Source organism: Micromonospora sp. NPDC048063, assembly GCF_043202855.1.
GTDB lineage: Bacteria > Actinomycetota > Actinomycetes > Mycobacteriales > Micromonosporaceae > Micromonospora.
In genome coordinates, this window is sequence record NZ_JBIDBG010000002.1 from 710,624 (window position 1) to 766,693 (window position 56,070).

Annotated in this window: 51 protein-coding genes, 2 tRNA genes and 1 pseudogene (2 of these 54 only partly in view); 36 read left to right on the plus strand and 18 right to left on the minus strand. The window is 73.8% G+C overall.

Features of this window, described 5'->3' with window-relative positions; genetic code table 11:
* Together otsB and ACGFZ2_RS08145 are read right to left on the minus strand one after the other, a co-directional pair.
* Positions 1-2,264, minus strand: the 5' portion of a protein-coding gene (gene otsB / locus ACGFZ2_RS08140; RefSeq protein ID WP_393451479.1) for a trehalose-phosphatase. 301 nt of this gene lie to the left of the window's left edge; only the first 2,264 of its 2,565 coding nucleotides appear in the window; its start codon is at positions 2,262-2,264; its stop codon lies beyond the left edge, outside the window.
* A 38-nt stretch (positions 2,265-2,302) separates the two neighbouring features.
* On the minus strand, positions 2,303-3,703 hold the full coding sequence (locus ACGFZ2_RS08145) for a trehalose-6-phosphate synthase (protein ID WP_350708526.1): 1,401 nt from the start codon (positions 3,701-3,703) through the stop codon (positions 2,303-2,305).
* A 321-nt stretch (positions 3,704-4,024) separates the two neighbouring features.
* On the opposite strand from ACGFZ2_RS08145, the gene ettA reads away from it, so the two are divergent.
* The 4 genes from ettA (at position 4,025) to ACGFZ2_RS08165 (ending at position 7,596) form a co-directional block, all read left to right on the plus strand.
* A complete protein-coding gene (gene ettA, locus ACGFZ2_RS08150) occupies positions 4,025-5,701 on the plus strand; it encodes an energy-dependent translational throttle protein EttA (RefSeq protein ID WP_393260766.1) in 1,677 nt (558 codons plus the stop codon).
* Between the two features lies 1 nt (position 5,702).
* Positions 5,703-6,149, plus strand: a complete 447-nt coding sequence (locus tag ACGFZ2_RS08155; RefSeq protein WP_357695622.1) for a thioesterase family protein — start codon at positions 5,703-5,705, stop codon at positions 6,147-6,149.
* Complete coding sequence (locus ACGFZ2_RS08160; RefSeq protein ID WP_393451339.1) at positions 6,146-6,859, plus strand: hypothetical protein; 714 nt, start codon at positions 6,146-6,148, stop codon at positions 6,857-6,859. The genes ACGFZ2_RS08155 and ACGFZ2_RS08160 overlap by 4 nt, the downstream gene beginning before the upstream one ends.
* Positions 6,860-7,008: 149 nt before the next feature.
* Complete coding sequence (locus tag ACGFZ2_RS08165) at positions 7,009-7,596, plus strand: YbjN domain-containing protein (protein WP_350708519.1); 588 nt, start codon at positions 7,009-7,011, stop codon at positions 7,594-7,596.
* Positions 7,597-7,723: 127 nt separating this feature from the next.
* Here ACGFZ2_RS08165 and ACGFZ2_RS08170 read toward each other — a convergent pair whose 3' ends face one another.
* From ACGFZ2_RS08170 to ACGFZ2_RS08185, 4 genes are all read right to left on the minus strand, one after another.
* Positions 7,724-8,113 carry a globin gene (locus ACGFZ2_RS08170; RefSeq protein WP_393261638.1) on the minus strand — a complete coding sequence of 130 codons (390 nt, stop codon included), beginning with the start codon at positions 8,111-8,113 and terminating at the stop codon, positions 7,724-7,726.
* A gap of 91 nt (positions 8,114-8,204) precedes the next feature.
* Positions 8,205-9,638, minus strand: a complete 1,434-nt coding sequence (locus tag ACGFZ2_RS08175; protein WP_393451342.1) for an MFS transporter — start codon at positions 9,636-9,638, stop codon at positions 8,205-8,207.
* A gap of 231 nt (positions 9,639-9,869) precedes the next feature.
* On the minus strand, positions 9,870-10,922 hold the full coding sequence (locus tag ACGFZ2_RS08180; RefSeq protein ID WP_393451345.1) for a mechanosensitive ion channel family protein: 1,053 nt from the start codon (positions 10,920-10,922) through the stop codon (positions 9,870-9,872).
* A gap of 219 nt (positions 10,923-11,141) precedes the next feature.
* Positions 11,142-11,393 (minus strand): hypothetical protein, encoded by a 252-nt coding sequence (locus tag ACGFZ2_RS08185; protein ID WP_393451348.1) that lies wholly within the window; start codon positions 11,391-11,393, stop codon positions 11,142-11,144.
* Positions 11,394-11,790: 397 nt separating this feature from the next.
* Between ACGFZ2_RS08185 and ACGFZ2_RS08190 the strand changes: the two genes are divergently transcribed.
* From ACGFZ2_RS08190 to ACGFZ2_RS08200, 3 genes and pseudogenes are all read left to right on the plus strand, one after another.
* Complete coding sequence (locus ACGFZ2_RS08190) at positions 11,791-12,090, plus strand: DUF6342 family protein (protein ID WP_393260756.1); 300 nt, start codon at positions 11,791-11,793, stop codon at positions 12,088-12,090.
* A 217-nt stretch (positions 12,091-12,307) separates the two neighbouring features.
* Positions 12,308-12,490: pseudogene (locus ACGFZ2_RS08195) on the plus strand (GntR family transcriptional regulator); the annotation flags it as partial.
* A 354-nt stretch (positions 12,491-12,844) separates the two neighbouring features.
* Positions 12,845-13,378 carry an HNH endonuclease gene (locus ACGFZ2_RS08200; protein WP_393451351.1) on the plus strand — a complete coding sequence of 178 codons (534 nt, stop codon included), beginning with the start codon at positions 12,845-12,847 and terminating at the stop codon, positions 13,376-13,378.
* Between the two features lie 18 nt (positions 13,379-13,396).
* Here ACGFZ2_RS08200 and ACGFZ2_RS08205 read toward each other — a convergent pair whose 3' ends face one another.
* The 3 genes from ACGFZ2_RS08205 to ACGFZ2_RS08215 all read right to left on the minus strand — a co-directional run bounded on the left by ACGFZ2_RS08205 (position 13,397) and on the right by ACGFZ2_RS08215 (position 15,351).
* Positions 13,397-14,269 (minus strand): class F sortase, encoded by an 873-nt coding sequence (locus ACGFZ2_RS08205; protein ID WP_393451354.1) that lies wholly within the window; start codon positions 14,267-14,269, stop codon positions 13,397-13,399.
* A gap of 12 nt (positions 14,270-14,281) precedes the next feature.
* Positions 14,282-14,758, minus strand: a complete 477-nt coding sequence (locus tag ACGFZ2_RS08210) for a hypothetical protein (RefSeq protein ID WP_357695731.1) — start codon at positions 14,756-14,758, stop codon at positions 14,282-14,284.
* A 137-nt stretch (positions 14,759-14,895) separates the two neighbouring features.
* Complete coding sequence (locus ACGFZ2_RS08215) at positions 14,896-15,351, minus strand: Lrp/AsnC family transcriptional regulator (protein ID WP_393260748.1); 456 nt, start codon at positions 15,349-15,351, stop codon at positions 14,896-14,898.
* Between the two features lie 169 nt (positions 15,352-15,520).
* Here ACGFZ2_RS08215 and ACGFZ2_RS08220 point away from each other — a divergent pair, with 169 nt between their 5' ends.
* The 14 genes from ACGFZ2_RS08220 to ACGFZ2_RS08285 all read left to right on the plus strand — a co-directional run bounded on the left by ACGFZ2_RS08220 (position 15,521) and on the right by ACGFZ2_RS08285 (position 28,813).
* Positions 15,521-16,420 (plus strand): tryptophan 2,3-dioxygenase, encoded by a 900-nt coding sequence (locus tag ACGFZ2_RS08220; protein ID WP_393260745.1) that lies wholly within the window; start codon positions 15,521-15,523, stop codon positions 16,418-16,420.
* Positions 16,421-16,439: 19 nt separating this feature from the next.
* Positions 16,440-17,747 (plus strand): kynureninase, encoded by a 1,308-nt coding sequence (kynU, locus tag ACGFZ2_RS08225; protein WP_393260742.1) that lies wholly within the window; start codon positions 16,440-16,442, stop codon positions 17,745-17,747.
* Positions 17,744-19,081: an FAD-dependent oxidoreductase gene (locus tag ACGFZ2_RS08230; RefSeq protein WP_393451357.1), complete on the plus strand. Its 1,338-nt coding sequence runs from the start codon at positions 17,744-17,746 to the stop codon at positions 19,079-19,081. Before kynU ends, ACGFZ2_RS08230 begins: the two co-directional genes overlap by 4 nt.
* A gap of 23 nt (positions 19,082-19,104) precedes the next feature.
* The gene (locus ACGFZ2_RS08235) at positions 19,105-20,586 is read left to right on the plus strand and encodes a 2-hydroxymuconic semialdehyde dehydrogenase (protein ID WP_393261635.1); all 1,482 of its coding nucleotides are present in this window, start codon (positions 19,105-19,107) and stop codon (positions 20,584-20,586) included.
* Positions 20,583-21,380, plus strand: a complete 798-nt coding sequence (locus ACGFZ2_RS08240) for a 2-keto-4-pentenoate hydratase (protein ID WP_393451360.1) — start codon at positions 20,583-20,585, stop codon at positions 21,378-21,380. Before ACGFZ2_RS08235 ends, ACGFZ2_RS08240 begins: the two co-directional genes overlap by 4 nt.
* Positions 21,377-22,333, plus strand: a complete 957-nt coding sequence (locus ACGFZ2_RS08245) for an acetaldehyde dehydrogenase (acetylating) (protein ID WP_393451363.1) — start codon at positions 21,377-21,379, stop codon at positions 22,331-22,333. Before ACGFZ2_RS08240 ends, ACGFZ2_RS08245 begins: the two co-directional genes overlap by 4 nt.
* Positions 22,330-23,388, plus strand: coding sequence for a 4-hydroxy-2-oxovalerate aldolase (gene dmpG, locus ACGFZ2_RS08250; protein WP_363707798.1), 1,059 nt, complete (start codon positions 22,330-22,332; stop codon positions 23,386-23,388). The genes ACGFZ2_RS08245 and dmpG overlap by 4 nt, the downstream gene beginning before the upstream one ends.
* Positions 23,389-23,561: 173 nt before the next feature.
* Positions 23,562-24,335, plus strand: coding sequence for a fumarylacetoacetate hydrolase family protein (locus ACGFZ2_RS08255; RefSeq protein ID WP_357462919.1), 774 nt, complete (start codon positions 23,562-23,564; stop codon positions 24,333-24,335).
* 124 nt (positions 24,336-24,459) lie between these two features.
* Positions 24,460-24,891, plus strand: coding sequence for a RidA family protein (locus tag ACGFZ2_RS08260; RefSeq protein WP_393451367.1), 432 nt, complete (start codon positions 24,460-24,462; stop codon positions 24,889-24,891).
* Complete coding sequence (locus ACGFZ2_RS08265) at positions 24,888-25,412, plus strand: 3-hydroxyanthranilate 3,4-dioxygenase (protein WP_393451370.1); 525 nt, start codon at positions 24,888-24,890, stop codon at positions 25,410-25,412. Before ACGFZ2_RS08260 ends, ACGFZ2_RS08265 begins: the two co-directional genes overlap by 4 nt.
* Positions 25,412-26,446: an amidohydrolase family protein gene (locus tag ACGFZ2_RS08270; protein ID WP_393260728.1), complete on the plus strand. Its 1,035-nt coding sequence runs from the start codon at positions 25,412-25,414 to the stop codon at positions 26,444-26,446. Before ACGFZ2_RS08265 ends, ACGFZ2_RS08270 begins: the two co-directional genes overlap by 1 nt.
* Positions 26,447-26,594: 148 nt before the next feature.
* Entirely contained in the window at positions 26,595-28,058 is a 1,464-nt protein-coding gene (locus tag ACGFZ2_RS08275) for an amidase (protein WP_393451373.1), read from the plus strand.
* Between the two features lie 73 nt (positions 28,059-28,131).
* Positions 28,132-28,419, plus strand: coding sequence for a hypothetical protein (locus ACGFZ2_RS08280; RefSeq protein ID WP_350684434.1), 288 nt, complete (start codon positions 28,132-28,134; stop codon positions 28,417-28,419).
* Positions 28,406-28,813 carry a DUF5130 family protein gene (locus ACGFZ2_RS08285; RefSeq protein WP_393260725.1) on the plus strand — a complete coding sequence of 136 codons (408 nt, stop codon included), beginning with the start codon at positions 28,406-28,408 and terminating at the stop codon, positions 28,811-28,813. The genes ACGFZ2_RS08280 and ACGFZ2_RS08285 overlap by 14 nt, the downstream gene beginning before the upstream one ends.
* A 133-nt stretch (positions 28,814-28,946) precedes the next feature.
* Here the strand turns inward: ACGFZ2_RS08285 and pepN are convergent, their stop codons facing one another.
* Positions 28,947-31,496, minus strand: a complete 2,550-nt coding sequence (pepN, locus tag ACGFZ2_RS08290; RefSeq protein WP_393451376.1) for an aminopeptidase N — start codon at positions 31,494-31,496, stop codon at positions 28,947-28,949.
* Positions 31,497-31,706: 210 nt separating this feature from the next.
* Between pepN and ACGFZ2_RS08295 the strand changes: the two genes are divergently transcribed.
* The 4 genes from ACGFZ2_RS08295 to ACGFZ2_RS08310 all read left to right on the plus strand — a co-directional run bounded on the left by ACGFZ2_RS08295 (position 31,707) and on the right by ACGFZ2_RS08310 (position 34,967).
* On the plus strand, positions 31,707-32,330 hold the full coding sequence (locus ACGFZ2_RS08295) for a DsbA family protein (RefSeq protein ID WP_393451379.1): 624 nt from the start codon (positions 31,707-31,709) through the stop codon (positions 32,328-32,330).
* Positions 32,331-32,607: 277 nt separating this feature from the next.
* Positions 32,608-33,081 carry a hypothetical protein gene (locus ACGFZ2_RS08300; protein WP_393451382.1) on the plus strand — a complete coding sequence of 158 codons (474 nt, stop codon included), beginning with the start codon at positions 32,608-32,610 and terminating at the stop codon, positions 33,079-33,081.
* 147 nt (positions 33,082-33,228) lie between these two features.
* On the plus strand, positions 33,229-34,428 hold the full coding sequence (locus ACGFZ2_RS08305) for a DUF1015 family protein (protein ID WP_393260717.1): 1,200 nt from the start codon (positions 33,229-33,231) through the stop codon (positions 34,426-34,428).
* A 71-nt stretch (positions 34,429-34,499) separates the two neighbouring features.
* The gene (locus ACGFZ2_RS08310) at positions 34,500-34,967 is read left to right on the plus strand and encodes a ribose-5-phosphate isomerase (RefSeq protein ID WP_350708454.1); all 468 of its coding nucleotides are present in this window, start codon (positions 34,500-34,502) and stop codon (positions 34,965-34,967) included.
* 143 nt (positions 34,968-35,110) lie between these two features.
* Here ACGFZ2_RS08310 and ACGFZ2_RS08315 read toward each other — a convergent pair whose 3' ends face one another.
* Together ACGFZ2_RS08315 and ACGFZ2_RS08320 are read right to left on the minus strand one after the other, a co-directional pair.
* Entirely contained in the window at positions 35,111-35,434 is a 324-nt protein-coding gene (locus tag ACGFZ2_RS08315) for a hypothetical protein (protein ID WP_393260712.1), read from the minus strand.
* A gap of 61 nt (positions 35,435-35,495) precedes the next feature.
* Entirely contained in the window at positions 35,496-36,728 is a 1,233-nt protein-coding gene (locus tag ACGFZ2_RS08320; RefSeq protein WP_393451385.1) for a GNAT family N-acetyltransferase, read from the minus strand.
* Positions 36,729-36,836: 108 nt separating this feature from the next.
* Between ACGFZ2_RS08320 and ACGFZ2_RS08325 the strand changes: the two genes are divergently transcribed.
* A complete protein-coding gene (locus tag ACGFZ2_RS08325) occupies positions 36,837-37,382 on the plus strand; it encodes a hypothetical protein (RefSeq protein ID WP_393451388.1) in 546 nt (181 codons plus the stop codon).
* 205 nt (positions 37,383-37,587) lie between these two features.
* Here ACGFZ2_RS08325 and ACGFZ2_RS08330 read toward each other — a convergent pair whose 3' ends face one another.
* Positions 37,588-37,854, minus strand: a complete 267-nt coding sequence (locus ACGFZ2_RS08330; protein WP_393260704.1) for a hypothetical protein — start codon at positions 37,852-37,854, stop codon at positions 37,588-37,590.
* Between the two features lie 194 nt (positions 37,855-38,048).
* Between ACGFZ2_RS08330 and ACGFZ2_RS08335 the strand changes: the two genes are divergently transcribed.
* The 6 genes from ACGFZ2_RS08335 (at position 38,049) to ACGFZ2_RS08360 (ending at position 46,854) form a co-directional block, all read left to right on the plus strand.
* Positions 38,049-38,846 carry a S1 family peptidase gene (locus ACGFZ2_RS08335; protein ID WP_393451391.1) on the plus strand — a complete coding sequence of 266 codons (798 nt, stop codon included), beginning with the start codon at positions 38,049-38,051 and terminating at the stop codon, positions 38,844-38,846.
* A 455-nt stretch (positions 38,847-39,301) separates the two neighbouring features.
* Positions 39,302-42,931, plus strand: a complete 3,630-nt coding sequence (locus ACGFZ2_RS08340; protein ID WP_393451394.1) for an amino acid adenylation domain-containing protein — start codon at positions 39,302-39,304, stop codon at positions 42,929-42,931.
* A 44-nt stretch (positions 42,932-42,975) separates the two neighbouring features.
* Complete coding sequence (locus ACGFZ2_RS08345) at positions 42,976-43,959, plus strand: aldo/keto reductase (RefSeq protein ID WP_393451397.1); 984 nt, start codon at positions 42,976-42,978, stop codon at positions 43,957-43,959.
* Between the two features lie 61 nt (positions 43,960-44,020).
* On the plus strand, positions 44,021-44,758 hold the full coding sequence (locus tag ACGFZ2_RS08350; protein ID WP_393451400.1) for a hypothetical protein: 738 nt from the start codon (positions 44,021-44,023) through the stop codon (positions 44,756-44,758).
* Complete coding sequence (locus ACGFZ2_RS08355) at positions 44,755-45,612, plus strand: family 3 encapsulin nanocompartment shell protein (RefSeq protein WP_393451403.1); 858 nt, start codon at positions 44,755-44,757, stop codon at positions 45,610-45,612. The genes ACGFZ2_RS08350 and ACGFZ2_RS08355 overlap by 4 nt, the downstream gene beginning before the upstream one ends.
* A 12-nt stretch (positions 45,613-45,624) precedes the next feature.
* A complete protein-coding gene (locus ACGFZ2_RS08360; RefSeq protein WP_393451406.1) occupies positions 45,625-46,854 on the plus strand; it encodes an MFS transporter in 1,230 nt (409 codons plus the stop codon).
* Between the two features lie 16 nt (positions 46,855-46,870).
* On the opposite strand, the gene ACGFZ2_RS08365 is transcribed toward ACGFZ2_RS08360, so the two are convergent.
* The 5 genes from ACGFZ2_RS08365 to ACGFZ2_RS08385 all read right to left on the minus strand — a co-directional run bounded on the left by ACGFZ2_RS08365 (position 46,871) and on the right by ACGFZ2_RS08385 (position 53,383).
* Positions 46,871-47,980, minus strand: coding sequence for an NAD(P)/FAD-dependent oxidoreductase (locus ACGFZ2_RS08365; protein ID WP_393260686.1), 1,110 nt, complete (start codon positions 47,978-47,980; stop codon positions 46,871-46,873).
* A gap of 286 nt (positions 47,981-48,266) precedes the next feature.
* Positions 48,267-49,493: a S8 family peptidase gene (locus ACGFZ2_RS08370; RefSeq protein ID WP_393451409.1), complete on the minus strand. Its 1,227-nt coding sequence runs from the start codon at positions 49,491-49,493 to the stop codon at positions 48,267-48,269.
* Positions 49,494-49,608: 115 nt separating this feature from the next.
* A complete protein-coding gene (locus ACGFZ2_RS08375; protein WP_393451412.1) occupies positions 49,609-52,767 on the minus strand; it encodes an Hsp70 family protein in 3,159 nt (1,052 codons plus the stop codon).
* Positions 52,768-52,918: 151 nt separating this feature from the next.
* Positions 52,919-53,197, minus strand: a complete 279-nt coding sequence (locus ACGFZ2_RS08380) for a hypothetical protein (RefSeq protein ID WP_393451415.1) — start codon at positions 53,195-53,197, stop codon at positions 52,919-52,921.
* Between the two features lie 115 nt (positions 53,198-53,312).
* Positions 53,313-53,383 (minus strand) — tRNA-Gly (locus ACGFZ2_RS08385).
* A gap of 202 nt (positions 53,384-53,585) precedes the next feature.
* Here ACGFZ2_RS08385 and ACGFZ2_RS08390 point away from each other — a divergent pair.
* The 4 genes from ACGFZ2_RS08390 to ACGFZ2_RS08405 form a co-directional block, all read left to right on the plus strand.
* Positions 53,586-53,659, plus strand: a tRNA-Pro gene (locus ACGFZ2_RS08390).
* Positions 53,660-53,795: 136 nt separating this feature from the next.
* Positions 53,796-55,142, plus strand: coding sequence for a trigger factor (gene tig / locus ACGFZ2_RS08395; protein ID WP_393451418.1), 1,347 nt, complete (start codon positions 53,796-53,798; stop codon positions 55,140-55,142).
* 169 nt (positions 55,143-55,311) lie between these two features.
* Positions 55,312-55,953 carry an ATP-dependent Clp protease proteolytic subunit gene (locus tag ACGFZ2_RS08400; protein WP_350685012.1) on the plus strand — a complete coding sequence of 214 codons (642 nt, stop codon included), beginning with the start codon at positions 55,312-55,314 and terminating at the stop codon, positions 55,951-55,953.
* 10 nt (positions 55,954-55,963) lie between these two features.
* Positions 55,964-56,070: the start of an ATP-dependent Clp protease proteolytic subunit gene (locus ACGFZ2_RS08405; protein ID WP_357462851.1), read on the plus strand. 556 nt of this gene lie beyond the right edge of the window; only the first 107 of its 663 coding nucleotides appear in the window; the start codon lies at positions 55,964-55,966; the stop codon falls past the right edge of the window.

A 56,070-nucleotide genomic window follows, 5' to 3' on the forward strand; every position in this document is an offset into this window, starting at 1 on the left:
TCGATCCGCAGCACCGTGGAGAGGAAGCGCGGGTCGTCGCCGGGGAGCAGGCCGGACAGCCCGATCCACAGCGACGAGGCGTCCATGTCCTCGTCCCCGTACGCGACGCTGTACGCCTCGACGGTCTCGTGCCAGCCGTACTCCAGCACGTTGGCGCCGATCCGGTCGCGCAGCTCCACCCACTCCGGCCGGTCCTCGCCGCCGTGCTGGCGTACGACGTGCAGTGCCCGGTCGACGGTCATCCAGCACATGACCTTGGAGAAGATGTGGTGCCGCGGGGGGAGGCGGGCCTCCCAGATGCCGTGGTCGGGCTCGTGCCAGCGGCGGCGGACCGCCTCGACCATGTTCTCCAGCACCCGCCACTCGTCCTCGCGGACCGAGCCCCGGGCGTCGGCGACGGCGGCGATCAGGTCCGCGATCGGGCCGAAGACGTCGAGCTGGAGCTGGTGGTTGGCGAGGTTGCCGACGCGGACCGGCCGGGAGCCGGCGTAGCCGGGCAACGTGTCGATGACCGCCTCGGCGCCCAGCTCGTAGCCGTCCACGGTGTAGAGCGGGTGCAGCCGCTCCGGGTGCCCGCCGGTGCGCTCGATGCACCCGTCGACCCAGCGCAGCAGCGCCTCGGCCTCCTCGATCGAGCCCAGGTCGACCAGCGCCCGCGCGGTCATCGCCGCGTCCCGCAGCCAGCAGTAGCGGTAGTCCCAGTTGCGGACGCCGCCCAGCTCCTCGGGCAGCGAGGTGGTCGCGGCGGCGAGGATCGAGCCGGTGGCCTCGTGGCAGAGCCCCCGCAGGGTCAGCGCACTGCGGGCCACCATGTCCCGCGCGGTGTTGGGCAGCCGGAGCGAGGCGACCCAGTCCTTCCACGGCTGCTCGGCGAGGGCCTGCCGCTCGTGGACCGGCAGCCGGTGGTGTTCCAGGCTGTGCGTGGCGAAGCGCAGCTCCAGCACGACCTGCCCGCCGGCGGCGGAGAGGTCGACGACCGCCTTGGCCGTCTCGTAGTTGCCGCCGTCGCTGCTGACCTGCCACTCGACCCCGGGGGAGTAGAGCGCGACCGGCTCGTTGGAGCCGAGCACCAGCAGGCCGTCGTCGAGCGGCTGCAACTGCACCGCGACCTGGCCGAACTCGGGCCGGGGCGCGAACTCCAGCCGGACCCGGCCGGAGCCGGTGAGCACCCGGACGAGGGTCGAGTCGCCGGTGATGACGGCCGGGCCGTCGGGTGTGGTCTCGGTGGCCGGCTTGTCCAGCCAGTCGGTGACGGTCAGGCCCGACCACCGGGTCTCGACGGTCATCGTGCCCGAGCGGTAGCGCTGGCCGAGCGGGATGCCCCCACGCTCGGGGGCGACGCTGAAGTGCCCGGCCGGGCTGCCGCCGACGAGGTCGGCGAAGATCGCCGCCGAGTCCGGCTTGGGGTGGCAGAGCCAGGTGATCTTGGCCTCGGGGGTGAGCAGCGCCACGGTGCGGCCGTTGGCCAGCATCGAGTGCCGCTCGATCGGCACCGCCCGCTCGCCGAAGAGCCAGTGCCGGCGGGTCTCGAGCAGCAGGCCGAGGGCCCGGGCGGCTTCGATCGGGTCGGCCACCCGGTAGTCGGCCTGGGTGTCGCCGGGGCCGATCTTGATGCCGACGTCCGGCCCGTGCAGGTTGCCGAAGGCGTTCTCGTCGGTGACGTCGTCGCCGATGAAGAGCACCGCGCTGGCGGAGAGCTGGGTGCGCAGCTGGTCGACGGCCGTGCCCTTGTGGGTGGCGACCACCGACAGCTCGATGACCTCCTTGCCCTGGGTGACGGTGACGTCCGCCCAGGTGGCGGGGCCGGTGCGGACCGCCTCGATGGCGGCGGCGGCGACCTGCGGGTCGACCCCGCGGGTGTGCACCGCGACGCTCGCCGGCTTGCGTTCCAGCCGGATGCCCGGGTGGGCCGTGGCGATCTCGCGCAGCGCGTCGCGCAGCCGGGTGCGCACGGCGATCAGCTCGGGGGAGAGCCGCTCGACGAAGCCGATGTCGAACTCGGAGCCGTGGCTGCCGACCAGGTGCACCTCGCTGGGCAGCCGGGAGAGCGCGGCCAGGTCGCGCAGGGCCCGCCCGGAAACCACCGCCACGGTGGTCTGGGGCAGGGCGGCCAGCGCCCGGACGGCGGCCACCGACTCCGGCAGCGGGACGGCCTTGCTCGGGTCCTCCACGATCGGCGCCAGGGTGCCGTCGTAGTCGCAGGCGATCAGGAGCTGTGGCACCCGGGCGATCCGGCCGATGGCGGCGCGCAGCTCAGGGTCCATCGTGCCCGCCGCGGGCGTGACGATGTCGCTGACGGCGTTCACGCTTCCTCCGCCTCGGGCACACCGAGCTCGGTGAGGAAGGACTTGGCCCAGTGCCCCACGTCGTGGGCGCGTAGATGGCGTTGCATAGTCCGCATTCTGCGGCGGGCCTCCGGCTTCTCGACATGCACGGCCCGCAGCAGGGCGTCCTTGACCGCGTCGGGGTCGTGCGGGTTGCACAGGAACGCCTGACGCAGCTCGGTGGCCGCGCCGGCGAACTCACTGAGCACGAGCGCACCACCCTGGTCGGCGCGTGATGCGACGTACTCCTTGGCCACCAGATTCATTCCGTCTCGGAGCGGGGTCACCATCATCACGTCGGCAGCGGCGTACATCGCGGCCAGTTCAGTGCGACTGTACGACTGATGCAGATAATGCACCGCCGGCACGCCGACCCTGCCGAATTCGCCATTAATCCGACCAACTTCCCGCTCTACCTTGACGCGAAGCGCCTGGTAGTGCTCGACCCGCTCGCGGCTGGGCGTGGCCACCTGCACCATAACCGCGTCCGGGACTGTCAACTTTCCGTCAGCGAGCAACTCGCGGAAGGCCTTGAGCCGCAACTCGATGCCCTTGGTGTAGTCGAGCCGGTCGACGCCCAGGATGATCGTCTTCGGGTTGCCCAGCTCCTCGCGGATCTCCTTCGCGCGGGCCTGGATCGCCGGGTCCGCGGCCAGCCGCTCCATCTCCTTGGTGTCGATCGAGATGGGGAACGCGCCGGCCTTCACCTGGCGGCCGTCGACCTGGATCATCTGGCCCTCGTAGCGCAGCCCGAGCAGGTGCCGGGCCAGCCGGACGAAGTTCTGCGCGGCGAGCCGCTGCTGGAACCCGACCAGGTCCGCGCCGAGCAGGCCGCGCAGGATCTCGGTGCGGAACGGCATCTGCATGAACAGCTCGATCGGCGGGAACGGGATGTGCAGGAAGAAGCCGATCCGCAGGTCGGGCCGCAGCTCGCGGAGCATCGCCGGGACGAGCTGGAGCTGGTAGTCCTGGACCCAGACCGTCGCCCCCTCGGCCGCGACCTCCGCCGCGGCCTCCGCGAAGCGGGCGTTGACCAGGCGGTACGCCTCGCGCCAGCGGCGCTTGTAGGCCGGCGTCTCCACCGCGTCGTGGTAGAGCGGCCAGATCGTCGCGTTGGACTGGCCCTCGTAGTAGCGCTCCAGCTCCTCCGCGCTCAGCGGCACCGGGTGCAGCCGGATGCCCTCCAGGTCGAAGGGCTCGGGGGCGGCGCCGGTGCCGCCGGCCCAGCCGACCCAGGTGCCCTGGTGCTCGGCGAGGACGGGGTGCAGCGCGGTCACCAACCCCCCGGGGCTGCGGCGCCACTGCCGTCCCTCGGGTGTGCTCACCTCGTCGACCGGTAGCCGGTTCGCCACTACGACAAAGGAGCTGCGGACGGTCACGTTCGGCCACCTCCGGGTGCTGACGGGTCAACCGCGAATGAGCGTACTGAGCCTAGCTGCGGCGTCTGGGGCCCCGTGCCGGAGTCACCTACCCGGTCCACGTCGGCGCAACCCCGTACGTGATCTTGTCGACAGTGCCGGTCGGCGGCGGCGACGCGGCGCGCCCGGCCGGCGGGGCGGGGTGATGTGGGCGCGGCGGCGCGTACCTGTCAGGATTGACGACGGCGTGCGTGCGGCCGGCCAGCGGCCGGCGGCGGCGGACGGAAGTCGCAGCCCGCGCCCGCCGGCCCCCAGTCGCAACCTACGGAGGTAGCCCGCACCGTGGCCCAGTACATCTACGTCCTGGAAAAGGCGCGCAAGGCGCACGGCGACAAGGTCGTGCTCGACAACGTGACGCTGAGCTTCCTCCCGGGGGCCAAGATCGGTGTGGTCGGCCCGAACGGCGCCGGTAAGTCCAGCCTCCTCAAGATCATGGCAGGGTGGGACCGGCCGAGCAACGGCGAGGCCCGGCTCATGCCCGGCTACACCGTGGGCATGCTGGCCCAGGAGCCGCCGCTCAACGACGCCAAGACCGTCCTCGGCAACGTCGAGGAGGCGGTCGCCGAGATCAAGGCCAAGCTGGAGCGGTTCAACAAGATCGCCGAGCAGATGGCGACCGACTACTCCGACGAGCTGATGGAGGAGATGGGCCGGCTCCAGGAGGAGCTGGACAACGCCGACGCGTGGGACGTCGACTCCAAGCTCGAGCTGGCCATGGACGCGCTGCGCTGCCCGCCGCCGGACGCCGACGTCACCAAGCTCTCCGGTGGCGAGCGCCGCCGGGTCGCGCTCTGCAAGCTGCTGCTGGAGGCGCCCGACCTGCTGCTGCTCGACGAGCCCACCAACCACCTGGACGCGGAGAGCGTGCAGTGGCTGGAGCAGCACCTGGCCAAGTACGCCGGCACGGTCATCGCGATCACCCACGACCGGTACTTCCTCGACAACGTGGCCGGCTGGATCCTGGAGCTGGACCGCGGTCGGGCCATCGGCTACCAGGGCAACTACTCCACCTACCTGGAGAAGAAGGCCGCCCGGATGGCCGTCGAGGGGCGCCGCGACGCCAAGATGAAGAAGCGCCTCGACGAGGAGCTGGAGTGGGTCCGCTCCAACGCCAAGGCCCGGCAGACCAAGTCCAAGGCCCGGCTCGAGCGGTACGAGGAGATGGCCACCGCGGCGGAGCAGACCCGCAAGCTGGACTTCGAGGAGATCCAGATCCCGCCGGGTCCCCGCCTGGGCAGCACGGTGATCGAGGTCAACGGCCTGGTCAAGGCGTTCGGCGACCGGGTGCTGATCGACGGCCTGTCGTTCTCGCTGCCGCGCAACGGCATCGTCGGCGTGATCGGCCCGAACGGCGTCGGCAAGACCACCCTGTTCAAGACCATCGTCGGGCTGGAGGAGCCGACCTCCGGCTCGGTGAAGGTCGGCGACACCGTCTCGCTGTCGTACGTCGACCAGAGCCGGGCCGGCCTGGCGGGGGACAGTACGGTCTGGGAGACGGTCTCCGACGGGCTGGACCACCTGCTGGTCGGCAAGGTCGAGATGCCGTCCCGGGCGTACATCGCGGCGTTCGGCTTCAAGGGCCCGGACCAGCAGAAGCCGACCAAGGTGCTCTCCGGCGGCGAGCGCAACCGGCTCAACCTGGCGCTGACGCTGAAGATCGGCGGCAACGTGATCCTGCTCGACGAGCCGACCAACGACCTCGACGTCGAGACGCTCGGCAGCCTGGAGAACGCGCTGCTGGAGTTCCCCGGCTGCGCCGTGGTCATCTCCCACGACCGGATGTTCCTCGACCGGGTCGCCACGCACATCCTGGCCTGGGAGGGCGACGACGAGAACCCGGCCAAGTGGTTCTGGTTCGAGGGCAACTTCGAGGCGTACGAGAAGAACAAGATCGACCGGCTCGGCGCCGAGGCGGCCCGCCCGCACCGGGTGACCTACCGCAAGCTGACCCGCGACTGACGTGGCGGACCGCTTTGTCTACCACTGCACCCTGCGGTGGTCGGACCTGGACGCGTACGGCCACGTCAACAACTCGCGCTTCCTCACCCTCTACGAGGAGGCGCGGGTGGCGTTGATGTTCGCCGGCGGCCGGGCGTGGGGCGTGGGCTCGCTCGCCGACGGGGTCGTGATCCGTCGGCACGAGGTCGACTACCTGCGCCCGGTCGACTACGCCCTCGGCCGGGCCACCGCCGAGGCGGCTCCGACGGTGCGCATCGAGCTGTGGGTGGAGGAGATCCGGGCCGCGTCCTTCACGGTCGCCTACGAGCTGTACGACGGCGACGTGCTGGCCAGCCGGGCCCGCTCCGTGCTGGTGCCGTTCGACCTGACCCGGCAGACGCCCCGGCGGGTCAGCCCGGAGGAGCGCGAGTTCCTGCTCTCGTACGCGCCGCGGCTCGGGCCGGCATGACGGGGGCCGGGGGACCGGCCCCCACTCCGGCGGGCGCGGCCGGCGGCGGGCACGGGATCGTGGACGCGGCCGACGCGGGAGCCTTCCTCGCCCGCCTGGTGCGGCTGGACCGGGACGCGCCGGTGCGGCTGCGGCCGACCGGCGTGGCGGGGCGTACGGCCCTCTGGGGGCACCTGCCGTGGGGGGTGCTGGTCGTCCGCACCGTGGCCGGCGACGGCCCCGGCGACGTCACCGTCGGGGCCGGCGAACTCCTCGCCGAGCTGGCGGCCGGCGGTGGGGCGCTGCCCCGGCGCCGGGACGAGCGGTGGCGCTGGCCGCTGCCGCCCCCGGCCAGCCGACGGGTGGAGACGCTGCCGGCGGGGGAACTGCGGCGGATCGCCGCGGCGGCGGCGGGCACCCTGCGCGACGCCGCCGCGCACGGCGTGGCCGGCCGGGCGGTCGGCCAGCGGGCGCTGCGCGACGCGCTGCTCGACCACGTGCCGGTGGTCGTCACCCCCGACGACCCGCCCGGCGAGCCGGTCGAGGTGACCCAGCGGATGGTCCAGGGGTTGGTCCGGATGGGCTTCCTGGGCGCCGCCGGGGAGGCTGCCGGCGCGACCGGCGCGGGCGACGTCCAGGTGCGCACGGTCGGCCGTTGGGTCGGACTTGTGGGACCATACGGAGCGATCTGGTCGCAGAAGGCTACGGATCTTTCCGTCCGGCCCCTCTGAGGTCATCCGTTCGGATGACCCATGGTCATTCTTCTGTCCTGGGGCTGTCGTTGGGGGGGTGCTTCAACCCGGCTGTCCGGGTACCGTCCATCCTCGGATCCAACGCACCGTAGGCGGCTGGATCCGCTGGGGAGTGAGGTGCGCGAACGATGCCGTGGTGGTCATGGCGCCCCGGTCCCGCCAACGGCGGCGGCGATCCGGACAGTCGGAGCGGGATCACAGTGGAGGGCACCGTCCGGGTCGGACCACCGGCCCCCCGTCAGCCGGGAGACGACTGCCCGGCGGCCGAGCGGCCCGTGATGGCGGACATGCCGGCCACCGTCGAGCCGGTCACCCTGCGCCGTGTCTGCGACGCGCTCGACCTGCTCGACGTGCGCTACCTGGCCGACGGCGACGGGAACCTGCTGGCCATGTGGGAGCGGCACGCGGTGCTGGTCACCCTGGAGGGCCCCGAGGACGAGATCCTGGTGATGCGGGCCCGTCCACACGCGACGGTGCCGCCCGACTGGGCCGACCGGGCCTACCGGGTGGTCAACGAGTGGAACCACACCCGCCGCTTCTGCAAGGCCTACATCGGCGACCCGACGGAGCGCGGGCAGTTGCCGATCTACGCGGAGCTGCAGGTGCCGTTCGGCGCCGGGGCGCACGACGCGCTCCTGGTCGAGATGCTCGACTGTGGCGCGGCGGTCGCCACCAGCTTCGTCGACTGGCTGCACGACGAGGGTGCCCTGCTCTGAGCCGAGGCGGCCGTGCTGCGAGCGAAGGCGGCCGTGCTGCGAGCCGAGGCGGCCCTGCGCCGAGCCGGGGCCGTCCCGGCTGACGCGGCTCGCCCCGAGCCGACCCCCGCGCCCACCTGGCGCGCGGTCAGGCGGGCCCGGCCGGGTCCTCCATCATGTTGACCATGAAGTACGCGGCCCGCTCCAGGTAGTCCCAGAACGCGGTGGCGATCTCCGGCGGCAGGTCGAGCCGGTCGACGGCGCGGCGCATGTGCAGCAGCCACGCGTCCCGCTCGGCGGCGCCGATCCGGAACGGCGCGTGGCGCATCCGCAGCCGGGGGTGCCCGCGCTGGGCGGAGTACGTGTGCGGGCCGCCCCAGTACTGCATGAGGAACAGGGCCAGTCGGTCCGCGGCGGGGCCGAGGTCCTCCTCGGGATACATGGGGCGCAGCAGCGGGTCGGTGGCGACCCCGGCGTAGAACTCGTCCACCAGCTTGCGGAAGGTGGGCTCGCCGCCCACCGCCTCGAAGAGGGTCATCGACGCGCCGGGACGGTCGGACTCACCTGCGGCATTCACCGTTCCATCCTGCCAGGTGCCATCCGGGGCGTCGGGGGGTGGCGGCTGTGCGTCAGCTCACCGCGTGCCGCTGGTAGCCCGGCTCGCCCGGCCGGCCGCCCACCGGGTCGCCGTCGAGCTGCTCCGACGGACCGCGCCGGCCGTCCCCCGACGGGCCCGTCTCCGTACCGGCACTGCCGGCCAGCGGGACCGCCGTGCCCGCTGTCGCCCTGCCCGCCGCCTCGGCCGCCGCGACGGCCGCGTCGACGGCCGGCTGGCTCGGCCAGCGCAGGGCGGTGAGCGCCATCAGCAGGACGCCGACCGCGCTCCACACCCCGACCACGATCGGGATCGGGTAGCGCTCGGACAGCAGCCCGGTGATCAGGACGGCCAGGCCCTGGATCACCTGGAGGCCGGTGGCCATCACCCCGAAGGCGCGCGCCCGGAAGCCGGTGGGCAGGGCCCGGACGAAGAGGCCGTTGGCCACCGGGAGCATGCCGGCCACCGCGAACCCGGAGGCCGCGGCGAGCAGCGCCACCACCAGCGGTGGCGGGTCGAGCAGGGCCGGCACCAGGGCCAGCGGGGAGAGCACCGCCAACGGCCGCATCATGGTCAGCCGCCGGTCCGGCCCGAACGCCCGGCTCATCACGAGGCCGCCGACGATGAAACCGACGGGGCTGGCCGCCATGATGATCGCCTGGGCGGCGCCGGCGTCCAGAGGACCGGCGTGCTCGCTGGCCCAGGCGGCGGCCAGGCCCTCCGGCACCACGGAGAAGAGCATGGCGGCGAAGACCAGGACGGCGATGGCCCGCAGCACCGGGGTGCCGAACACGATCTGGAAGCCCTCGGCGGTCTCCCGCAACAGGTGGCTGCGGTGCGCGGCGGTCATCGCCGGTGGGCGGTCCGCCACCCCGAAGCGGACCAGCGCGGCCGACAGGGCGAACGTCGCCGCGTTCACCAGGAGCGCGGCCGTGGGGCTGAAGGCGGCGATGGCGGCGCCCGCGAGGTAGCCGACGACCTGGGCGGCCTGGCCCACGCTGCTGTTGATCGACAGCCCCAACACCAGCCGGTCCCCGGTGAGGATCAGGGGGATCAGCGCGGACTTGGCGGCCTGGCTGGGTGGGTTGGCCAGGGTGGTGGCGAAGAGCAGGGCCAGGATCAGCGGGACGGGCATGCCGGGGATGGCGATGCCGACCATCAGCACCATCCGGACGAGGTCGCAGACCACCATGACCTGCCGGTAGCGGTGCCGCTCCGCGAGCGTCGCGAGCAGGGGGCCGCCGACCAGCCAGGGCAGGTAGCTCACCGCGAACGCGGCCGCGGAGAGCGCGACCGACCGGGTCGCCTCGTAGACCAGCAGGGTTACCGCGGCCTTGGCGATGTAGTCGCCGATCCAGGAGAGAGCGCTCGCCGCGAAGACGGCGCGGTATTCGCGATCGGCGAACACCTCACGGAAGGTTGCCGGCCCTTCCGGGGATGGTCGCTGGTCGGGCACCGTCGCCTCCATCGTTCCCGGGGCGGTCCACTCGTGATGGACGGGCCCGGGAACCGTCGTCAGATTCACGGATCAGCGAGGACGTGATCACGCTCTGGGGGAGCGCGTGCACCGGATTCTGCCCGATCGTCTGACAACTGGCTAGGGCGAACGGATTGATCGTCGCATCTCCGACTGAACGAACGGACGATACCCGAGGGGCCGCCCGGACCGCGACCCCCGCCGATGGCCTTCCCGGCCGGCTCAGGTCGCGCCGCCCTGCCCGGTCTCGCCGGGGGCGGCGATCGGCACGCCGGGATAGAGCCGGGCGGCCGCGATCTTCGCGGTGATGCCCGAGTTCTCCAGCGCCTCGGCCAGCCGGCGCCGCAGCTCCCGGCCGACCGCGAACTGCCCGTCGGCGGTCGTCTTGACCACCGTACGGATCACTGCGCCCTCGACCGTCATCTGCTCGACGCCCAGCACCTCGGGCGGCTCGACGATCTCCGGCGCCAGCTCCGGGTCCACCGCCACCGAGGCGGCCGCGGTCCGCAGCACCGCCGTGGCCTGCTCGGTGCCGGCGAAGCCGATCGGCAGGTCCACCACGACCAGGGCCCAGCCCTGGCTCTTGTTGCCCACCCGGACGATCTCGCCGTTGCGGATGTACCAGAGCACGCCCCGCCCGTCGCGGACCGTGGTGACCCGCAACCCGACCGACTCCACCACGCCGGTCGCCTCGCCGAGGTCCACCGTGTCGCCGACGCCGTACTGGTCCTCGATCAGCATGAACAGGCCGGCGAGTAGGTCCTTGACCAGGCTCTGCGCGCCGAAGCCGAGCGCCACGCCCGCGATGCCGGCGCTGGCGAGCAGCGGGGCCAGGTCGAAGCTGAACTCCTTGAGCACCATCAGCACCGCGATGCCGAAGATGAACGCCGTGCTGAGGCTGCGCAGCACCGACCCGATCGCCTCGGCCCGCTGGCGGCGCCGCTCCGGGACGAACTCGCCCGGCTCCGCGGCAGCGGTGGGGATCCGCTCGCGCAGGGGCCGCAGCATGGTGGGCACGCCCGCGTCGGTGGTGGTACGCACCAACCGGCTGATCGTCCGGTGCACCAGCCACCGGGCGGCGACCGCCAGCAGCAGGATCATGACGATCCGCAGCGGCTTGAGCAGGATCCAGTAGCTGCCCTCGGCGAACCACACCGAGTTGGTGATGTCGAAGACGCTCCGGCAGAGCGCGTCGTCCAGGCAGGTCGGCGACGGGTCCGGCGCCGGCGCCTCGACGGCGGGCAGGGCGAGCGGCAGGAGGCTGGCAGCGGTCACGCTGTCTTCGTACCGCACCGGGGGCCTCGCATTCCCGCCGACCCTCCGGGCCGTGACCGGGGCCCCGCGCGATGCCGGGTCACGCCGGCCGTACGAGGGCGAACCGGTCATCGTGGCGGACGGGGGAAACGCTTCCGGAGGGACCCCGGATGAGTACGTGCGATCCCCGGTTGGCGATGGTGCATGGGCGGCCCACCCTCGGCGACCCGGGGAAGCTGTCTAACCAGGCCGCCCCGCCGGTCCTTCTTCGGCATCCAGTCCGAAATGTTCGACGGAACGCCGCAACTGTTGCACGGCGTGCAGTTCTCCGTGAATGACGTCGAGGCGCCGCAGCACTATCCTCCATGCCCAACACCTCACCGCGGCGCAATCCCTCACCAGTTCCTGGCCAGGTAGCCGCGCGGAACGTCCGGGCGCCACCTCGACAAGCTTGAGCACCTGATTCTCGTTCGGCACCATTTCGGTGCCCATGATATTCAGCGCAGGAATTGCTTGAGGCTCATGTCGTCGAGAGGATTGTCGGTGAGTGCCTTATCGGTAACGGCCGCGTTGGGCTCGATCCGCGATGGCGAGGGTGAAGCAGTGGTCACTGCCTGAGAGGGCGGTTTCGGGGGGCGTTTGTCTGGGGGGTGGCCGTAAATTAGGGGTCCCGGGCGGGGAGGGCGCGTCAGCCCGCAACCACTCGCGACGGTCATACCGCCACCTTCCCTGAGCCCCTGATCGGGTCCTGACTGCATCACCTTTAACTGGCGGTAACCAAGCTATTAATCGGCTCGGCAATATAGCCGACACTCGCGGTCGTCTATATAAGCCATAGGCTTGCCCTCGAACGCGGGAAATTCTCGCGAGTCAGGGAAGGGAGACTTCGATGCCGGATGTGGACTTGGGCGTGGCCACGGACTGGGACGAGGGTGACACCCATGGGCGAATCATGCTGCGGCAGAATCAGTGCTACCCGAACTCACCCAAGCGGGACGTGTTGATCAGCTCCCCGGTCAGCATCGAGTTGTCGGTGAACACCAACCACAGCACCAGCCAGGAGGCCGACAAGATTTTCTTCACCACCCACCACGGAAGCCAGAAGAAGATCATTGCCGTGCTGGATTCCGACGGCAATCTGCAGATCGCCGGCCGCGTCACGGAAATGCAGACGAATCTGCAGTACTGATAACGACGCGAACGTGACACCACGGGAGCGCCCGCACCGGCGGGTGCTCCCGTGCCATGCCGGGCGGGTCTGTCGAGTTGATGGAGCGTCGGCCGGCGCGGCGTGCCGCGGCACCCCACCGGAGCGCTCCGCCGGTCCTGGAGGGCGGACCCGTTCCACGGGGTGTGGGACGAAGGTGACGTGATGGCGGAGGGCCGGTGCTGGTTGCGCTACGCGATTGACGGAGGACCCGGAGGCCCGCATCGCTCACGGGGCGCCGCTGCCGCCGTATCGGCGACCGGCCGGCATCCTTGCCGCCCGGATCGAGCGCGGCGACTGGCAGCCCAACCGGGCGATCCCGTCCGAGTCTCAGTTGGTGCCGGAGTGCGGCCCTGCGCGGGCGCCCGTGCGGCGAACGATGCTTCCCGCTTCACGTCAGGCCCTTCAGTGATCTTGAGCTACCTTGATCAAATTTACGAATTCCAATGTGTATTCATGATCATCGGACGCGGATCCGGCGGGACCGAGTTTGAAAATCGGGCGTGAACGTCGACGGGATTGGAGGAGTCCGCCCCTGCTCAGGGGGTGGATCTGCCGGTTTCCGGGTGATGCCTACCTGGCTTCCGACATTAGTACGTGCAATCCGGGGGCCGATCAGGGACGATGGGCGCACGGACGTCGGTGATCCGGCCGGCGTCGGCCGCGGTGGGTCGCTGTGCCCGTTCCCGGTCGGCGGTGGTGAGTGCGGGGCCGCTGAACCGGGAGGGTGATCGCGATGCCTGACATACGACCCACGGTGGGCTCCGGTGCGCTGGTCCTCAACGCCACCTACGAGCCGCTGTGTGTCGTGTCCGTGCGTCGTGCCGCCATCCTCGTGCTCTCCGCCAAGGCGGTCTGCGTCGCCGACGGCGACGGCGTCCTGCACAGCGCCCGCAACGCGCTGCCGGTGCCGTCGGTCGTCCGGCTCACCCGCTTCGTGCGGGTGCCCTACCGCACCCACGTCGGGCTCTCCCGGCGGGCGATCTTCGCCCGGGACGGCTGGCGCTGCGCCTACTGCCGGGGTCCCGCCGAGACCATCGACCACGTCTTCCCGCGCAGCCGTGGCGGCCGGCACGCCTGGGAGAACGTCGTCGCGGCCTGCGCCCGGTGCAACCACACCAAAGGCGACAAGACCCCGGCCGAGCTGGGCTGGCGGCTGCACGCGCTGCCGGCCGCCCCGAAGGGCACCGCCTGGCGGGTCCTCGGCCACCGGGCGCCCGACCCCCGTTGGGCCGACTGGCTCGACCTGTGTGAGTCCGAGGCCGCCTGACCCGCGAGGCCGCCCCGGTCAGGCGGTGCGGGATCGGACGAGGGACGCGAAGACCACCACGTTGTCGGCGTAGCCGGTCTCCCCGCCGACCCAGCGCCCGCCACAGGTGATCAGGCGTAGCCGGGGGCGGCTGAAGTCGCCGAAGACCTCGTCGACGGGCAGCCGCTCCTTGCCGAAGCGCTCGACCGTGTCCACCTCGAAGACCGCCACCGACCGGTCCGCGCGGGTGATCTCGATGGGGTCGCCCTCCCGCAGGTCCCGCAGCTTGTGGAAGACCGCCGGCCCGGTCGAGGTGTCGACGTGCCCGACGATGACGGCCGGGCCGTACTGCCCGGGGGTCGGGCCCTGGTCGTACCAGCCGGCCTCCTGAGCGCGGGCGGCGTCCGGCACGCCGATGCTGCCGTCCGGGGCGATGCCGACGTCGTGTACGGGCGCCCGGACGTCGATCGGGTCGATGGTGATGTCGACGGGAGGGCTGGCGGGCAGCACCGGGAACTTCTTCGGCGGTGGCCGCAGCCCCGCGATGAACCGGTCCGGCAGCACGCTCACGCCGGCGACCCGCTCCACGGCGAGCATCGCGATGATCAGCATCATCAGCGTCCCGATCACCAGGACCGGGAGCCCGGGGTTCCGGCCGGGAGCCAGCCGGCGACCGGCGGCAACCCAGCGGTGCCGGGGTCGGGCGGGCAGCGGCCCGACCGCCGGGTCGGTGGTGGCGACGCTGGCCGAGACCGTCTCCCCGGCCACCCGCCGCAGCCGGCGGGCGGTGGCGGCCGCGGCCCGGCGGGACGCCTGCAGCGCCCGCCGGGTGGTCGCCCGGACCCGGCCCGGATCGGATCGCCTGACCCGGCCCGGATCGGATCGCCTGGTACGCCTCTGGGAGCGGGCCATGGCGGCGGCGGGTCAGGAACCGGTCCCGGTCCGACGACGGTTGCCGAGGAATCCGAAGCCCACCGCCAGGGCCACCGCGGCGAGGCCGCCCACCAGTAGCACCGAGCCGGTGCCCGTGCCGCCGGCGGTGCCGCCGCCCCCGGTCGCCGGCCCCTTCGTGGGCTGCTCCATGTTCAGCACCGTGAGCGTGGTCGTCGCGGTGTTGCCGTTGTCGCAGCGCAGGTCGACCGGGAAGTCCCCGGGCTGCTTGTTGCCCGGGATCGTGGCCTGGGCGGTCAGGAAACCGTTGTCGGGCCGCAGCACCACCGGTCCCCCGAAGGCGTCGGAGCGTACGGTGGCCTGGCGGTTGTTGGCGTTGTCGCAACTGGCCCGGATCCTGACCCGGGTGCCGGCCTGGGCGCTGTTGGGCACCACCTCGACGAAGGTGTTCTCGCCCGCCCGCGCGGGCGCGATCGTGATCAGGACGAACGCCCCGACCAGGCCCAACACGGACAGGGCGCTGGTCAGGGCACGTGTGAACGCTGTGAACACCGGCATGATCCCCCCTTCCGGTGACGATCACCGGAATCCTCCCCGGGTAACAGCGCCTGCTTTCCCGCTGGCCCCGGGGCAAACCCGGATCGCGGTCAGCGGTGGCGGGGGGAGGAGGACAGCGGCGTGACGGGGTGCCAGTCCAGCGGCGTGGACAGGACCATCGTGCTGGACGGCTGGCCGTACGGGGCGAGCCGGTCGATGACGGCCTCGAACTCCCCGATCGACCCGGCCGCCACCTTCAGCATGCTGCACGCGTCGCCCGTGATGCGGTGGATCTCCAGGATCTCCGGCCACCCCGCCACCTCGGGGTCGTGCAGGATGCACCGCGAGCCGTAGCAGGACATCCGGATGAACGCGACCACCGTGCGGCCGGCCCGGGCCAGGTCGACGTGGGCGTGGTAGCCGGTGATGATCCCGGCCTCCTCCAGCCGGCGCACCCGCTCGGCCACGGCCGGCGGCGACAGGTGCACCCGCCGGGACAGCTCGCTGAAGGAGAGGCGCGCGTCGGCCTGCAACTCCCGCAGCAGCGCCCAGTCCATGTCGTCCATGAGGCGACCTTACTTTCTCCAAGCCGAATCGCGCTCGCACCTTCCGCGCCGCAGGTCGGAGGGCGGAAGAGCCGTCGATCCGGCATTCCGTCTGCCCGTTCCACCGCGAGATCATGTCGGTCACCCGGCCCGGCCAGGCCGGCGCACCCCAGCGAGCAGAGGAGGACCGGTGGAGCAGACGGACCTGCGGGAGCCCACCCGGGCGGCGGTACGCCCGGTCACCCCGCGGCAGCGCGCCGCCCGGGCGGCCCGCAACGGCGGGGAGCCGACCCTGGAGTTCGCCGAGCGGGTGCCGTACGACGCGTACGTGCAGGCCAGCACGCTGCACCGGTTGCAGCGACCGCTGAGCGACGACCCGGGCGAGATGTCCTTCCTGATGGTCAGCCAGATCATGGAGCTGTACTTCGGGCTGACCTGCCACGAGCTGCGCGAGACCCAGCGGCTGCTGCGCGCCGACCGGGTGTGGGACGCGCTGGCCCCGCTGCGCCGCGCCGCCCTGCACCTGGAGGCGCTGAACGCCGCCTGGAAGGGGCTGCGCTGGATGACCCCGGCCGACTTCAACCGGTTCCGCAACCTGCTGGGCGAGGGCTCCGGCTTCCAGTCGGCGATGTACCGGCACCTGGAGTTCCTGCTCGGGCTCCGGGACGAGGCGCTGATCCGGCCGTTCCGGCGCCAGGCCGAGGTGCACGCCGAGCTGCGGGCCACCCTGGCCGCGCCGAGCGTCTGGGACGACGTGCTCGCGCTGCTCGCCCGGCACGGCCACGACCTCCCGGCCGACCTGCTGGACCGGGACGTCGCCGTCGAGCACGAGCCGCACGCCGCCGTCGAGGCGGCCTGGGTGCGGATCTACGCCGACGCCGGGCCGGACAACCACCTCCGGCTGCTCGGCGAGGCGCTGACCGAGGTCGCCGAGCAGTTCGGCGACTGGCGACAACACCACGTCAAGGCGGTGCAGCGCACAATGGGCGCCAAGGTCGGCAGCGGCGGCTCCGCCGGACTGGCGTGGTTGCAGCGCAGCATGGCCCGGGTGGTCTTCCCCGAGCTGTGGTCGGCCCGGACCGCGATGTGACCGGAGAGCGAGACACCCCATGAACACCCCCGCACCAGACTCTTCCGGGTTCGCCGTCGGCGAGGCCGAGGCGCACCGCCGCGACGCCGCCGACCCCGGGCACCGCCACCTGTTCCACGTGCCGCCGGCCGACGGCGGGCGCTACCCCGAGGCCGCGTACCTGGCCGGCAACTCCCTCGGCCTGCAACCGCGGGCCACCCGTGGGGAGCTGCTCGCCGACCTGGACGCGTGGAGCCGGCTGGGGGTCGAGGGCCACCTGGAGGCGGAGCGCCCCTGGCTGCCGTACCACGAGCTGCTGACGGCGCCCGCCGCGCGACTGGTCGGCGCCGCCCCGGCGGAGGTCGTGGTGATGAACTCCCTGACGGTGAACCTGCACCTGCTGATGGTCAGCTTCTACCGGCCGGCCGGGGCGCGGACCCGGATCGTCATCGAGGACAGCGCCTTCCCCTCGGACAGCTACGCCGTGCGCAGCCAGGCCCGCTTCCACGGCCTGGACCCGGACGCCACCGTCGTCCGGCTGCGCCCCCGCGACGGCGAGGACACCCTGCGCACCGAGGACGTGACCGACTACCTGGCCGCCGAGGGCGACCGGGTGGCGCTGGTGCTGCTCGGCGGGGTCAACTACCTCACCGGCGAGCTGATGGACATCCCCGCGATCACCGCCGCCGGCCGCGCGGCGGGGGCCGTGGTCGGCTGGGACCTGGCGCACGCCGCCGGCAACGTCCCGCTGGCCCTGCACGACTGGGACGTCGACTTCGCCGCCTGGTGCTCCTACAAGTACCTCAACTCCGGGCCTGGCGCGCTGGCCGGCGTGTTCGTGCACGAGCGGCACCTGGGCGACCCCGGGCTGCCGCGCTTCGAGGGCTGGTGGAGCACCGACGCGGCGACCCGGTTCGAGATGACCCCGGTCTCCCGCCCGCCGGCCACCGTGGAGGCGTGGCAGGTCTCCAACCCGCCGATCTTCGCGATGGGTCCGGTGCGGACCTCGCTGGAGCTGTTCGACTCCGTCGGCATGCCGGCGCTGCGCGAGCGAAGCATCCGGCTCACCGGCTACCTGGCGGGACTGCTCGACGGGGTGACCGCGGACCGCCCGCTGACCGTGGTCACCCCGCGCGAGCCCGAGCGGCGGGGCTGCCAGCTCTCGGTGCGGATCGGCGCGGGCAGCGCCGCCGGGCTGGCCAAGCGGCTGCGGCACGAGCACGGCGTCATCGCCGACGCCCGGGAACCGGACATCATCCGGTTCGCCCCGGTGCCGCTCTACTCCACGTACCACGACTGCTGGCGGGTCGCCGACGCGCTGGCCACCACGGTGGAGGTCAAGTCATGACCGAGGAACGGGACGAGATCGCGGTGGTCGGCGCCGGCCTGGCCGGCTGTCTGCTGGCCTGCTTCCTGGCCCGCCGCGGCTACCAGGTGGCGCTCTACGAGCGGCGGCCCGACCCGCGTACCGGCACCGTCGAGCGGGGACGCTCGATCAACCTGGCGCTCTCCGAGCGGGGCCTCGACGCGCTGCGCCGCATCGGCCTCGACGGGCAGGTGCTCGCCGACGCGCTGCCCATGCGCGGCCGGATGGTCCACCCGGTCGACGGGGAGCCGCAGTTCCAGTCGTACAGCGCCTCCGGCGACCGGGCGATCAACTCGATCAGCCGGGGTGCGCTGAACAACGCCCTGCTGGACGCGGCCACCGCCCTGCCCGGGGTGCGGATCGCCTTCGACCACCGGCTGGTCGGGCTCGACCCGGCCACCGGCGAGATGACCTTCGAGACCCCGGCGGGCAAGGTCGCGGCCAGCGCGTCGGTCGTGCTCGGCGCCGACGGCGCCGGCTCGGCGGTGCGCGGGCAGTTGCTGGCGTACGGGCTGCTGACCGAGAGCCTGGACTTCCTCGACTACGGCTACAAGGAGCTGACGATCCCGCCGTTGGGCGGGGACTTCGCCCTCGACCCGGACGCGTTGCACATCTGGCCGCGCGGCACCTCGATGATGATCGCCCTGCCGAACCCGGACCGCTCGTTCACCTGCACGCTCTTCTGGCCCACCCACGGCACCGCCAGCTTCGCCTCGCTGGGCAGCCCCGCGGCGATCGAGCGGCACTTCGCCGAGCACTACCCGGACCTGCCGCCGCTCGCCCCGAACCTCGTCGACGACTACCAGCACAACCCGGTGGGCGTGCTCGGCACCGTGCGCTGCACGCCGTGGCAGGCGGACGGGCGGGTCGGCCTGCTCGGCGACGCGGCGCACGCCATCGTCCCGTTCTACGGCCAGGGCGCCAACTGCGCCTTCGAGGACGTCGTCGAGCTGGACCGCTGCCTGGACGAGTGCGCCGACGACTGGTCCGCGGCGCTGCCGCTGTTCCAGCAGCGGCGGCAGGCCAACGCCGAGGCCATCGCGCGGATGGCGCTGGCCAACTTCGTGGAGATGCGGGACAGGGTGGCCTCCCCGCTGTTCCAGGCCGGCCGGAAGGTCGAACACGCGCTGGAACGGGCGCTGCCGGGCCGGTACGTTTCCCGGTACGAGCTGGTGTCCTTCTCGACCACCCCGTACGCCGAGGTGGTGCGCCGCGTCCGCCGGCAGCACCGGGTGCTCGGGGCGGTCGCCGCCGGCGCGGCGGCGCTGCTGGCCGGCGCGGTCGGCGTGGCGATCAACCGAGGGAGGCGTCGATGACCGTCACCTGGGATCCCCGGCTGATGACCGGGCGGGCGCCCGACGGCCCGGGTCTGCTACGCAACTTTGTCGGCGGCGAGTTCGTCGACGCCGGGCGGCGGTTCACCAAGCGCAGCCCGGTCACCGGCGAGCCGGTCTTCGAGGTCGTGGAGGCCGACCGGGCGCGCGTGGACGACGCCGTCGCCGCCGCGCGGGCGGCGCTGCGCGGGCCGTGGGGCCGGATGGGGGAGCGGGAGCGCGCCGAGGTGCTCCGCCGGGTCGCCGACGAGCTGGAGCGCCGCTTCGACGACCTGGTCACCGCCGAGGTCGCTGACACCGGCAAGGCCATCTCGCAGGCCCGCACCCTGGACATCCCGCGCGGCGCGGCGAACTTCCGCGCCTTCGCCGAGATCGTGGCGACCGCGCCGACCGAGTCGTTCACCACGGTCACCCCGACCGGCGGCCGGGCGCTGAACTACGCCGTTCGCAAGCCGGTCGGCGTGGTCGCGGTGATCGTGCCGTGGAACCTGCCGCTGCTGCTGCTCACCTGGAAGGTCGCCCCGGCCCTGGCCTGCGGCAACGCCGTGGTGGTGAAGCCCAGCGAGGAGACTCCCGCCTCGGCGACCCTGCTCGCCGAGGTGATGGCCGCCGCCGGCGTGCCGGACGGGGTGTTCAACCTGGTGCACGGCTTCGGCCCGGACTCGGCCGGGGAGTTCCTCACCCGCCACCCGGGGGTCGACGCGATCACCTTCACCGGCGAGTCGGCCACCGGCGGCGCGATCATGCGGGCCGCCGCCGACGGCGTGAAGGCCGTCTCCTTCGAGCTGGGCGGCAAGAACGCCGGGCTGGTCTTCGCCGACGCCGACCTCGACGCGGCCGTGGCCGGATCCGTCCGCTCCAGCTTCACCAACGGCGGGCAGGTCTGCCTCTGTACGGAGCGGATCTACGTGCAGCGCCCGGTGTTCGAGGAGTTCACCGCCCGGCTCGCGAAGCGGGCCGGGGAGCTGCCGTACGGCTGGCCGGCCGACGAGGCCACCGTCAACATGCCGTTGATCTCGCACCAGCACCGCGCCAAGGTGCTCGGCCACTACGACCTCGCCCGCGCCGAGGGCGCCGAGGTGCTGGCCGGGGGCGGCACGCCGGCCTTCGGCGACGCCCGCGACGGCGGAGCGTACGTGCAGCCGACGGTGCTGACCGGGCTGGGCCCGGACGCCCGCACCAACACCGAGGAGATCTTCGGCCCGGTGGTGCACGTCGCCCCGTTCGACGACGAGGACGAGGCGTACGCGCTGGCCAACGGCACCGAGTACGGCCTGGCGGCGACGGTCTGGACGCGGGACGTCGGGCGGGCGCACCGGGCCGGGGCCCGGCTCGACGCCGGCATCGTCTGGGTGAACACCTGGTTCCTGCGCGACCTGCGTACCCCGTTCGGCGGGGTGAAGGCGTCCGGGATCGGGCGCGAGGGCGGCGTGCACTCGCTCGACTTCTATTCCGAACTCACCAACGTCTGCGTGGACTTCTCATGATCGATTACGAGGCCGCGGCCCGGGAACTGGTCGAGGCACGGGAGAGCGGCAAGCCCTGCCCGCCGCTGCGCGGGCGGCTGCTGCCCGAGGGGGACGTCACCTCGGCGTACCTCGTCCAGCAGCTCCAGGCGCGACAGTGGCTGCAGCGGGGCCACCGCCGCGTCGGCGCGAAGATCGGGCTGACCTCGCGGGCGGTGCAGGAGGGCCTCGGCGTCTACCAGCCGGACTTCGGCGTGCTGACCGACGCGATGGCGGTGCCGGACGGGGCCGAGGTGGCGATCGACCGGCTGCTCCAGCCCCGGGTGGAGGCGGAGGTCGCCTTCGTGCTCGGCGCGGACCTGCCCGACGAGCGGGTCACCACCGCGGACCTGGTCCGGGCGGTCGACCACGTGCTGCCGGCGATCGAGATCGTCGACTCGCGGGTCGCCGGCTGGGACATCTCCATCGTGGACACCGTCGCCGACAACGCCTCCAGCGGCCTCTTCGTGCTGGGCACCACGCCGCGCCGCCTCGCCGACGTGGACCTGCGGCTGTGCGGAATGGTCCTCGAACACGCCGGGGAGCCGGTGTCGGTCGGCGCGGGCGCGGCCTGCCTGGGCAACCCGCTGCACGCGCTGGAGTGGCTGGCGCAGACGCTGGCCCGCTCCGGCGACCCGCTGCGCGCGGGCGACGTGGTGCTCTCCGGGGCGCTCGGCCCGATGGTGCCGGTGACCCCGGGCGCGGCGTACGAGGCGCGGGTCTCCGGCCTCGGCTCGGTCCGGACGTGTTTCTCGTCGTCGGAGGGGGCGGCATGACTGTCGGGGTGGCGGTGATCGGGTCGGGCAACATCGGCACCGATCTGATGATCAAGGTTCTTCGTCTGAGTGACGGTCTCCGGATGGTGGCGATGGCCGGCATCGACCCGGCCTCCGACGGCCTGGCCCGGGCCCGGCGCCTCGGCGTGGCGACCACCGCCGAGGGCGTCGACGGGCTGGTCGCGATGCCCGAGTTCGCCGACGTCGAACTGGTCTTCGACGCCACCTCGGCCGGCGCGCACCGGCACAACGACGCGGTGCTGCGGGAGCACGGCCGCACCGTGGTCGACCTGACCCCCGCCGCCATCGGCCCGTACGTCGTGCCCCCGGTCAACCTCGACGAGCACCTGCACGAACGCAACGTCAACATGGTGACCTGCGGCGGGCAGGCCACCGTGCCGATCGTCGCTGCCGTCGGCCGGGTCACCCCGGTCGCGTACGGGGAGATCGTCGCCTCGATCGCCTCGAAGTCGGCGGGGCCGGGCACCCGGGCGAACATCGACGAGTTCACCGAGACCACCGCCCGGGCGATCGAGGTGGTCGGCGGCGCCGAGCGCGGCAAGGCGATCATCGTGCTCAACCCGGCCGACCCGCCGCTGCTGATGCGGGACACGGTCTACTGCCTCTGCCCGGACGCCGACGCCGACCGCGCCGCGATCGCCGCCTCGGTGGCGCGGATGGTGGCGACCGTCCAGGAGTACGTCCCCGGCTACCGGCTCAAGCAGGACGTGCAGTTCGACCGGGTCGACACGTACGTGCCGTCGCTGGGTCGGCACCTGACCGGGTTGCAGGTCTCCGTCTTCCTGGAGGTCTCCGGCGCCGGGCACTACCTCCCGGCGTACGCCGGGAACCTGGACATCATGACCTCGGCCGCGCTGCGCACCGCGGAGCGGCTGGTGGCCCTGCGCGCGGCGGTGACCGACCGCGACGCCGCCGTGGAGGTGACCGCATGACCGACCTGTACATCCAGGACGTGACGCTGCGCGACGGCATGCACGCCATCGCCCACCGCTACACCGTCGACCAGGTGCGCACCATCGCCGCGGCGCTCGACGCGGCCGGGGTGGCCGCCATCGAGGTGGCGCACGGCGACGGGCTCGCCGGCTCCAGCGTCAACTACGGCCACGGCGCGGCCAGCGACGCCGAGTGGATCTCGGCGGCGGCCGAGGTGCTGACGACCGCGAAGCTGACCACCCTGCTGCTGCCCGGCATCGGCACCATCGCCGACCTGAGGGCGGCGAAGGCGCTCGGGGTGACCAGCGTGCGGATCGCCACCCACTGCACCGAGGCGGACATCTCCGCCCAGCACATCTCCTGGGCCCGCGAGAACGGCATGGACGTCTCCGGCTTCCTGATGATGTCGCACATGAACGATCCGGCCGGGCTCGCCGCCCAGGCCAAACTGATGGAGTCGTACGGGGCGCACTGCGTCTACGTCACCGACTCCGGTGGCCGGCTGCTGATGTCCGACGTGGCCGAGCGGGTCGACGCGTACCGGCAGGTGCTGGAGCCGGCGACGCAGATCGGCATCCACGCCCACCACAACCTGTCGCTCGGGGTGGCCAACAGCGTGGTCGCGGTCGAGCACGGGCGGATCCTCGGCGACGGCCCGCTCGGCGCGCCGCACGGCCGGACGGTGCGGGTGGACGCCTCACTGGCCGGGCAGGGCGCCGGTGCCGGCAACGCGCCGCTGGAGGTCTTCGTCGCCGTCGCCGAGTTGCACGGCTGGAAGCACGGCTGCGACGTCTTCGCGCTGATGGACGCCGCCGACGACGTCGTCCGGCCGCTGCAGGACCGGCCCGTGCAGGTCGACCGGGAGACGCTCTCGCTGGGGTACGCCGGGGTCTACTCCAGCTTCCTGCGGCACGCCGAGCGCGCCTCGGACAAGTACGGCGTGGACGTCCGGTCGATCCTGGTCGAGCTGGGCCGGCGCCGGATGGTCGGCGGGCAGGAGGACATGATCGTGGACGTGGCGCTGGACCTTGCCGGCAAGGAGGAATCGCTGTGAGCGCGAGGAGTGAGCCGGTTCTGCGAGCCCCGCAGTCGCGAACGGAGGTGGCACGGTGAGCGCGAGGAGTGAGCCGGTTTTGCGAGCCCCGCAGTCGCGAACGGAGGTGGCACGGTGAGCGCGAGGAGTGAGCCGGTTTTGCGAGCCCCGCAGTCGCGAACGGAGGGGGCACGGTGATCGGCCCGGACACGGCGGGGATCGCCGAGCGGTTGGGCGCGGCGGCCGACACCGCCACCGCGATCCCGCAACTGGCGGCCGAGGCCGGCCTGGACGTCGACGCCGCGTACGCGGTGCAGACCGCGCTGCTCCAGCGCCGGCTGGACCGGGGCGAGCGGCTGGTAGGGCTGAAGATGGGCCTGACCAGCAAGGCGAAGATGGCCCAGGTCGGCGTGGACGAGGTGATCTGGGGCCGGCTCACCGACACGATGCGGGTGCCCGACGGCGGCACGGTCGAGGTCGGCGACTACATCCATCCCCGGGCCGAGCCGGAGGTGGCGTTCCTGCTGGACCGGCTCCCCGAGCCCGGCGAGCCGGTCGGCGACTTCACCGACGCGGTCCGGGCGGTCGCCCCGGCGATCGAGCTGATCGACTCCCGGTACGCGAACTTCACCTTCTCGCTGCCGGACGTGGTCGCCGACAACGCGTCGGCCGCCGCGTTCGTGGTCGGGCCGTGGTGCCCGGTGCCGGACGGGCTGGACAACCTGGGCGTGCTGCTGGAGGTCGACGGGCGGGTGGCCCAGGTCGGCTCGACCGCGGCGATCCTCGGTGACCCGCGCCGGGCGTTGGACGAGGGGATCCGCCTCGCGGGTCGGCACGGGGTGCGCCTCCGCGAGGGCTGGGTGTTCCTGGCCGGCGCGGCCACCGCCGCCGTGCCGCTGCGTCCCGGTGCCCACGTCCGGGCCGTCGTGGAGAAGCTCGGCACGGCGTCGCTGCGGGCTTCGTCGTGATCGGCGTCGGGGGTTCCGGGCAGCCCACCCGGCTCCGGGCGGTCAGGCTTGATCCCTGCGCCGGGCGGGCTGCCCGGAACCCCGTCGTGGTCGTTGCTCTCGCGTCCCTGCCAGGTGGTGGGTCATGACCGGTGGCGAGGCGCGCGTGGTGGCGGGGAAGGCCGTGCCGCGGGGGGCGTTTCCGCACGTCAAGGTGGCGGGCGGGTTCGTCTTCGTCTCCGGTACGTCGTCGCGGCGGCCGGACAACACCTTCGCCGGCGTCGAGGTGGACGAGTTCGGCACCACCAACCTCGACATCCGGGTGCAGACCCGGGCGGTGATCGAGAACATCCGGGACCTGTTGCGTTCGGTCGGCACGGACCTGTCCGACCTCGTGCAGGTCACCACCTATCTGGTCAACATGAACGACTTCGGTGGCTACAACGAGGTCTGGGCGGAGTTCTTCGACGCGACCGGCCCGACCCGCACGACGGTCGCCGTGCACCAGTTGCCGCACCCGCACCTGCTCATCGAGATTCAGGCCGTGGCCCTTCTTCCCGCAGGAGGTCAGTCGTGAGTGAGATCGCCGAGCCGTTCAGCTTTCCGGGCTGGATTGCCGAGAACCAGCACCTGCTCAAGCCGCCGGTGGGCAACAAGGAGATGTTGCCGGGCAGCGACGACTTCATCGTCATGGTGGTGGGCGGGCCCAACCAGCGCACCGACTTCCACGTCGACCCGTACGAGGAGTTCTTCTACCAGGTCAAGGGCAACATGAACGTCAACCTGATGACCCCGGAGGGGCCGCGGACGGTGCACATCCGCGAGGGTCAGATGTGGATGCTGCCGCGCAACACGCCGCACTCGCCGCAGCGGCCGGAGGCCGGCTCGATCGGGATGGTCATCGAGCGGGTCCGCGAGGAGGGCACGCTGGAGAGGTTCCAGTGGTACTGCCCGGAGTGCAGCCACAAGGTGCACGAGGTCGAGTTGCAGGTCCGCGACATCGCCGCCGACCTGCCCCCGGTCTTCCAGGCGTTCTACGCCGACGAGAAGGCGCGCACCTGCGACAACTGCGGCGCGCTGCACCCGGGCAAGGGCTGATGGCGGTTCCCGCCGAGGGCCTGCCGGGGCAGGCGCGGTTCCCGGTGGTCGACGTGCACACGCACGTCGTACCGAGGGGGTGGCCGGACCTGGCCGCGGCGTGCGGCGGGTCCGGCTGGCCCTGGCTGCGGGTCGACTCCGAGCGCGCCGCCATGATCATGGTGGGGGAGACGGAGTTCCGGCCGGTCGGCGCGGAGTGCTGGGACGCGCCGACGCGGCTCGGCGACATGGCGGCGGACGGCGTCGACGTGCAGGTCGTCTCGCCCACCCCGGTCTTCTTCGGCTACGACCGCCCCGCCGACCAGGCCGCGAAGGTCGCGCGGATCTTCAACGACCTCACCCTGGAGGTCACGGCCGCCGGCGGCGACCGGCTGGTGCCGTTCTGCCAGGTGCCGTTGCAGGACGCGGACGCCGCCTGCGCCGAGCTGGACCGCTGCCTCGCGGCCGGGCACGCGGGCGTGGAGATCGGCAACCACGTCGGCGACCGCGACCTCGACGACGCCGGGATCGTGCAGTTCCTGACCCACTGCGCCGAGGTCGGCGCGCCGGTCTTCGTGCACCCGTGGGACATGCCGGGCGGCCCCCGGCTGGACCGCTGGATGGCCCGCTGGCTCACCGGCATGCCCGCCGAGACGCACCTGTCGGTGCTGGCGCTGATCCTCGGCGGCGTCTTCGACAAGGTGCCTGACACGCTGCGGATCTGCTTCGCCCACGGCGGCGGCAGCTTCCCGTTCTGGCTGGGCCGCGCCGACAACGCCTGGCACCGCCGGGGCGACCTGGTACGCGGATCCTCCGCCGCCCCGCCCAGTTCCTATGTCGACCGGTTCCGCGTCGACTCGGTCGTCTTCTCCGGGCCGGCGCTGCGGCTGCTGGTCGACACGATGGGCGCCGACCGGGTGCTGCTCGGCAGCGACTACCCGTACCCGCTGGGGGAGCGGCCGGTCGGGCGGGTGGTGCGCGAGGCGGACTTCCTCACCGACGACCAGCGCGCCAAGCTCCTCGGCGGCAACGCGCTGAGCTTCCTCGGCCGGTAACGGGACGGGGCAGGAGTGCCGTACGTCGCACGGGCGCGTTCGGCGAGGGACCGGCCGGTTCCGTCGTGCCGGGGGACATGGGCCCCTTGCCGGGCCGGCCGGTCGTGTCGTCCGGCAAAGCGGCGGCCGGACCAGGCAGGATGACGGGATGGCCGAGCCGCACGACCTGACCGCGCTGAAGCAGGCCGCCGCGATCGCCCGCGGCGAGCTGTCCAGCGTCGAGCTGGTCGAGCACCACCTCACCCGGGTCGACGCGCTCGGCGACACGGTCGGCGCGTTCGTCACGGTCACCCCGGAGCTGGCCCGCGCGGCGGCCCGCGCCGCCGACGCCGCGCCCGCCGGGGAACGCGGCCCGCTGCACGGCGTGCCGACGGCGATCAAGGACCTCACCCTCACCGCCGGGGTGCGCACCACCTTCGGCTCGGCCGCGTTCGCCGACTTCGTGCCGCCCGTCGACGCCGACGTGGTCCGGTTCATGCGGGCGGCCGGGCTGGTCAGCCTGGGCAAGACCACCACCTCCGAGCTGGGCTGCTCGCTCTACTCCGAGGGGCTGGTCGCCCCGCCGGCCCGCAACCCGTGGGACCTGGCGTACACCGCCGGGGGCTCCAGCGGCGGGGCGGCGGCGGCCGTCGCGGCCGGGCTGGTGCCCGTCGCCCAGGGCTCCGACGGCGGCGGCTCGCTGCGCATCCCGGCGTCGCTGTGCGGGCTGGTCGGCTACAAGCCGAGCCGGGGCCTGGTCCCCGGCGGCCCCGTCGGGTTCGGCGCCTACGGCCTGCCGACCAACGGGCCGGTCGGGCGGACGGTCGCCGACGTGGCGGCGCTGCTCGACGTGCTGGCCCAGCCGGTGCCCGGCGAGCCCTACCTGGCGCCCGCCCCGCCGGCCGGCGGCTTCCTCGCCGTGGCCCGGACGGCGGAGCCCGGTCGGCTGCGGGTGGGCCGGTTCACCGCCCCGATGCTCGCCGACGAACCGGTCCACCCCGACTGCGTCGCCGCCGTGGACCGGGCCGCCGCGCTGCTCACCGCCGCCGGCCACGAGGTGGTCGACGTCCCCGCGCCGCTCGGGCCCGCGGTGTGGCCGCTGTTCGAGATCGTCTGGTACGTGCTGGCGCTCGCGCCCGTGCCGCCGGAGCGGGAGGGCGACCTGCTGCCGCTGACCCGCCACCTGCGCGCCCGGGGCGCGGAGGTCTCCGCCGGCACCCTCACCGCCACGCTCGGCGAGCTCCAGGCGCAGGTGCGCCTCGGTGTCCGGCGCACCGCCGGGTGCGACCTGCTGCTCTGCCCGACGCTCGCCGCGCCCCAGGCCCCGGTGGGCTGGTTCGCCGAGGGCGGCGACCCGGCGGAGGATTTCGACCGGCAACGCCGGTTCTCGCCGTACTGCGCCGTGTTCAACGTCACCGGCGATCCGTCGGTTTCGCTGCCGGTCGGCGTCACCGCCGAGGGCCTGCCCGTGGGCGTCCTGCTCACCGGCCGGTACGGCGACGACGCGAGGTTGGTCGCCACCGCTGCGCAACTGGAGAACTCCAGTGGCGGGTGGGAACGCCACCCCGCAATCTGGCGGGCCGTCGGCTCCGCTAACGTGAATGGCAGCGGAGTCGGGCGGTCGGCACCATGATCGTCCACCCGACCCGGATGTTCGAGGTCTCTTCTTCCGCCTGGGGGCGTTGGGATTGTCTGTAACCGAGACGTTGCTGGTCTTCGTCGGCATCCCGGCGGCCGCGGTGCTGGTGATCGCCGGCCTGGCGTACGCCGGTAGCCGTGGTGGCGGTGGTGGCGGCGACAAGCGCTACCGGCCGGGCCGGCCCTTCGACTTCACTCCGGTCTGGTTCCTGGGCCGTCCGGAGCAGCTGGCCGACTCGGCCGGCACCGCCCTGGCAGCGGGCGCGCAGGCGCCGGCGCTGACCAGCCGCAAGCAGGAGCAGGCCGGCATCGAGGCGCCGGCCGGTGGAACCGGAGGCGCAAGTGACCGTTGGTGAGAAGCAGGTCGGGACGGGGAATCCGCCCGAGGTGCTGGACGGGCCGTTCACGACCCGCCAGCTGCTGCGCATCGACGAGGCCCTGCGCCTGGCCGACCAGGGCACCGGCCTGGTCTTCTCGGTGTTCGTCGGCGGCCTCGACGAGCCGATCCGGGAGCACGCCGAGCGGCTGCACCGCCAGCTCGCCGAGCCGGACCGGTCGGTGCTGATCGCGGTGTCGCCCAACCAGCGCCAGCTGGAGATCGTCACCGGCCGGCACGCCCGCAAGCGCATCCCGGACACGTACGCCCGGCTCGCCGCCCTGTCCATGGTGGCGGCCTTCGGCGGCGGCGACCTGACCGGCGGCATCATCAACGGCCTCGACCAGCTCGCCAGCCACGCCGGCAAGGGCTGAGCGCCCCCGTTCACACCGAAGCCCGGTCCGCCAGTGCGGACCGGGCTTCGTCGTGAGCGGACCCGGGACCCGCACGACACAGGCCGGGGCCGGCGCGGGTCTCCCCACGCCGGCCCCGGCCTGTCGGACCTGCTCAGGCGCTCCGGGCGTCCCTGGCGCGGGCCTTGAGGGCCCGGACGACGCCGTCGCGGCCCTCGGCGACCAGCCGGCGCAGCGGGGCCGGGTGCCCGTCGGCGGCCAGCCACGCGTCGGTCGCCGCCACGGTCTCGTGCTCCACCAGGTACGTCGGGTACGCCAGCTGCGCGAACTCCTGCGCCGGCTCGCTGTCCCGGCTGGCCCACACCTGGCCCACCGCGGCGAAGTACTTCTCCCGGTACGGCGCGGTCAGCTCGACCTGCGCCGCGTGGGTGAAGCCCTGCAGCAGCGCCCGGTGCCGCCAGTTCGGCAGCGCCTCCGGCCCGGTCAGCTCCGCCCAGACGGCGGCCTTGTTCTCCGCCGTCGGCACCAGCGCGTGCGCGTGCGCCGCCTCCCGGTCGCCGCTGGCCGTCCGGTCGGTGGCCAGCTCGGCCTCGATCTCGGCGGGACCGGCCGCGCCGTTCGCGACCAGCGCGTCCAGCACCGTCCAGCGCAGCTCGGTGTCGACGGTCAGCCCGGCGGGGACGCCGCTGCCGGCCAGCCAGCCGCGCAGGGTCGCCAGGTCCTCGGCGGAGCGGGCCGCCGAGGCGTACGCCCGGGCCCAGGCGAGCTGGAAGCCGCTGCCCGGCTCGGCGGCGGCCAACGCGGTGCGGGCGGTGCGGGCCAGCTCCGCCCAGCCGGTCGGCGCCCAGGCCGGGTCGGCGTAGACGGTGAGCGTCGTGGTGGCCTGCCGCAGCGTCGCGGTGACCAGGTTGATGTCGGTCTCGGCGGGCAGCCCGGCCAGCACCAGCGCCACGTAGTCGCGGGCGGCCAGCTCGGCGTCCCGGGTCATGTCCCAGGCGGCCGTCCAGCAGAGCGCGCGGGCCAGCGACGACTCGAGCCCGGCGATGTGCTGCACCACGGTGGCCATCGACCGCTCGTCCAGCCGCAGCTTGGTGTAGGTGAGGTCGTCGTCGTTGAGCAGCAGCACGTCGGCGGCGCGCACGCCGCGCAGCTCGGCCAGCTCCGTCCGCTCGCCGGTCACGTCGACCTCGAGGCGCTCGCGGCGGACCAGCCGGCCGTCGGTCAGGTCGTAGAGGCCGACCCCGATCCGGTGCGTGCGCAGCGTCGGGTACCCGGCCGGCGCCTCCTGGCGCACCACGACGTTCTCGTAGGCGCCGTCTGTCCCGATGGTCACCTCCGGCCGCAGCGTGTTGACCTGCGCGGTCTCCAACCACTGCGCGGCGAACTTGCGCAGCTCCCGGCCGGAGGCGGCCTCCAGTTCGGTGAGCAGGTCGTCGAAGGTGGCGTTGCCCCACGCGTGCTTGCCGAAGTACGCCCGCAGACCGGCCAGGAACGGCTCCTCGCCCACGTACGCGACCAGTTGCTTGAGCACGCTGGCGCCCTTGGCGTAGGTGATCCCGTCGAAGTTGACCTCGACGGCCTCCAGGTCCGGCATCTCGCAGTAGACCGGGTGGGTGGAGGAGAGCTGGTCCTGCCGGTAGCCCCAGTTCTTGCGGATGGAGAGGAAGGTCGTCCACGCCTCGCGGAACCGGGTCGCGTGGGTGTTGCACCAGTGGCTGGCCCACTCGGCGAACGACTCGTTCAGCCACAGGTCGTTCCACCAGCGCATGGTGACCAGGTCGCCGAACCACATGTGGGCCAGCTCGTGCAGGATCGTGTTGGCCCGCTGCTCGTACTCGAAGTCGGTCACCTGCGAGCGGAAGATGTAGTGCGCCTCGGCGTGCGTGACGCAGCCGAAGTTCTCCATCGCGCCGGCGTTGAAGTCGGGCACCCAGAGCTGGTCGTACTTGGGCAGCGGGTAGCGGACGCCGAACTGCTCGTGGAAGAAGTCGAAGCCCTGCTTGGTGATCAGGAAGAGGTCGTCCGAGTCCATGTACTGCGCCATGGAGGCGCGGCAGTACGCCCCCAGGTCGATGCCGTCGTGGCTGTCCCGCACCTCGTGGTACGGCCCGGCGCAGAGCGCGGTGATGTAGGTGCTCATCCGCGCGGAGGTGGCGAAGTGCACCGTCTTGAGGCCCTCGCCCGCCGGCTCCTCGCGCTCCACCGGCATGTTCGAGACCACCTTCCAGTGGTCCGGGACGGTGGCGTGCCAGGTGTAGACGCTCTTCAGGTCGGGCTGGTCGAAGCAGGCGAAGACCCGCTGCGCGTCCGCCGTCTCGAACTGGCTGTAGAGGTAGGTCTCGCCGTCGACCGGGTCGACCGTGCGGTGCAGGCCCTGCCCGCTGTTCGAGTACGCGAAGTCCGCGTCGACCACCAGCGTGTTCTCGCTGCCCAGCCCGGACAGCGTCAGACCCTTCTCCGCCGACCAGCCGCCGAGGTCGACCGGGGCGCCGTTCAGCGTCGCCGACCGCACCGAGTCGGCGGCCACCTCGATGAAGGTGCTCGACCCCGGCTCGGCGCACCGGAACCGGATCTCGGTGGTGGATCGGAAGGTGCGACCCTCGGCCGCCTGGACGGCGGTCGAGAGGTCCAGACTGATGTCGTACCCGGTCACGTCGAGCAGGCGGGCCCGCTCGGTGGCCTCGACCTGCGTCAGGTTGCGCACTCCCGGCACTGTTCGTCTCCATCCCGTCTCGCCGTACGCCTCGTTGGCGCCGTCACCGACCGCTCGTGACGGCCGGATTCGAGTCTTCCATGCACGAACACCCCGCGGTGGGCGAGGTCACGCTCTCATTCCGGTGCCGGTCGATGGCCGGCGGGGTGAAGATCGGGGAAGGCGCCGAAGGCGGCGCCACCTGTCGTGAAGGGACCCACCGTGAGCGAGCGTGTCGCCGTAGACATGTGGTTCGACCCCATCTGCCCGTGGGCGTGGATCACCTCCCGCTGGCTGCTGGAGGTCGAGCAGGTCCGGGACGTGGACGTCCGCTTCCACGTGATGAGCCTGTCGGTGCTGAACGAGGGCCGGGAGGTGCCCGAGAAGTACCAGGAGCTGATGCGCACGGGCTGGGGCCCGGTGCGGGTCTGCATCGCGGCCGAGCAGCGGTACGGCCAGGAGGCCGTCCGGAAGCTCTACACCGCGCTGGGCACCCGGATCCACCTCGGGCAGGAGAAGCTCTCGCCGGAGCTGTTCGCGGCCGCGCTGACCGACGCCGGGCTCGACCCGGCGCTGGCCGAAGCCGCCGAGAGCGCCGGTTACGACGAGGCGCTGCGGGCCAGCCACGAGGCCGGCATGCGCCCGGTCGGCACCGACGTCGGCACCCCGGTGATCCACGCGCCCGGCCCGGACGGCGGCACGGTCGCCTTCTTCGGCCCGGTGGTCACCCCGCGCCCGAAGGGTGAGGCGGCGGGTCGGCTCTGGGACGGTGTCCTGCTGGTCGCCGGCACCCCGGGCTTCTACGAGCTCAAGCGCTCCCGCGAGCTCGGCCCCATCTTCGACTGACCTCCACGGCCCGCGAGCCGTGCGCCGACCGGACCGGGCGCACGGCTCGCGGGGCCGGGTGCCGCCGGTCCGGCGCCGGGTGCCGGCGTGCGCGTTGCGGCCGGGTGCCGATGTGCGCGTTGCGGCGGGGTGCCGACGTGGCGCCGCGGCCCGGCGAAGCCGGGGCCCGGCGGGGCGCGGTCCCCGGCGTCACCGGGGGGCCGGCGGACTCGTTCTCTTCGGTGTCCGCCGCAGCGACCCGCAGGGCCGCACCCCGCAGCTCGTGGAGGCAATCCCGATGGCCAAGCACCGTGCTTCCGGTGACGATCCGCTGACCGGGGAGGAGGTGACCGAGGGCCCGGAGGCGGCGTACTGGTCGGTCGACGACTCCCGCTGGCCGGCGGTCCGCCCCGACCTTCCCGCACACATGGTGGACCTGCTCGCCCCGCCGATCGTGGTCGGCGTCGCCCGCGTGCCGGCCACCTCCCGACTCACCCCGCCGGCCGAGCACCGGCGGAACGCGCCGGCCGACCACCGGCTCGGCCCGCCGGCCGAGCAGCGACGCAACGCCCCGACCGAGCAGCGACGCAACGCGCCCGTCGATTACCGGCTCGGCCCGCCGGCCGAGCAGCGACGCAACGCCCCGGCCGAGCACCGGCCGGCGTCGGTGGCCGGGCCGCGGACGATCGTGCCCGCCGCGCCGGGCGGGTCGGGTCGGCGACCGGCGGGCGCTCCCGCGTCGGCCGGCCGGCACCGCCTGCCGGCGAAGTAGCCACCGGCGGGCGCGGACACGGCCTGCCGGCGGCGTGGCCGCCGCACCACCCGAAGCGGTGGCCCCGGCACGGCCGCTCTTTCATCTGGTGGACGCCGCGCGGGTCCCGTCACGCCGGCAGTCGCGTCGCCGGTAGCGTGGTCGCACATGACGGTCGTGCATCCGATCGCCCGGGCCTGGATCACCACTGGCGGCACCGGCGCGCAGAACTACGACGAGTTCGCCGACGACGCGGAGATCACCGCGATCATCGAGGCGAACCCGCACAGTGCCCTCGGCATCGAGATGCCGCACCGGGCGCCGGAGAGCCTGGGGAAGTCCTTCCTCGACGCCCTGCCGGACGCGGTGACCCGCCTCGCCGAGGCCAAGGCCGACGGCAGCTACACCCCGGCCGAGCAGGTCGTGGTCCTCTACCGGATCAGCGCGCCGGGGGAGGAGACGGCGTACGGGCTCTGGGCCATGACCGACACCGACCAGATCTCCACCCGGGCCGACGAGCCCGGTCTGGTCATCCGCAACGAGGACGTCTTCATCGCCAAGGTGCGGGAGCGGGTGGCGCTGGCCGAGGCGCTGGGTCACCTCCTCTCGCCCGTACTGCTGCTGCAGACCGGGCGTGGCGACGAGCTGCACGCCGCGCTCGCGGCGGCGACCGACGCGGCCGGGGCGCCCGCGGCGACCGACACCGACCAGGCCGGGCGCACCCACGCCATCTGGCTGCTCGGCCCCGGCCCGGAGCAGGACGAGCTGACCGCGCTCGCGGGCGGCGGGGAGCTGGTCGTGGCGGACGGCAACCACCGCAGCCTGGCCGCGCAGACCGGCGGGCTGCCGCGCTTCCTGTCGGTGATCACGACGCCGGCGTCGGTGGCGATCCAGCCCTACAACCGGCTGGTCAGCGAGCTGACCACCACCGCCGACGAGCTGCTGGACCGGCTCCGCGCCGCCGGCGCGGAGGTCGCCCCGATCGACGGACCGGTCGAGGTCCCGGCGGCCGGCGGCACCGTCCACCTCCGCCTCCCCGACCGGGGGTACGCCGTCACCCTGCCGCAGGTGGGCGGCGGCCGGCTGGAGAACCTGGACCACGCGCTGGTCGAGCGGCTGCTGCTGCGCGACGCCCTCGGGCTCGACCCGGGCGACAAGCGGATCACCTACGTCGGCGGCGACTACCCGGCGAGTTGGCTGACCGGGGAGGTCGACGCGGGTCGGGCCGAGCTGGCCGTCCTGATCGCCCCGGTGACCGTGGACGACTTCGTGGCCGTCAACCTGGCGCGGGAGAAGATGCCGCGCAAGAGCACCTGGTTCACCCCGAAGGCGCGCGGCGGCCTGGTGGTCGCCGAGTTGTCCCGCTGAGTTGTGACGAATCCGCCCCGGGGCGCCGCCCGCGCGGCGTCCCGGGCGCGCGCCCTGACAGACTGCGCGGTATGCGCGTCTACCTGGGATCCGACCACGCCGGTTTCGAGCTGAAGGTGCACCTGGTCAACCACCTGACCAAGGAGGGGTACGACGTCGTCGACGTCGGCCCGCACGCCTACGACCCGGACGACGACTACCCGGCCTTCTGCCTGCACACGGGTGACCGGGTGGTGGCGGACGCCGGCAGCCTCGGGGTGGTCATCGGCGGCTCCGGCAACGGCGAGCAGATCGCCGCGAACAAGGTGACCGGGGTCCGCGCGGCCCTCGCCTGGAGCATCGAGACCGCCCAGCTCGCCCGCGAGCACAACGACGCGAACATCGTCGCGGTCGGCGCGCGCCAGCACACCCTGGACGAGGCGACGGCCATCGTCGAGGCGTTCCTGACCACTCCGTTCTCCGGCAACGAGCGGCACGCCCGCCGGATCGGCCAGATGGCCGACTACGAGCGCACCCGCCAACTGCCCGCCCTTCCCTGACCCGCCGCCTCCCACCTGCGCCATCCCTGCCCGGCGGACCTGACGGCGCCTGTCCCGGATCCTGGTGCGGAGCGGCCCCCGTGGGGTCACCTCCGTACCAGGATCGCCGGGCGGCGCGGGTCGGCGTCAGTTGCGGTTCGGCGTCAGCGGCGGGGAAGGTCCTCGCGGGGCGTCCAGTTCCGGCGGATGACCACCACGCGTTCCTCGGCCGCGGCCAGGTCCTCGTCGGTCGGCTGGGCGGCGTCGCGGGCCCGCATCGCGGCCGTCACGCTCACCTGGGACGAGCCGGAGCCGACCAGGCCGCGCAGGCCGCGCTCCCCCTCGTCGCCCGGGCCGCCCCGGCGACCGCGCGAGGGCTCGGCGCCGCCGTCGTGCACGCCCGGAGTCGTGGCCTGCGGTCCCTCGGGCGGGCCCGGGTCGCCGCCCGAGTGCCGTAGCCGGCGGCGCCGTCGCTCCACGTCCCCCATCAGCCGACCGTACCGCCCGAGGCCCACCGCCGCCGGCCCGCCCGCGCCGGTGGCCTGGTGGTCAGAACACGTCCATGCCGGCGGGGGCCCGGTGCCAGCCGAAGGCCGGACCTGCGGCGGCCACCGCGCCGGGACGCAGCTCGCGTACCCGGCCGGCGGCAGCGAGCGCGGCCAGTCCGGCGCCACCCAGGTACAGCTCGCCGAGGCAGCGCACGTCGCAGGCCAGCTCGGCCGGCCGGTCCGTCGGCGCGCACCCGGCCCGCTCCGGCCCGCCGCTCAGGTGCCAGCGGCCGGCGTTCTCCGGGAGCAGCTCGTCGGTGATCTCGATCACCACGTCCACCCCGGTCGCGTAGCGGCGGGCGGCGAGCGCGGCGGGCACGTCCACCACCCGCAGCCAGAGCGCGTCGACCAGTTGTGCGCCCAGCCGGCGCGGCTCGTTGACCAGCCGCAGCAGCGGCTCGTCCACCGCGCCCGCCCCGAAGGAGAGCTGCCCGGCCAGGTCGAGCGAGAGCAGCATCCGCCACATCGCCGCGTACGCCGCCGGGGTGGTGGCCACCACCTCGTCGACCGTGGTGATCCCGTTCGGCCCGACGCTCTCCCAGTTCGCGCGCGTACGGAAGAGCCCGTACCCGTCCACGCCGTCCGGCCCCTCGTGCAGCACCGCCCGGCGCTCGGTGGCGCCGCCCCGCCGGTCGGCCGGGTCGCTCAGCACGTACCGCCACCACGCCTCGTCGCGGCTGGACCAGCCGGGGCGCTCGGGGCGCACCCGGTCGTACACCCCGGCCAGCTCGGCCCGGCAGTCGGCAGGCGCGGCCAGGCGCAGCCGGCCCTCCGCGGGCGTCGGGTCCGGCATCCGCAGCGCGACGGTGGCGCACTGGACGGAGAGCCGCTGGGCGGCCAGGCCGTAGCCGAAGCGCGGATAGATGCCGCCCTCGCTGGCCCACAGCACCGCCACCGGTTCCCGGCCCTCGTCGCGCACCTGCCGCAGCTGTCGCGCCATGAGTTGGGTGAGCAGTCCCCGGCGTCGGTGGGTGGGTGCGACGCCCACCCCGCTGACGTGGGCGGCCGGCACCCGTGCGCCCGGCACGGTGAGTTCCCGGGTGAACGCCCGTGCGGTCGCCACCGCCTCGCCGCCGTCCCGGATCAGCAGCGTGCGCTCGGGCTCGAAGAGCGCCCGCTCGATCTCGTGCGCCTCGGGGTCGGCCGGGGCGTGGAAGAGGTGGCCGAGCAGCCGGGCCAGCTCGTCGAAGTCATCGGCGCGGGCGGTCCCGGCCGCGAGTGGGGGTTTCGTCACGCCGCTGTGTCTAGCCGATCGGTGCGGGCTCGGCGACCGATTTGCCGGCTGGCTACCCTCGAAGCCGGACGGTGGCCGGTGGTCGCCGTCGGTCCAGGGAGGGACGAGATGGCCGACCAGACACAGCCGTGGGCCGAGCGAACCGTCGAGGTGCCGCCGCAGCCCGGTGTCGGGGTGCCGCCGCAGCGCGACGCGTACCGGCGGGGGGTGGCCTCGGTCGGGCAGCCCCGGGCTCCGCGCACCGAACCGTTCCCCGTGGTCGGGCAGGAGCCGACCGGCACGGGCTGGCCCGACGGGCCGGCGCCGCGGCGCCCGCTGAGCTGGCACGTCGCGCAGCTCAAGCGCGGCGGCGAGTGGAGCGCCGCCGGGGCGCTCTTCGCGTTCGTCTGCTGGGGGATCTGGGCGATCTCGGGCGGCGGCGACCTGGCCGGGCCGCTGCTGATCTTCGTGCTGAGCCTGCTGGTGGCGGCCGGTCTCTTCGCGTTGGCCCGGCTGCTCGGCCGCGTGGTGCTGGAGCGGCAGCTGGGCCGGGTGCGCCGCAGCGCGCGCGGGGCGCACCTGGTCACGGCGGTCTTCCTGGCCGGCCTCGGCATCGCCTACCTGCAGCAGACCGAGTGGGTCGTGTCGGCCTGGAACTGGATCACCGGGAACTGACCGGACCGCGGGCATCACCCGGGACTGACCGGAGAAACCGCATCACCCCGGGACTGACCGCACGCCCGGGCGGGTCGGCGTCCGCCGCCCGCCCGCGCGCCCGGTCGCGTGTCGCGACCCCGGTCGTTCTCCACTCCACCAGGTCGGCCGCTGCTTACCCGGCGGGTCGCGGTTCATCCGCGCCCGGGCCGGCCTGACCCGGCGGTCAGTGCTTGCCGCCGTGGCCCTCCGCGTCCGCCTTCGGGGAGGCCACCCGGGCGGCCGGGTCCTCGACGCCGGGCTGCCCGCCGTCCGGCGCAACCATCCCGTCGTAGTTGTAGATCGTGCCGTCCTCGCCGTGCTGCCTGGTGGTGCGGATGTAGCGGTGCATCATGCCGTCGATCTCCACCTCCACGAGGGCGTCGCCGCCCGCGTCGATGGTGCTGCCGTCCCGGGGGCCGCCGACCAGGTGTGCCTTCGTGTTCGTGTCCATGGGGCTGCGGTACCCGGGCGGTCCCGACGCAAAACGGGCGGTCTCCCGCGGGGAGGTCGCCGCCCGGTGCGCGGCGGTATGACCGACGCGGGATGGGCCCGAACATTGCCGATCATCGATATATGTCCATAGGATCCCGCCATCGGATGCCGGCGCGTCGACCCCCGCGCGCCGCGAAGCTCGGGGAGGCTCCCATGGTCCGTTGGCGCAGACTCATCGGCCGGTTGGCCGCCGCGTTGGTGGCGGTCACCGCCGGCTCGTTCGTCCTGGCCGTTCCGGCCGGTGCCAGGCCCGCGTCGGACGTGACTCCGTACGTCGTCGGCGGCACCCTCGCCGCACAGGGCGAGTTCCCCTTCATGGTCCGGCTCTCGATGGGCTGCGGCGGCTCCCTCTACAGCCCCCGGCTGGTGTTGACCGCCGCGCACTGCGTCGGCGGGACCGGTGCGAACACCAGCATCACCGCCACCCTCGGCGTGGTGGACCTCCAGTCGTCGAGCCGGATCCAGGTGCGGTCCAACTACGTCTACCGGGCGCCCGGCTACAACGGCAACGGCAAGGACTGGGCCCTGATCCGGCTGGCCACCCCGGTGACCACGCTGCCCACGCTCAAGATCGCCACCAGCACCGCGTACGACAACGGCACCTTCACGGTCGCCGGGTGGGGTGCCACCCAGGAGGGCGGCGCGCAGCAGCGCTACCTGCGCAAGGCGACCGTGCCGTTCGTCAGCGACGCCACCTGCAACTCCTACTACGGTGGCCAGATCATCCCGAGCGAGGAGATCTGCGCGGGCTACGCCAGCGGCGGGGTCGACACCTGCCAGGGCGACTCGGGCGGCCCGATGTTCCGGCGGGACGCGACCAACGCCTGGATCCAGGTCGGGATCACGAGCTGGGGCAACGGCTGCGCCCGGCCCAACTACCCCGGCGTCTACACCCAGGTGAGCACCTTCGCCCCGGCGATCGCCTCGGCGGCGGCGAGCCTCGGCGGCTAGTCGCGGGAACGATGTGCGGGGACCCGGCCGGCCCGTCCGGCCGGGTCCCCGCGCGTGTCCGCCCTCGCGACGCCGACTACCGGGCGTGATCCGCCCTGCCCGATCGGGTGACGAGAGCGTGCCGCGCGGCCCCGTCCCGGCCCCGGCCGCCCGAGCGGCGGCGGGTGCGGAATCGTCGTGCCCGGCCGGCGGGGTCCGGAGGATCGGCTGGTCGCGGGCCGGTTTCCCGGGCGGTCGCGCGTCCGGGGGGCGCGGCGACCGCCGCCGACGCAGGCAAGTGACAACCATCGATGTAGCAGAAAGTTGCATATTCCCTACCGTCGATCAGCCCTCTAGTGTCCATGACCAGCGGCCGTCCATCGACCGACGCCGATCACTGTCGGCGTGCGGCGGGTCGGCACAGCTCCCTCCGCGGCTGCGACCGACGGCCGCACGGGCTCGGGACAGGAGGCGCGATGAGGTCGGGCGACAGCGGGTCCGCGGCACCGGTCCCCGTCTCGGACGGGTCCACGTACCGGTACACCGCCACCCGCCCGGCGGCCACCGGGCCGCACCCCGCGGCCGACCCGGGTGGCGCGACCGGCGGCAGCCGCGACCGGGTGTCCACGGCCGCCCTGGCCGCCGTGGAACTGCTCGACCGCCTGGGCCGCCAGGCACCGGTGCGGGTCCGGGCCGGCGCGGAGATGCTGGACCTGCCGGTCTGGCCGGCGGACCTGCACCGGATGCCCGGCGACCGGGCGCGCGCCACGGTCCGCGCGTGCGCCGCCGCGCTCGACCACGAGGGCGTCGACCACGTCCTCGTGCTCCTCGACGGAGGCTCGCCGGCACCGTCCGCCGGCGCGCCACCCGTGCTGCTCACCGCCGACGTCACCGACACGACGGTCGCGGTCGTGCTCCGCTGCGCCGCCGACGATCCGTGGTCGGCCGACGCCGCCGCCGTGGCGGAGATGTACGCCGAACTGCTCGCCGCCCTGCTCGCCGACCCGGCGTCGCCCACGTCGGCGGCGCCGGCCCTCGGGCCCGCCTCCCGGGCGCTGGTGGAGCGGGCCGGCCGCCGGCACGACGACGGGCCCTTCGTGGCGGTGCCGCGCATGATCGAACACCGCGTCGACCTGCATCCGCAGCGCCGGGCGGTGTCGTTCCGGGGGCGCTCGCTGACCTATCGCGAACTGGACGACCTGGCCAACGGCGTCGCCGCCGCCCTCGCGGGCCGGAGGATCGGGCGGGGCGACGTGGTGCCCGTGCTCCTCGCCGACGGCCTCGAACTCCCCGTCGTCGACCTGGCCCTGATGAAGCTCGGCGCGGCCTTCGTGCCCGTCGACCCCGGCTGGCCGGCGGACCGGCTGCGCGCGTCCCTGGCGGTGATCCGGCCCCGGCTCGTCGTGGTCCGGGGCGGCGACCCGCGTCCCGACACCGGGGGCGTTCCCTGCCTGCCGGTGGACCTCGACGACATCACCCCGACCCGCCGCCGGCCCCGGACGCCCGTCGGCCCGGGCGACCTGATCTACGGCATCTTCACGTCCGGCACCACCGGCGCCCCGAAGTGCGCCGTCAACCGGCACGACGGCATCGCCAACCGGTTCCGGTTCATGACCCGCTACTTCGCGGCCACCGGCGCGGAGGTGGTGCTGCAGAACAGCCGGCACACCTTCGACTCGTCGGTGTGGCAGATGTTCTGGCCGCTGACCACCGGCGGCCGGGTGGTGGTGCCCGTCGAGGGCGGCTTCCTCGACGTCGAACGGACCGTCCGCACCATCGCCGACGAGGCCGTCACGATGACCGACTTCGTGCCGAGCGTGCTCGGCGCGTTGGTGTCGGTCCTGGACCGGGACCCGGCGGCCCGCCGCGCCGTCGCCACGCTGCGGCACGTGATCGTCGGCGGCGAGGAGATCGACCCGTGGGCGGTGCACCGCCTGGCCGACCTGGTGCCGGGAGTGTCGGCCACCAACGGGTACGGCCCGACCGAGGCCTCCATCGGCATGGTCTTCCACACCGTCACCCGGTCCGACGGCGACGTCATCCCCATCGGCCGGCCCATCGACAACTGCTACGCGGCGGTGGTGGACGCCGGGCTGCGCCCGCTGCCGCCCGGCGCGACCGGCGAGATCGTCATCGGCGGGGTCTGCCTCGGCGGGGGATACCTCGGCGACCCGGCCCGCACCGCCGAGGTGTTCGTCCCCAACCCGCTGCCCGGCATCCCCGGCACCCGGCTCTACCGCACCGGGGACCTGGGCCGTCTCGCCGCCGACGGTCGACTGCACTTCGTCGGCCGGCGCGACTTCCAGCTCAAGGTGAACGGCGTCCGGATCGAGGCCGGCGAGATCGAGACCGCCGCCACCCGGCTGCCCGGGGTGCGGCAGGCGAAGGTCCTCCTCGCCCGGGAGGGCCGGGGGAAGTCGCTGGCTCTCTTCGTCGCCGCCGACCCGGAGGTGACCGAGCCGGCGCTGCGGGCGCACCTGCGCCGGCTGCTGCCCCGGCCCCACGTGCCCCGGCACGTCGTGGTGCGGGACGCGCTGCCGCTCACCGGCAACGGCAAGGTCGACCGGCGGGCCCTGGAGACCTGGCTCGACCGTACGCTCGCCGAGCGGGCGCGGGCGGCCGCCGCGCGCGCCGAGGCGCGTACGCTGCCGGACCGGGTGCTGGCCGTGTTCCGGACCGTTCTCGGCCGGCCGGACCTCGACCCGGACACCGACTTCCTCGACGCGGGCGGCGACTCGCTCCAGGCGCTCGACGTGGTGACCGCGCTCGGCACCGACCACCACGTCCGGGTCGGCGTCCAGGACCTCTTCGCCCACCCCACCGCCGCCCGGCTCGCCCGGGTGGTCGCGGCGCGCCTGCGCGCGGCCGACCCCGCCGAGACCGAGGCCGAGCTGGTGGAACGCGACGCGGCCGTCCCGGCCGACCTGCCGGTGCGCCCCGTCGCCCGGCGCCGGTCGCCGCGCACCGTCCTGGTCACCGGCGCCACCGGGTTCGTCGGCGCGCGGCTGGTCCACGAACTGCTCGCCACCACCGACGTCCGGGTGCTGTGCCTCGCGCGGGCCGCCGACGACGCCGAGGCCACCGCACGCGTCGTCCGGGCGTTGGCCGAGCGGGGCCTGTGGCGGCCCGGCCACGGCCTGCGCCTGCACGGCTACGCCGCGGACCTGGCCCGCCCCGCCCTCGGCCTGGACCCGGAGACCTGGGCCCGGCTGGCCCACGACTGCGACCTCGTGCTGCACGCCGGGGCGCTGGTCAACTTCCTGTTCGACTACCGGGCCCACCGCCAGGCGAACGTCCTCGGCACCGCCGAGCTGCTCCGGCTGGCGCTGACCGGCCGGCCGAAGCCGCTGCACCACGTCTCCACCCTCGGCGTCCTCGACACCGAGGCCGCCCGCCGCCCCGACCCGCTGCCGGAAGGGTGCGACCCGGCCCTCGTCGTCCCGCCCACCAGCGGCTACAGCCGGTCGAAGTGGGTGGCGGAGCGGTATCTCGCCGAGGCCCGGCGGCGCGGCGCGACCGTCACCGTGCTGCGTCTCGGGGAGGTGATGCCCGCCGCGGACGACGGGCAGCCCAACCCCCGGGCGCTCACCCACCTGCTGCTGGCCGCCTGCCACCGGCTGCGGATGCGTCCCGACGCGTCGGTCCGCTCCGACTGGACGCCGGTGGACTGGGCCGCGCGGCGGATCGTCGCCGCCGTCGTCGACCCGCGGCTGTGGGGCGGCGCGCTGCACGTCCTGCACCCGGTGAGCGTCGACTTCACCGACCTGCCGCTGGCCGGCGCGGACGCCCTGCCCCGGGTGAGCTGCGTGCGCTTCGTGGCGGCGCTGCGCGAGGCGGCGACCGACGGCGACCGGGCCGCCGCCGTGCTGCTCGCGCTGTTCCCGGCCGGGGCCGGCGCCGACGAGGAGCGGCTGCGGGCGGTCTTCGCGACGCTGCTCACCGACAACCCCCGGCTGTTCCGCCGCGACGGCTGCGCCGAGTTGGAACGGCGCCGGGGCTTCACCGACCACCGGCTCGGGCCGTCCGTCGGCGCCTACCGGGCGTGGCTGGGCGAGCACGAGCGACGGGCGACCGACCGGCTGCTGCTGCCGGCCGGACCAGGGTGACCAGCCGCGCGCGGCGCGGCGATCGGCACGGACGAGGGAGTGGAATGCGATACCGCAGGATGGGTCGGCTCGGCTGGCAGGTCAGCGAGGTCGGGTACGGGATGTGGGGCATCGGCGGGGGACCGGGCGGCTTCACCGGCTGGGACTACGACACCGCGCCGGCCTGCCTGGACGAGGCGGTGGAACGGGGCTGCAACTTCTTCGACACCGCCTGGGTCTACGGGCGGGGCGTCAGCGAACGGTTGCTCGGCGCCCTCGTGCGCCGGCACCCGGACCGCCGGCTCTACCTGGCCACCAAGATCCCGCCGAAGAATCGGGAGTGGCCGCCCGGCCCGCAGGACACCCTGGACGACGTCTTCCCGGCCGACCACATCCGCGAGTACACCCGGCACAGCCTGGAGAACCTCGGCGTGGACCGGATCGACCTGCTCCAGTTCCACGTCTGGGAGGACCGCTGGGCGGCCGACGGCCGCTGGCAGGAGACCGTCGCGGACCTCAAGCGGGAGGGCCTCGTCGACGGCGTCGGGATCAGCGTCAACCGGTGGGAGCCGACGAACTGCCACGCCGCCCTCGACACCGGGCTGATCGACGTCGTCCAGGTCATCTACAACATCTTCGACCAGGCGCCCGAGGACGAGCTGTTCCCCCGCGCGCAGCGCGACGACATCGGGATCATCGCCCGGGTGCCGTTCGACGAGGGGACGCTGACCGGCACGCTGACCGCCGACAGCACGTGGCCGGAGGAGGACTGGCGCAGCACGTACTTCGGCCCGGAGAACCTGCTGCCCAGCGTGGAGCGCGCCGAGCGGCTGGCCGCCGACGTGCCGCCGGGGACGACCATGCCGGAGCTGGCGCTGCGGTTCATCCTGCACCACCCGGCGGTGAGCACGGTGATCCCCGGCATGCGCCGCGTCGAGCACGTCCGCGCCAACCTGGCCGTCAGCGACGGCGCGCCGCTGGACGCCGGGCTGCTCGACACGCTGCGCGACCACCGCTGGGACCGCAAGCCGACCTGGTGGTCCCAGTGAGGCCCGTCCACCACCTCGGCGGCGCGCCGGTCCGGCGGGCGACGCGGTACGGGGCGTCCGCATGCCGGTGATCGCCATGTGGGCGCATCCGCGGGCGCTCTCCACCGCGTTCCTGCGCATGATGATCGCCCGCGGTGACGTGACGGTCGTGCACGAGCCGCTGGTCACCCTCGTCGACGAGGGGCACGTCGACCTGCCCACCGCCGACGGCGGCGCCGTCACCGTGACCGACCCGGCCGACGTCGTCGCGCACCTGACCGGGCTGGGCCGGGACCGGACGGTCTTCGTCAAGGACACCCTCGAGTACCGGTACCGGCACCTGTTCGACGATCCCGAGGCGATCGCCGACGTCACGCACACCTTCATCGTCCGGGAACCGGCCCGCACGATCAGCTCGCACTACGCCATCAAGCCCACGGTGACCTGCCCGGAGATCGGCTTCGAGCACCAGTGGGAGCTGTTCGACCTGGTCCGCCGGACCGCGCGCCGGCCGCCGGTGGTGATCCGGGCCGAGGACCTGCTGCGCCGGCCCGCGGACACGGTGGCGGCCTGGTGCGCCGCCGTGGGGCTGCCGTTCCGGCCGGAGGCGCTGAACTGGGCGCCGGGGGAGCGCGCCGAGTGGCGGCGCACCCGCAAGTGGCACCTCGACGTCGAACGCACCTCCGGCTTCTCGCCGGTCGCCAAGTCCTTCGCGGTGACCGTCGACAACGACGACACCCTGCGCTCGTACCACGACCATCACCAGCCCTTCTACCAGCGGCTGATCCGGCACGCCATCGCCATCGGGGAGGATTCATGACCACCACCGCCGCGCCGCCCGTGACCGCGTCGTCGACCCTGTCGCCCGGCGAGGTGTTCGCCCGCGCGTACGCCGCCGACCCGGCCGGCGCCGAGGTGCGCTTCGACTACACCATCACGGACGCCTTCCAGCCGACCAAGGAACGCCCCCGGGTGACCGTCCGCAACCTGTTCCGCAAGCGGTCCGTGGGGATGGACCCGGTGCGGTTCTGGTGCGAGGGCCGGCCCGACGTCGGGGAGGCCGCCGCGGTGCACGAGTCCGGCCTGCGCCGCGAGGCGGCCTTCCGGTTCGGCACCGCCTCGGCCGCCGTGCACCCGATCCGCGCCTGGGTACGCATCCCCGAGGAACTCGCCGACGACCCGGAGGCGTTGGCCGTCTTCGTCGACTACCGGCTGCTGGTCCGCCTCGCCACGGCGGAGAACCAGGCGCTGACCATCGGCGAGCACGGCCTGCTGCGGCACCCCGAGATCGGGCGGCTGCCGTACCGGCACGACTGGCTGACCGGCCTGCTCGCCGCCTGCGACGAGATCGAGCAGACCGGCGCCACCCCGCACGCGATGATCGTCAACCCGAGGGACTACTACACCCACCTGCTCGGGCGCGACGCGCTGCTGGCGGACCTGCACCGCAACGGCGTCCTGATCAGCCGTACCCGGATGGTGGCGCCGGGTGAGGCGGTGGTGGGCGACTTCGCGATGGCGGCGCGCCTGCTCGACGCCGGGCGCTCCGCGATCCGCGTGGCGACCCCGCCGCCGGGCACCTTCGCCGCCGACGGCCCGGCCGTCTGCGCCGAGATCCACGAGGGCCTGGCCGTGCACCTGCCGACCCACTTCTTCCACGTCGTACCGGCCTAGGAGCGTCGTCGCATGACCACGACCGGCGGGAAACTCGCGTTCTACCGGCCCATCGTGCCGCTCTTCGGCGCCATCTTCCTCTGCCTGCTCGGCGTCGGCGCGTCCCTGGCCGTGTTGCCCTTCTACGTCCTCGACGAACTCGACGGCAACCGGGTCGAGGTGGGCGTGGTGATCGCCGCGATCGCGGTCTCCGCCGTGATCGCCCGGCCCGTCGCCGGCCGGCTCGGCGACCGGCACGGGTACCGGACGGTGATGCTGGCCGGGGCGGCCGTGTGCGCGGCCGCCGCCGCGGCCTACCTGGTGGCCGGCAACGTCGGCGTGCTGGTCGGCGTCCGGGTCCTGCACGGCGTGGGGGAGGCGGCCGTCTACACCGCCGGCGCGGCCTGGCTGGTGGCGCTCGCGCCGGCCGACCGGCGGGGCCGCGTCGTCGGCCTGTACGGCATCCACATGTGGCTGGGCATCACGCTCGGCGCGCTGCTCGGCGCGGTGCTGCTGCGCACCTCGGGCGGCTATCCCGCCGTGTGGCTGTTCGCGATCCTGGCGGCGCTGGCCGGGGCCGCGCTCGTCGCCGTCCGCCCCCGGCCGGAGCAGCCGGAACCGAAGGGCCCGGCCGGCATCCTGCCGCGCAGCGCGGTCGCCCCGGGCGTCGCGCTCTCCCTGGCCGGGTTCGGGTACGCCGCACTGGCCGCGTTCGTCGCCCTGCACTTGGCCGACCGGGGCATCGAGAACGGGATCGCCGCGTTCAACGCGTTCGGCTTCACCTATGTCGGGGTCCGGCTGTTCGTGGGCGGGCTGCCCGACCGGCTCGGCGCCGGCCGGGTGGCGGTCGCGTCCGCGCTGGTGGAGGCGGTGGGGCTGCTCCTGGTCGCGGTCGCGCCGAATCTCGTGGTCGCGGTCGTCGGCGGGCTGGTGATCGGCGCCGGGCTCTCGCTGCTCTTCCCGGCGCTGGCCCTGCTCGTGATCAATCGGACCGACCCGGCGCACCAGGGGGCGGCGCTCGGCGCGTTCACGTCGTTCTGGGACCTGGGCCTGGTGGCCGGGGCGCCGCTGGCCGGCCTGGTCGCCAGCGTGGCCGGCTATCCGGCGGTCTTCCAGGTGATGCTGCTGGCGGCGCTGGTGTCGGCGGGCATCTCGGCGTGGACGATGCTGCCCCGTCGCTCGCTCGTCGGCCAGCGACCCGGCCATGCTCCTGAACGCCCGTCAGGTGAAAGGAAGGGCCCCTTCCTAACGCCTGGTGCATAGGAAGGGGCCCTTCCTTTCACCTGACCAGGAGGGGACGCGCGGGTGAGTAGGGGGCGGGGTCGACGGGTGGCGGGGCATCGACCGCCAGCGCGGCGAGCAGCGCGCCCGCCGCGGGCGCCGTCTGGACGCCGTAGCCGCTCAGCCCCGCCAGCCAGAGGAAGTCCGGCGCGTCGGGCGCCGGGCCGATCACCGGCACGTCGTCCGGGGCGGCGGTCCGCAGACCGGCCCAGGCCCGGTGGACCCGGCGGAAGCTCAGCGTGGTCGCCTCCTGCACCCGCTCGGCGCCGATCGCCACGTCGAGGTCGTCGGGGCGGGCGTCCCCGGGCGGCGCCGGGGTGGCGTCGGACGGGGAGACCAGCAGGCGTCCCGACTCCGGCTTGAAGTAGAAGGTGCCGGCCACGTCGTTGACCATCGGCCAGTCCGTCGCCGGGACGCCGGCCGGCGCGTCCACGAGGAAGGCGGTGCGCCGCAGCGGGGTCAGCCCCACCGGTCGTACGCCGGCCGCCGCGGCGACCTCGTCGGCCCAGGCGCCGGCCGCGTTGACGACGACCCGCGCCGTGAACTCGCCGGCGTCGGTGGCGACCCGCCACGCCCCGTCCGCCCGCCGCAGCCGGCGGACCCGGGCGCCGCACATTACCCGGCCGCCGGCCGCGCGGATGCCGCGCAGGTATCCCTGGTGCAGCGCGGCGACGTCGAGGTCTCGGGCGGCCGGCTTCACCATCGCCCGCCGGCACCACCCCGGCCGCACCACCGGGCAGTACGCGGTCACCTCGGCCGGGTCGATCTCGCGGGCCGGCGGGTCCACGTCGGCCCCGTCGCGCAGCGTCGCGTCGAACTCGTCCTCGGCACCCGGCGGGCAGAGGCTGAGCACGCCGCGCGGGGTGAGCAGCGGATGGTCGGCGAATCCCGGCGGCGGGGCGGCGAGAAAGCCCCGGCTGGCCCGGGTCAGCCCGCGCACCACCGGCCCGCCGTAGTACTCGGAGAACAGGGCGGCCGAGCGGCCGGTGGAGTGCTGGCCGGGGACGCGTTCCATCTCGGCCAGCAGCACGCTGCCGTACGCGGCGAGGTGGTGTCCGGCGCTGGCGCCCGCGATGCCCGCGCCGATGACCATATAGTCGATCGTCACTGGATTCGACGGTAGCCGCAGACGCCTCCAGCGACAAGCATCGATGTTGCGTGCGGCCGTCACCGCGCCGCCGGCGAGGCGTACCCGGTGTCCGGCGGGCGGCCCGCCGCCGTGCCGGAGGTGCGACCGTCCTCGTGCCGCACCGCATCGACCCCGGCCCGACCGCCTGTGTCGACCGTTCGGGGCGGACGATCCGCCCGCGCGGCCCGCCGGATCGACGGGTCGCGCGGGCGGGCGCCGGGATGCCCGGTGCCCGCTCAGCGTCGGTGGCCCCGGCGTTCCCGGGTCAGGCGCCGCAGTAGAGCAGGCGGTTCGGCGTGCCGGCGACCACGCCGCTGACGACCCCGGTGGTCGCCCTGCCGGTCAGGTAGGCCGCCACCTGGGCGGGAGTCCAGGTGGGATTGGCCGAGAGGGCGAGCGCGGCGCACCCGGCGACGTGTGCGGCGGCCATCGACCCGCCGCTGAGGGTGGCCACCGCCGTGTCGGTGGCGTGCCAGGTGGAGGTGATGTTGGCGCCGGGGGCGTACAGGTCGAGGCAACTGCCGTAGTTGCCGCTCGGCATCCGGCCGTCGGTAATGGTGGTGCCGGCCACGGTGAGCGCCGCCGGCACCCGGGCGGGAGAGTAGTTGCAGGCGTTGGCGTTCGAGCTGCCGGCCGTGACGACGTAGGTGACGCCGGACGAGATCGACCGGTTCACGGCCGAGTCGAGGGCCGTACTGGCCCCGCCGCCGAGCGCCAGCAGCGCCACCGCCGGCCGGACCGCGTTCGCGGTGACCCAGTCCACCCCGGCGATGACCTGGGAGAAGGTGCCGCTGCCGGCGCAGTTCAGCACCCGCACCGGGCGCAGCTGGATCTCCTTCGCCACCCCGTGCCGCGTGCCGCCGACGGTGCCGGCCAGGTGGGTGCCGTGGCCGTTGCAGTCGTCCGCCGGGCCACCGTCGACGAGGTCCACCCCCACGCCGGCCCGCCCGCCGAAGTCGGTGTGGGTGCGCCGCAGCCCCGTGTCGATGACGTACGCGTGCACGTTGTGCGCGGTGTTCGGGTAGGCGTACCGGCCGTCGAGCGGGAGGCCGCGCTGGTCGATCCGGTCCAGGCCCCAGGACGGCGGGTTGAGCTGGACCCCCGGCCCGACGAGGGTGACCACCCGGTCCCGCTCCACGTACGCCACGGCCGGGTCGGCGGCGAGCCGACGGGCCGCGCGCTCCGGCAGGCGCACCGCGAAGCCGGTGAGCGCGTGGCCGTAGACGTGGCCGAGGGCGGCGCCGTAGCGGTCGGCCAGCCGGTCCGCGACGTTCCTGACCGCAACCTGCCGGTCGTCGCCGTGCCGGCCGACGCTGTCGTCCCGGAGCACCACGACGTAGCCGTCGGTCACGGCGTTCGCGTCGTCGGCGTGCCGGATCTCGCCGCCGGAGGCCGCGGTGGCGGGGGTGCCCACGGTGGCGACGAGCGCGGCGGCGAGGGCGAGTACGCCCACCGCGCGGGCCCGCCACCGCCGGGTACGGGGAAGTGTCATGCCGGTCCTCCTCCTGTCGGCCCCGCGCCGGCTCGTGGCCGGACGCGGGGCGGCCTGGCCGTTGAGAGGAGGTTATCGGTTATATAGATCGATCTGAATGGCTGTCGGGATTCGGCTAGCGGTCGGCGAACCGGTAGAGCACGAAGTCCTCCTTGGCGCCGCAGGCGATCACGCTGGTGTTCCACGAGCACGTCTCGCTGCGTACGTCCTCCAGTTGGCCCATCTCGGTCACCTCGCCCGAGCCGGCCGCCACCCCGGCGACGCTGCGGTCGTCCTCGACCGAGCTGGGCGGATCGGCGAAGACGAGCAGGTTGCCCCCGTCGAGCCGGACCGCCACCCCCTTCCGGTCCCGCAGCACCGCGCGACCGTCCGGGTCGAACAGGGTGCTGACCGATTCCGAGGAGGTCCGCTGGACCAGCAGGTGCTCGCCGAGCGGCACCAGCCGGGTCGCCTCCGGCGCCGGCCAGTGGGCCGCCTTCTCCTCGGTCGCCGCCACCACCTCGGTGCTCTCGTCCTCGCCGCCCGTGGTCTCCAGCAGGCAGGCCCGGTGCTTGCCGCAGGGCACCAGCGCCTCCGGCCGCTTGCGGTCGTCCGTGGCCGTGTACAGCACCTTCGGCTGGGCGTCGGTCGTCAGGTCGTACGCCAGCAACTGGTAGCGGGCCTCGTCGCGGGCGACGTAGAGGCGGTCCTCGTGCGCCACCACCAGGTCGTCCTGGTCGGCCACGCCGGCATGGCTGTGGACGATGCGGCCGCTGCCCATGTCGACCACCCGGACGGAACGGTCCGCGCCCACCTGCACGAGCCGGCGGACCTCGCCGCGCCAGGGGTCGCGCGGCGAGCCGTCGACGAAGGCCGGGCCGCCCAGCGCCTCGTCCGTGGTGACCGGGTGGACGCTGGTGCCGGCCCCGCCGTACTCATCCTGCGGGCTGGGCTGCGCCCACGCCTCCCCGCCGTCGCTCAGGCGCAGCCCGACCAGCCGCTTCTCGGTCCGGTCGACCAGCACCGCGACGCCCTCGCCGAAGACGACCTCGTCGTCGCCCAGGATCGGCCGGCGCCACCGCTGGTCGCCGGAGGCGCCGTCGAGCAGCACCAGGTCCCGGGGGGTGTCGTCGCCGATGGCGTCGGCGAAGGCCACCACCGCGCCGGGCAGCGCGACGACCCGCTCCCACCGCTCGGCGGACGCCTCGGTCTGCCTCCGCCACTCGACCCCGCCGGTGTCGGCGTCGACCGCCACGACCTCCAGCCGCCCGTCGTCGAGCGGGTGTGCGAGGTACGCCCGACCGCCGAGCACCGCGGTGAACATCGCCTCCGGCCGGTCGTCCCCGGCGGCCACCTGCTCCACCACGGCCACGGCGGCCCGGAACTCCAGGGCGGGGTAGCGGTCCCGGGTCAGGTAGAGCACCGCCGCGGTCACCACGCCGGCGAGGGCGACGACGGCCCCGGCCGCGATCCACAGCGCCCGGCGGCGGGGGAACGCGGGCGCGGCCGGGCCGGCGCCGGGCGGCGGCGACACCGGCGTGCCGGAGACGGGTACGCCCGGCCACGCCGCCGGCGACGCGCCCGACCCGGCGGACAGGCTCGCCGGGGGTACGCCGGGCGCCCATCCGCCCGCCTGAGGCGGCCCGGGCACGCCCGACGGCTGACCGCCACGGCCACCGTGCCGGCCGTGTCCGTCGTGACCGCCGTGCTGGCCGTGTCCGGCGGCCGGCGGCGCGCCCGGCACCGGGCTCCCGGGCGGGGCGGCTCCCGGCGGTCCGTACGGCGTGGTCGGGGCCGGCGCGGCGGGCACGGTCGGCGTGGCCGACGCACCCGCGACCAGGGTGGGCGCCAGTCCGGCGGGGATCGCCGGCGTGACGCCCTCCGGCCCGGCGACAACGGTCGGCGTGGGGCCCACGGGCCCGGCGGGCTGGGGCAACGCCGGCCCGGCGGCCTGCTGCGCCGGTATGCCGGACCCGGCCTGCGCCGGGCCCGTAGGCCCGGCCGACGCCGGCGCGGCGGCTGCGTCCTGCGGCGGTGCGGTCGGTCCGGCCTGCGCGACCGGTCCTGGCTGCTGCGCCGGCGCTGGTCCTGGCTGCGGCGGCGCGGCGGATCCGGCCTGCGCGGGCGCGGCGAAGGCGGCGGCGCCGCGGGGGCGTCGGGGCAGGGGCAGGTCGGTGAGCGCCCCCTCGGCGACCGGCAGCTCCGGCTGCTCCAGCACGGTCGGGGCGATACCCAGCTCGGCGTGCAGGAGCCGGGCCACCATCGGCATCCGGGTGGCGCCGCCGACCAGGAACAGGCCGGCGAGCTGCTGCGGGTCCAGGCCGGCCGCGCCGATCACCTCCCGGGCCACCGTCACCGCCCGGCCCAGCAGCGGCGCGGCCACCCGCTCCAGGTCGGCGCGGGTGAGGGTGACGACCGCCTCCACCCCCGGCACGGCCACCGGCGCGGCCGTCGCGCGGGACAGCATCTCCTTCGCGCCCCGGGCGTTCTCCCAGAGTTCGTGCTGCTCCCGCCGCTGCGTCGCCGACTGCGGGTGGACCAGCCGCTGCCACTGCGCCGGGTGGTCGCCCGCGACCAGCTCGCCGAGCCGGCCCAGCAGCGCCGCGTCGACGTCCAGGCCGCCGAGGTCGTCGGCGCCGCCCGCGGCGACCACGCTGAACCCCGAGTCGCCCCACGGGTCGGCGCCCTCGTTGCGGAGCACGGCGACGTCCAGGGTGCCGGCGCCGAAGTCGAAGACGGCGATCGCCCCGCCCACCGGCACCGGCCGGCGCAGCACCTGGGTGTAGTAGCGGGCGGCGGCGACCGGCTCCCGCAGCAGCCGGGTGCCCGGTGGGGTGGGGCCGGAAAGCGTGTGCTCGGCCGCCGACGGCCACCCGGCCACGGCCAGGGCGTCGGCGAGCACCTGCCGCCGGGCCGCGTCCCAGGTCGCCGGGCAGGTGAGCACCGCCGGGGGCAGGAGGCCGACCGCCTCGACGGCCGCCCGGGCCACCGCGTGCAGCGTCGCGGCCAGCAGTTCGGCCGGCGGATACCGGCGGTCGCCCAGCGACACCGCCGGCTCGTCGATGCGCCGCTTCGGGTTGGGCTCGTACCGGCCCGGATCGGTGCGGGCCAGCCGCTGGGCGTCCCGGCCGGCGTGCAGCAGCCCGTCCGCGTCGGCGTACACGCCGGAGGGGATGATCGGCTGGCCGTCCACCAGCAGCGGGCGGGTGTGCCCGTCCGGCCGGCGCAGCACGGCGACGGTGTGCGACGTGCCGAGGTCGACGCCGAGGGCGTACCCCTCGTGCTGGCCTGCCATCTGCCGATACCTCCGCGGGACGAGGGGATGCCCGGCCCCGCATGGTACGCAGCAGCCGCACCGGCGCCGATCTCGCCCCGAGGCCCCCGGCGCGGCCGGCCGTCGCGTGGCTACAGGCCGGCGCTGCCGCCCATGACCACGCCGGTTGCCGTCATTCCGCCAGGTAGCCGGTAGCGGGATCGATCTGGGCGAGGAAGTCGCGGATGGCCTCCTCCATCTGGGGCCGGCTCATCGCGGAGCCGTCAGACCGGGAAAGGCCAAAGCCGTAGTCGTGCGGCCCACTGAGCCAGTCGAAGTCGTACGTGCCGGGCTCCCCGACGCGTACGCGAACCCGGAAGTCCTGCCCGTCGACCGTCACCATGATGGGATCACCGGCATAGCCGGGCCGCAGGTGCTCGGGCGCCAGGCCCGGCTCCGGCTCGCTGGACATGGCTGCTTTCTATCGCTTTCCCCGCCGGGACGTGCTGGCGATTCCGAAAAGGGGGCTGGGACGAGAACGGCCCAGGCTCGGCGGCAACGCCGCTGACCTGGGCCGGAAGGTGCAGAGCGGGCGACGGGAATCGAACCCGCACCGTCAGTTTGGAAGACTGAAGCTCTGCCATTGAGCTACGCCCGCGTGCGCCCCGACGTTGCGGGACGCGCCGACAGCGTACCCAATGGCCCACCCCGTCCGCTCAGCCGTATCCCGGCGCGGCGCGTGCCGTCGCCCGGTGCAGGGGTGGCCGGCGCACGCGGTGTCCGGTTGGTCCCCGTTCGGCGCGTTGGGTGACGCCCCGGCACGTCGCGCGGGCCGCGACCGCATAGACTGCTCGTCGCCACGGGGTGTGGCGCAGCTTGGTAGCGCACTCGCTTTGGGAGCGAGGGGCCGTGGGTTCAAATCCCGCCACCCCGACTGTCGTCCGCGGCCGGTCGCCGGGGTCGCCCTCCGCGCGGTCCCCGGCCGCTGCCGGTGCGCCCGGCCGGCTCGCCTACACTCGATGGGCTTATCACGCCCAGACTAAAACCGAGATCCGTCAAGGAGTACGCCTGTGAAGAGCACCGTCGAGACTCTGAGCCCGACGCGCGTGCGGCTCGCCATCGAGGTGCCGTTCGTCGAGCTCGAGCCGAGCCTCAAGAAGGCGTACCGGGAGATCGGGCAGCAGGTCCAGGTTCCCGGCTTCCGCAAGGGCAAGGTTCCGGCGGCCGTGATCGACCAGCGGGTCGGCCGGGGCACCGTCCTCAACGAGGCGGTCCAGGAGGCCATCCCGCAGAACATCCTCGCCGCCGTCCGCGAGCACGACCTGAAGACGCTCGGCCGCCCCGAGGTCGAGATCACCGAGTTCAACGACGGTGACTCGTTGAACTTCACCGCCGAGGTCGACGTCCGCCCGGAGATCACCCTGCCGGACCCGGCCACCATCGAGGTGACCGTCGACGAGCTGCAGATCGACGACAGCGAGATCGACGAGCAGGTGAAGAACCTGCGCGAGCGCTTCGCCACCCTGAAGACCGTCGAGCGGGCCGCCCAGGAGGGCGACTACGTCCAGATCGACCTGAACGCGACCGTCGACGGCGAGGACGTGCCGGGCGGCCAGGCGAGCAACATCTCCCACGAGGTCGGCAGTAAGCAGCTCCTCCCGGGCCTGGACGAGGCCGTCGTCGGCCTGTCCGCCGGCGAGAGCACCTCCTTCACCACCCAGCTCGTCGGCGGCGACTTCGCCGGCCGCGACGCCGAGGTGGCGGTGACCGTCCGCACGGTCAAGGAGAAGGAGCTGCCGGAGCTCGACGACGAGTTCGCCCAGATGGCGAGCGAGTTCGACAGCATCGAGGAGCTGCGCGGGGACCTGCGCGAGCGGGTCACCCGGGGCAAGCGGGTAGAGCAGATCTACGCCGCCCGCGACAAGGCCCTGGAGCAGCTCGTCGCCGCCGCCGAGGTGCCGGCGCCGGAGGGGGTCGTCCGCGAGGAGGTCGAGAGCCGCAAGCAGGCGATGGTCGACCAGCTCGAGCGCATCGGGGCCTCCCTGGAGGAATACCTGGCGGCCGAGGAGAAGACCGAGGAGCAGATCGACGCCGAGCTGACCGAGGCGGCGACCGAGGGCGTCAAGATCCAGCTGCTGCTGGACACCCTCGCCGACGCCGAGGAGGTCCAGGTCAGCGACGACGAGTTCGGCCACGAGATCGTGCACCGGGCCCAGCGCGCCGGGATGGCCCCGCAGCAGTACTACGACCAGCTGGTCCGCTCCGGCGCGGCCGGCACCGTCTTCGGGGACGTGCGGCGCGGCAAGGCCCTGGCCTCGGTCATGGAGCGCATCAAGATCAAGGACTCGGCCGGCAACGAGGTGACGCTCGACGCCCTCCGCGCCGAGAGCGAGGCCGAGCACAACCACGAGCACTGATCGTCGGGTGAGGCCGCCGTCCGCCGCCTGCGGTGGGCGGCGGCCCGATCCCTTTTTCGGGGTACGTCTCCAGGGCTGCGCTGTTAGCGAACACTGCCCGGACCGGGACTCTGCCACCCGGCTGAGCGGTTAGTGTCGGGTAGGACGGTACGGAGAGCGAAGGGCTGCCATGACCGACATGCACATGCAAGCGATGCCGCTCCGGGCGATCGAGGCCCGCGGTGGCGACAACATTGGCAACCTCGATGACTCGGTCTACAACCGGTTGCTCAAGGAGCGGATCATCTTCCTGGGCAGCGAGGTGACCGACCAGGTCGCCAACCGCATCTGCGCGCAGCTCCTGCTGCTCGCCGCGGAGGACCCGGACCGCGACATCAACCTGTGGATCAACTCGCCCGGTGGCTCGGTCTACTCGGGCATGGCGATCTACGACACCATGCAGTTCATCGACAACGACGTGTCGACCGTGGCGATGGGCATGGCGGCCTCGATGGGCCAGCTGCTGCTCTGCGCCGGCACCAAGGGCAAGCGTTACGCCCTGCCGCACGCGCGGATCATGATGCACCAGCCGTCCGGCGGCATGGGCGGCACGGCGTCGGACATCGCCATCCAGGCGGAGCAGATGCTCTACACCAAGCGGATGTTCCAGGAGCGGGTCGCCTTCCACACCGGGCAGAGCCAGGCGCAGATCGAGGCGGATTCCGACCGCGACCGCTGGTTCACCGCCCAGGAGGCCACGGACTACGGCTTCATCGACAAGGTGATCACCGGAGCCACGCAGGTTCCGGAAGGCGCCGGGACCCTGAGCTGAGGAGCTGACGATGACCGACCTGAGCCTGCCGCCGCAGTTCGCGGCCGTGCACAACCGCTACGTCCTGCCGTCGTTCGTCGAGCGCACGTCGTACGGGGTCAAGGAGTCGAACCCGTA

What these genes read in the sequence shown, in the direction of transcription:
- ACGFZ2_RS08400 (WP_350685012.1), top strand. Translation starts at nt 55,312, where the DNA reads ATGACCGACATGCACATGCAAGCGATGCCGCTCCGGGCGATCGAGGCC.
- ACGFZ2_RS08380 (WP_393451415.1), bottom strand. Translation starts at nt 53,197, where the DNA reads ATGTCCAGCGAGCCGGAGCCGGGCCTGGCGCCCGAGCACCTGCGGCCC.
- ACGFZ2_RS08325 (WP_393451388.1), top strand. Translation starts at nt 36,837, where the DNA reads ATGGCCGACCAGACACAGCCGTGGGCCGAGCGAACCGTCGAGGTGCCG.
- ACGFZ2_RS08300 (WP_393451382.1), top strand. Translation starts at nt 32,608, where the DNA reads ATGGCCAAGCACCGTGCTTCCGGTGACGATCCGCTGACCGGGGAGGAG.
- ACGFZ2_RS08240 (WP_393451360.1), top strand. Translation starts at nt 20,583, where the DNA reads ATGATCGATTACGAGGCCGCGGCCCGGGAACTGGTCGAGGCACGGGAG.
- ACGFZ2_RS08335 (WP_393451391.1), top strand. Translation starts at nt 38,049, where the DNA reads ATGGTCCGTTGGCGCAGACTCATCGGCCGGTTGGCCGCCGCGTTGGTG.
- ACGFZ2_RS08275 (WP_393451373.1), top strand. Translation starts at nt 26,595, where the DNA reads ATGGCCGAGCCGCACGACCTGACCGCGCTGAAGCAGGCCGCCGCGATC.
- ACGFZ2_RS08185 (WP_393451348.1), bottom strand. Translation starts at nt 11,393, where the DNA reads ATGGGCACCGAAATGGTGCCGAACGAGAATCAGGTGCTCAAGCTTGTC.
- kynU (WP_393260742.1), top strand. Translation starts at nt 16,440, where the DNA reads ATGAACACCCCCGCACCAGACTCTTCCGGGTTCGCCGTCGGCGAGGCC.
- ACGFZ2_RS08350 (WP_393451400.1), top strand. Translation starts at nt 44,021, where the DNA reads ATGCCGGTGATCGCCATGTGGGCGCATCCGCGGGCGCTCTCCACCGCG.
- ACGFZ2_RS08340 (WP_393451394.1), top strand. Translation starts at nt 39,302, where the DNA reads ATGAGGTCGGGCGACAGCGGGTCCGCGGCACCGGTCCCCGTCTCGGAC.
- ACGFZ2_RS08200 (WP_393451351.1), top strand. Translation starts at nt 12,845, where the DNA reads ATGCCTGACATACGACCCACGGTGGGCTCCGGTGCGCTGGTCCTCAAC.
- ACGFZ2_RS08205 (WP_393451354.1), bottom strand. Translation starts at nt 14,269, where the DNA reads ATGGCCCGCTCCCAGAGGCGTACCAGGCGATCCGATCCGGGCCGGGTC.
- ACGFZ2_RS08175 (WP_393451342.1), bottom strand. Translation starts at nt 9,638, where the DNA reads ATGGAGGCGACGGTGCCCGACCAGCGACCATCCCCGGAAGGGCCGGCA.
- dmpG (WP_363707798.1), top strand. Translation starts at nt 22,330, where the DNA reads ATGACCGACCTGTACATCCAGGACGTGACGCTGCGCGACGGCATGCAC.
- ACGFZ2_RS08330 (WP_393260704.1), bottom strand. Translation starts at nt 37,854, where the DNA reads ATGGACACGAACACGAAGGCACACCTGGTCGGCGGCCCCCGGGACGGC.
- ACGFZ2_RS08235 (WP_393261635.1), top strand. Translation starts at nt 19,105, where the DNA reads ATGACCGGGCGGGCGCCCGACGGCCCGGGTCTGCTACGCAACTTTGTC.
- ACGFZ2_RS08305 (WP_393260717.1), top strand. Translation starts at nt 33,229, where the DNA reads ATGACGGTCGTGCATCCGATCGCCCGGGCCTGGATCACCACTGGCGGC.
- ACGFZ2_RS08230 (WP_393451357.1), top strand. Translation starts at nt 17,744, where the DNA reads ATGACCGAGGAACGGGACGAGATCGCGGTGGTCGGCGCCGGCCTGGCC.
- ACGFZ2_RS08360 (WP_393451406.1), top strand. Translation starts at nt 45,625, where the DNA reads ATGACCACGACCGGCGGGAAACTCGCGTTCTACCGGCCCATCGTGCCG.
- ACGFZ2_RS08370 (WP_393451409.1), bottom strand. Translation starts at nt 49,493, where the DNA reads ATGACACTTCCCCGTACCCGGCGGTGGCGGGCCCGCGCGGTGGGCGTA.
- ACGFZ2_RS08345 (WP_393451397.1), top strand. Translation starts at nt 42,976, where the DNA reads ATGCGATACCGCAGGATGGGTCGGCTCGGCTGGCAGGTCAGCGAGGTC.
- ACGFZ2_RS08165 (WP_350708519.1), top strand. Translation starts at nt 7,009, where the DNA reads ATGCCGTGGTGGTCATGGCGCCCCGGTCCCGCCAACGGCGGCGGCGAT.
- ACGFZ2_RS08270 (WP_393260728.1), top strand. Translation starts at nt 25,412, where the DNA reads ATGGCGGTTCCCGCCGAGGGCCTGCCGGGGCAGGCGCGGTTCCCGGTG.
- ACGFZ2_RS08190 (WP_393260756.1), top strand. Translation starts at nt 11,791, where the DNA reads ATGCCGGATGTGGACTTGGGCGTGGCCACGGACTGGGACGAGGGTGAC.
- ACGFZ2_RS08375 (WP_393451412.1), bottom strand. Translation starts at nt 52,767, where the DNA reads ATGGCAGGCCAGCACGAGGGGTACGCCCTCGGCGTCGACCTCGGCACG.
- ACGFZ2_RS08215 (WP_393260748.1), bottom strand. Translation starts at nt 15,351, where the DNA reads ATGGACGACATGGACTGGGCGCTGCTGCGGGAGTTGCAGGCCGACGCG.
- ACGFZ2_RS08170 (WP_393261638.1), bottom strand. Translation starts at nt 8,113, where the DNA reads ATGACCCTCTTCGAGGCGGTGGGCGGCGAGCCCACCTTCCGCAAGCTG.
- ACGFZ2_RS08245 (WP_393451363.1), top strand. Translation starts at nt 21,377, where the DNA reads ATGACTGTCGGGGTGGCGGTGATCGGGTCGGGCAACATCGGCACCGAT.
- ACGFZ2_RS08260 (WP_393451367.1), top strand. Translation starts at nt 24,460, where the DNA reads ATGACCGGTGGCGAGGCGCGCGTGGTGGCGGGGAAGGCCGTGCCGCGG.
- ACGFZ2_RS08355 (WP_393451403.1), top strand. Translation starts at nt 44,755, where the DNA reads ATGACCACCACCGCCGCGCCGCCCGTGACCGCGTCGTCGACCCTGTCG.
- ACGFZ2_RS08310 (WP_350708454.1), top strand. Translation starts at nt 34,500, where the DNA reads ATGCGCGTCTACCTGGGATCCGACCACGCCGGTTTCGAGCTGAAGGTG.
- ACGFZ2_RS08315 (WP_393260712.1), bottom strand. Translation starts at nt 35,434, where the DNA reads ATGGGGGACGTGGAGCGACGGCGCCGCCGGCTACGGCACTCGGGCGGC.
- ACGFZ2_RS08160 (WP_393451339.1), top strand. Translation starts at nt 6,146, where the DNA reads ATGACGGGGGCCGGGGGACCGGCCCCCACTCCGGCGGGCGCGGCCGGC.